The sequence below is a fragment of the Actibacterium sp. MT2.3-13A genome, assembly GCF_018139985.1.
Lineage (GTDB): Bacteria > Pseudomonadota > Alphaproteobacteria > Rhodobacterales > Rhodobacteraceae > JAGSOU01.
On record NZ_JAGSOU010000004.1, the window covers coordinates 162,737 to 207,715 of the forward strand.

Annotated in this window: 42 protein-coding genes and 1 tRNA gene (1 of these 43 running past the window's edge); 24 read left to right on the forward strand and 19 right to left on the reverse strand. The window is 67.9% G+C overall.

What is annotated here, in order from left to right:
• From KCI33_RS05795 to KCI33_RS05805, 3 genes are all read right to left on the reverse strand, one after another.
• Positions 1–384, reverse strand: partial view of a DUF4139 domain-containing protein gene (locus tag KCI33_RS05795; RefSeq protein ID WP_212523816.1) — the 5' portion only. Its footprint begins 1,257 nt before the window's first position; only the first 384 of its 1,641 coding nucleotides appear in the window; its start codon is at positions 382–384; the stop codon falls past the left edge of the window.
• Positions 385–481: 97 nt separating this feature from the next.
• Complete coding sequence (locus KCI33_RS05800) at positions 482–1,504, reverse strand: aspartate-semialdehyde dehydrogenase (protein ID WP_212523817.1); 1,023 nt, start codon at positions 1,502–1,504, stop codon at positions 482–484.
• A 77-nt stretch (positions 1,505–1,581) separates the two neighbouring features.
• Complete coding sequence (locus KCI33_RS05805; protein WP_212523818.1) at positions 1,582–2,718, reverse strand: capsular biosynthesis protein; 1,137 nt, start codon at positions 2,716–2,718, stop codon at positions 1,582–1,584.
• A gap of 173 nt (positions 2,719–2,891) precedes the next feature.
• Here KCI33_RS05805 and KCI33_RS05810 point away from each other — a divergent pair, with 173 nt between their 5' ends.
• Entirely contained in the window at positions 2,892–3,725 is an 834-nt protein-coding gene (locus KCI33_RS05810) for a bifunctional allantoicase/(S)-ureidoglycine aminohydrolase (protein WP_212523819.1), read from the forward strand.
• Here the strand turns inward: KCI33_RS05810 and bhcR are convergent.
• Entirely contained in the window at positions 3,722–4,540 is an 819-nt protein-coding gene (gene bhcR / locus KCI33_RS05815; RefSeq protein ID WP_212523820.1) for an HTH-type transcriptional regulator BhcR, read from the reverse strand. The genes KCI33_RS05810 and bhcR overlap by 4 nt on opposite strands.
• Positions 4,541–4,736: 196 nt before the next feature.
• On the opposite strand from bhcR, the gene bhcA reads away from it, so the two are divergent.
• The 4 genes from bhcA (at position 4,737) to bhcD (ending at position 9,114) form a co-directional block, all read left to right on the forward strand.
• Positions 4,737–5,924 carry an L-aspartate--glyoxylate aminotransferase BhcA gene (gene bhcA / locus KCI33_RS05820; RefSeq protein ID WP_212523821.1) on the forward strand — a complete coding sequence of 396 codons (1,188 nt, stop codon included), beginning with the start codon at positions 4,737–4,739 and terminating at the stop codon, positions 5,922–5,924.
• On the forward strand, positions 5,924–6,895 hold the full coding sequence (bhcB, locus tag KCI33_RS05825; RefSeq protein ID WP_212523864.1) for a beta-hydroxyaspartate dehydratase BhcB: 972 nt from the start codon (positions 5,924–5,926) through the stop codon (positions 6,893–6,895). Before bhcA ends, bhcB begins: the two co-directional genes overlap by 1 nt.
• 14 nt (positions 6,896–6,909) lie before the next feature.
• Positions 6,910–8,073: a 3-hydroxy-D-aspartate aldolase BhcC gene (gene bhcC / locus KCI33_RS05830; RefSeq protein ID WP_212523822.1), complete on the forward strand. Its 1,164-nt coding sequence runs from the start codon at positions 6,910–6,912 to the stop codon at positions 8,071–8,073.
• 75 nt (positions 8,074–8,148) lie between these two features.
• Positions 8,149–9,114 carry an iminosuccinate reductase BhcD gene (gene bhcD / locus KCI33_RS05835; RefSeq protein WP_212523823.1) on the forward strand — a complete coding sequence of 322 codons (966 nt, stop codon included), beginning with the start codon at positions 8,149–8,151 and terminating at the stop codon, positions 9,112–9,114.
• A 148-nt stretch (positions 9,115–9,262) separates the two neighbouring features.
• On the opposite strand, the gene KCI33_RS05840 is transcribed toward bhcD, so the two are convergent.
• The 3 genes from KCI33_RS05840 to puuE are packed head-to-tail and all read right to left on the reverse strand — an operon-like array spanning position 9,263 to position 12,652.
• A complete protein-coding gene (locus KCI33_RS05840) occupies positions 9,263–10,699 on the reverse strand; it encodes a nucleobase:cation symporter-2 family protein (RefSeq protein ID WP_212523824.1) in 1,437 nt (478 codons plus the stop codon).
• Between the two features lie 52 nt (positions 10,700–10,751).
• Complete coding sequence (locus KCI33_RS05845; RefSeq protein ID WP_212523825.1) at positions 10,752–11,240, reverse strand: ureidoglycolate lyase; 489 nt, start codon at positions 11,238–11,240, stop codon at positions 10,752–10,754.
• Positions 11,237–12,652: an allantoinase PuuE gene (puuE, locus tag KCI33_RS05850; protein ID WP_349252183.1), complete on the reverse strand. Its 1,416-nt coding sequence runs from the start codon at positions 12,650–12,652 to the stop codon at positions 11,237–11,239. The genes KCI33_RS05845 and puuE overlap by 4 nt, the downstream gene beginning before the upstream one ends.
• Positions 12,653–12,800: 148 nt before the next feature.
• Here puuE and uraH point away from each other — a divergent pair, with 148 nt between their 5' ends.
• The gene (gene uraH / locus KCI33_RS05855; RefSeq protein WP_212523826.1) at positions 12,801–13,154 is read left to right on the forward strand and encodes a hydroxyisourate hydrolase; all 354 of its coding nucleotides are present in this window, start codon (positions 12,801–12,803) and stop codon (positions 13,152–13,154) included.
• Positions 13,155–13,250: 96 nt separating this feature from the next.
• On the opposite strand, the gene KCI33_RS05860 is transcribed toward uraH, so the two are convergent.
• Positions 13,251–14,159, reverse strand: a complete 909-nt coding sequence (locus tag KCI33_RS05860; RefSeq protein WP_212523827.1) for a LysR family transcriptional regulator — start codon at positions 14,157–14,159, stop codon at positions 13,251–13,253.
• Between the two features lie 104 nt (positions 14,160–14,263).
• Here KCI33_RS05860 and KCI33_RS05865 point away from each other — a divergent pair, with 104 nt between their 5' ends.
• Positions 14,264–15,523 carry a urate hydroxylase PuuD gene (locus tag KCI33_RS05865; protein ID WP_212523828.1) on the forward strand — a complete coding sequence of 420 codons (1,260 nt, stop codon included), beginning with the start codon at positions 14,264–14,266 and terminating at the stop codon, positions 15,521–15,523.
• Between the two features lie 6 nt (positions 15,524–15,529).
• Here KCI33_RS05865 and KCI33_RS05870 read toward each other — a convergent pair whose 3' ends face one another.
• On the reverse strand, positions 15,530–16,450 hold the full coding sequence (locus KCI33_RS05870; RefSeq protein ID WP_212523829.1) for a LysR substrate-binding domain-containing protein: 921 nt from the start codon (positions 16,448–16,450) through the stop codon (positions 15,530–15,532).
• A gap of 120 nt (positions 16,451–16,570) precedes the next feature.
• Here KCI33_RS05870 and mbhE point away from each other — a divergent pair, with 120 nt between their 5' ends.
• The 7 genes from mbhE to mnhG are packed head-to-tail and all read left to right on the forward strand — an operon-like array spanning position 16,571 to position 22,269.
• Positions 16,571–18,832 carry a hydrogen gas-evolving membrane-bound hydrogenase subunit E gene (gene mbhE / locus KCI33_RS05875; RefSeq protein WP_212523830.1) on the forward strand — a complete coding sequence of 754 codons (2,262 nt, stop codon included), beginning with the start codon at positions 16,571–16,573 and terminating at the stop codon, positions 18,830–18,832.
• Entirely contained in the window at positions 18,829–19,248 is a 420-nt protein-coding gene (locus KCI33_RS05880; protein ID WP_212523831.1) for a Na+/H+ antiporter subunit B, read from the forward strand. The genes mbhE and KCI33_RS05880 overlap by 4 nt, the downstream gene beginning before the upstream one ends.
• 1 nt (position 19,249) lies before the next feature.
• Positions 19,250–19,615 (forward strand): Na+/H+ antiporter subunit C, encoded by a 366-nt coding sequence (locus tag KCI33_RS05885; protein ID WP_212523832.1) that lies wholly within the window; start codon positions 19,250–19,252, stop codon positions 19,613–19,615.
• The gene (locus tag KCI33_RS05890; protein ID WP_212523833.1) at positions 19,612–21,111 is read left to right on the forward strand and encodes a Na+/H+ antiporter subunit D; all 1,500 of its coding nucleotides are present in this window, start codon (positions 19,612–19,614) and stop codon (positions 21,109–21,111) included. The genes KCI33_RS05885 and KCI33_RS05890 overlap by 4 nt, the downstream gene beginning before the upstream one ends.
• Entirely contained in the window at positions 21,108–21,584 is a 477-nt protein-coding gene (locus KCI33_RS05895) for a Na+/H+ antiporter subunit E (protein ID WP_212523834.1), read from the forward strand. Before KCI33_RS05890 ends, KCI33_RS05895 begins: the two co-directional genes overlap by 4 nt.
• Positions 21,581–21,889, forward strand: a complete 309-nt coding sequence (locus KCI33_RS05900) for a cation:proton antiporter (RefSeq protein WP_249138926.1) — start codon at positions 21,581–21,583, stop codon at positions 21,887–21,889. The genes KCI33_RS05895 and KCI33_RS05900 overlap by 4 nt, the downstream gene beginning before the upstream one ends.
• Positions 21,886–22,269, forward strand: coding sequence for a monovalent cation/H(+) antiporter subunit G (gene mnhG / locus KCI33_RS05905; RefSeq protein WP_212523835.1), 384 nt, complete (start codon positions 21,886–21,888; stop codon positions 22,267–22,269). Before KCI33_RS05900 ends, mnhG begins: the two co-directional genes overlap by 4 nt.
• On the opposite strand, the gene KCI33_RS05910 is transcribed toward mnhG, so the two are convergent.
• The gene (locus tag KCI33_RS05910; RefSeq protein WP_212523836.1) at positions 22,266–24,383 is read right to left on the reverse strand and encodes a DEAD/DEAH box helicase; all 2,118 of its coding nucleotides are present in this window, start codon (positions 24,381–24,383) and stop codon (positions 22,266–22,268) included. The genes mnhG and KCI33_RS05910 overlap by 4 nt on opposite strands.
• Before the next feature lie 235 nt (positions 24,384–24,618).
• Entirely contained in the window at positions 24,619–26,568 is a 1,950-nt protein-coding gene (locus KCI33_RS05915; RefSeq protein WP_212523837.1) for an FAD-binding monooxygenase, read from the reverse strand.
• 157 nt (positions 26,569–26,725) lie between these two features.
• Between KCI33_RS05915 and KCI33_RS05920 the strand changes: the two genes are divergently transcribed.
• Both KCI33_RS05920 and KCI33_RS05925 read left to right on the forward strand, forming a co-directional pair.
• The gene (locus KCI33_RS05920) at positions 26,726–27,187 is read left to right on the forward strand and encodes a MarR family transcriptional regulator (protein WP_212523838.1); all 462 of its coding nucleotides are present in this window, start codon (positions 26,726–26,728) and stop codon (positions 27,185–27,187) included.
• 188 nt (positions 27,188–27,375) lie between these two features.
• On the forward strand, positions 27,376–28,530 hold the full coding sequence (locus tag KCI33_RS05925; RefSeq protein WP_212523839.1) for an NADH:flavin oxidoreductase/NADH oxidase: 1,155 nt from the start codon (positions 27,376–27,378) through the stop codon (positions 28,528–28,530).
• Between the two features lie 106 nt (positions 28,531–28,636).
• Here KCI33_RS05925 and KCI33_RS05930 read toward each other — a convergent pair whose 3' ends face one another.
• Positions 28,637–29,575 carry a LysR substrate-binding domain-containing protein gene (locus tag KCI33_RS05930; protein WP_212523840.1) on the reverse strand — a complete coding sequence of 313 codons (939 nt, stop codon included), beginning with the start codon at positions 29,573–29,575 and terminating at the stop codon, positions 28,637–28,639.
• A 346-nt stretch (positions 29,576–29,921) separates the two neighbouring features.
• Between KCI33_RS05930 and katG the strand changes: the two genes are divergently transcribed.
• Positions 29,922–32,123 carry a catalase/peroxidase HPI gene (katG, locus tag KCI33_RS05935; protein ID WP_212523841.1) on the forward strand — a complete coding sequence of 734 codons (2,202 nt, stop codon included), beginning with the start codon at positions 29,922–29,924 and terminating at the stop codon, positions 32,121–32,123.
• A 209-nt stretch (positions 32,124–32,332) separates the two neighbouring features.
• Here katG and KCI33_RS05940 read toward each other — a convergent pair whose 3' ends face one another.
• A complete protein-coding gene (locus tag KCI33_RS05940; RefSeq protein WP_212523842.1) occupies positions 32,333–33,322 on the reverse strand; it encodes a quinone oxidoreductase in 990 nt (329 codons plus the stop codon).
• 97 nt (positions 33,323–33,419) lie between these two features.
• Between KCI33_RS05940 and KCI33_RS05945 the strand changes: the two genes are divergently transcribed.
• The 3 genes from KCI33_RS05945 (at position 33,420) to KCI33_RS05955 (ending at position 36,044) form a co-directional block, all read left to right on the forward strand.
• Positions 33,420–34,310: a LysR family transcriptional regulator gene (locus KCI33_RS05945; protein WP_212523843.1), complete on the forward strand. Its 891-nt coding sequence runs from the start codon at positions 33,420–33,422 to the stop codon at positions 34,308–34,310.
• A 208-nt stretch (positions 34,311–34,518) separates the two neighbouring features.
• Positions 34,519–35,256: an ABC transporter ATP-binding protein gene (locus KCI33_RS05950; protein WP_212523844.1), complete on the forward strand. Its 738-nt coding sequence runs from the start codon at positions 34,519–34,521 to the stop codon at positions 35,254–35,256.
• Entirely contained in the window at positions 35,253–36,044 is a 792-nt protein-coding gene (locus tag KCI33_RS05955; protein WP_212523845.1) for an ABC transporter permease, read from the forward strand. The genes KCI33_RS05950 and KCI33_RS05955 overlap by 4 nt, the downstream gene beginning before the upstream one ends.
• Here KCI33_RS05955 and KCI33_RS05960 read toward each other — a convergent pair.
• The 3 genes from KCI33_RS05960 to KCI33_RS05970 are packed head-to-tail and all read right to left on the reverse strand — an operon-like array spanning position 36,025 to position 38,349.
• On the reverse strand, positions 36,025–36,636 hold the full coding sequence (locus tag KCI33_RS05960; protein WP_212523846.1) for an ATP-binding cassette domain-containing protein: 612 nt from the start codon (positions 36,634–36,636) through the stop codon (positions 36,025–36,027). The genes KCI33_RS05955 and KCI33_RS05960 overlap by 20 nt on opposite strands.
• Complete coding sequence (locus KCI33_RS05965; RefSeq protein WP_212523847.1) at positions 36,633–37,391, reverse strand: ABC transporter permease; 759 nt, start codon at positions 37,389–37,391, stop codon at positions 36,633–36,635. The genes KCI33_RS05960 and KCI33_RS05965 overlap by 4 nt, the downstream gene beginning before the upstream one ends.
• On the reverse strand, positions 37,381–38,349 hold the full coding sequence (locus tag KCI33_RS05970; protein ID WP_212523848.1) for an ABC transporter substrate-binding protein: 969 nt from the start codon (positions 38,347–38,349) through the stop codon (positions 37,381–37,383). Before KCI33_RS05970 ends, KCI33_RS05965 begins: the two co-directional genes overlap by 11 nt.
• A gap of 265 nt (positions 38,350–38,614) precedes the next feature.
• Between KCI33_RS05970 and KCI33_RS05975 the strand changes: the two genes are divergently transcribed.
• Together KCI33_RS05975 and KCI33_RS05980 are read left to right on the forward strand one after the other, a co-directional pair.
• Positions 38,615–39,037: a hypothetical protein gene (locus KCI33_RS05975; RefSeq protein WP_212523849.1), complete on the forward strand. Its 423-nt coding sequence runs from the start codon at positions 38,615–38,617 to the stop codon at positions 39,035–39,037.
• A complete protein-coding gene (locus KCI33_RS05980; RefSeq protein ID WP_212523850.1) occupies positions 39,034–39,948 on the forward strand; it encodes an ankyrin repeat domain-containing protein in 915 nt (304 codons plus the stop codon). Before KCI33_RS05975 ends, KCI33_RS05980 begins: the two co-directional genes overlap by 4 nt.
• A gap of 46 nt (positions 39,949–39,994) precedes the next feature.
• On the opposite strand, the gene KCI33_RS05985 is transcribed toward KCI33_RS05980, so the two are convergent.
• Together KCI33_RS05985 and KCI33_RS05990 are read right to left on the reverse strand one after the other, a co-directional pair.
• Complete coding sequence (locus tag KCI33_RS05985; RefSeq protein ID WP_212523851.1) at positions 39,995–40,558, reverse strand: c-type cytochrome; 564 nt, start codon at positions 40,556–40,558, stop codon at positions 39,995–39,997.
• Between the two features lie 76 nt (positions 40,559–40,634).
• Positions 40,635–42,335, reverse strand: coding sequence for a PQQ-binding-like beta-propeller repeat protein (locus KCI33_RS05990; protein WP_212523852.1), 1,701 nt, complete (start codon positions 42,333–42,335; stop codon positions 40,635–40,637).
• 119 nt (positions 42,336–42,454) lie between these two features.
• On the opposite strand from KCI33_RS05990, the gene KCI33_RS05995 reads away from it, so the two are divergent.
• Together KCI33_RS05995 and KCI33_RS06000 are read left to right on the forward strand one after the other, a co-directional pair.
• Entirely contained in the window at positions 42,455–43,426 is a 972-nt protein-coding gene (locus KCI33_RS05995; protein WP_212523853.1) for a PQQ-dependent catabolism-associated beta-propeller protein, read from the forward strand.
• Entirely contained in the window at positions 43,401–44,582 is a 1,182-nt protein-coding gene (locus KCI33_RS06000; protein WP_212523854.1) for a branched-chain amino acid ABC transporter substrate-binding protein, read from the forward strand. The genes KCI33_RS05995 and KCI33_RS06000 overlap by 26 nt, the downstream gene beginning before the upstream one ends.
• Before the next feature lie 300 nt (positions 44,583–44,882).
• Here the strand turns inward: KCI33_RS06000 and KCI33_RS06005 are convergent.
• Positions 44,883–44,959: transfer RNA gene (locus KCI33_RS06005), tRNA-Met, on the reverse strand.
• Between the last annotated feature and the right edge of the window lie 20 nt (positions 44,960–44,979).

The following is a 44,979-nucleotide window of genomic DNA, read 5'->3' on the forward strand; positions in this document are numbered from 1 at the left end:
CTCGGCCTGTTTCGCAGCCTGCCGGTCGCGCGCGTCATCGAGCGCGTCCTCGGCGGCCTCCAGCGCGGCCAGCGCCGCGGCCTGCTGCGGCAGATAGACGGTCTCGGCGTCCGCGACATGCCCGCCCAGAAGGGTCAGCGCCCCGATCGCCGTGCCCTCCCCCGCGCGCACCCGCGGCGGGCTGTGCCACAGGTCGGCGCCGGGCGCGGGCAGCAGCACGCGATGGGTTCCGGCGGGCAGTTCCAGCGTGATCTCGCGCGTCAGCTGCGCCCCCTGCGGATAAACCGTCACCGCGCGGATCGGCGCGGTGGTCTGGAAATCCCCGGCCAGGGCGTGGCCGGCGGCCAGCAGGGCGGCGAGGGAAAGAGACAGGCGAGCGAACATGGAAAGCCCCCGAATGAGCAAATCAATCGGGGGCAGTCTTGGCCAGCTTGGCCGGCAATGCAACGGCGGATCGCGGGCCCGGCCGGGCCGGCGGAAATCAGCCCTTCTTCAGGACGCGCTGACCCAGCAGCTCGGCGATCTGCACCGCGTTCAGGGCCGCGCCCTTGCGCAGGTTGTCGGACACGCACCACAGGTTGATGCCGTTCTCGATCGTGCTGTCCTGGCGGATGCGGCTGATATAGGTGGCGAAATCGCCGACGCATTCGACCGGCGTGATGTAGCCGCCCGGCTCGCGCTTATCGACGACCATGATGCCCGGCGCCTCGCGCAGGATGTCACGCGCCTCGTCCTCGTCGAGGAACTCCTCGAACTCGATGTTGATGGCCTCGGAATGGCCGACGAAGACCGGCACGCGCACGCAGGTCGCGGTGACCTTGATCGACGGATCGACGATCTTTTTCGTCTCCGCGACCATCTTCCACTCTTCCTTGGTCGAGCCGTCCTCGAGGAAGACGTCGATATGCGGGATCACGTTGAAGGCGATCTGCTTGGGATAGACGTTCGGCGCCACTTCCTGGCCCGGCACATACATGCCCTTGGTCTGGTTCCACAGCTCGTCGATGGCTTCCTTGCCCGAGCCCGAGACCGACTGGTAGGTCGAGACCACCACGCGCTTGATCCGCGCGCGGTCGTGCAGCGGCTTGAGCGCCACCACCATCTGCGCGGTCGAGCAGTTGGGGTTGGCGATGATGTTCTTCTTGGAATGCCCCGTGATCGCGTCGGGGTTCACCTCGGGCACGATCAGCGGCACGTCCGGGTCGTAGCGGTAGAGCGACGAGTTGTCGATCACCACGCAGCCGGCCTTGGCGGCCTTGGGGGCGTATTCCTTGGTCGCGTCCGAGCCGATGGCGAACAGCGCGATATCCCAGCCGGAGAAGTCGAACTGCTCCAGGTCCCGGGTCTTGAGGGTTGCATCGCCGAAGCTCACCTCGGTTCCCAGAGAGCGACGGGAGGCAAGCGCTGCGATCTCGTCAACGGGGAACTGGCGCTCGGCCAGGATGTTCAGCATTTCGCGGCCCACGTTGCCCGTGGCGCCAACGACGGCGATCTTGTAGCCCATATCGGCTCTCCTATTCGTCATTGCGACTGGCGCGCAGCCATACAAGAAAGGCCGGGGCAGTAAAAGGGGCAGCGGCCTTATTTTCCTGCGGTTGCGGCGGCCAGCCTGGCGCGGGCGTCCTCGGGCGCGATGGCGAGGTTGCCGGCGGCGTCCTCGGTCACGCGCGGATAGTAGACCTGATCGAGGTAGCTCATGAACCCCGCCCGGAGCGCCGGATCGAAGCCCAGGCCGCCCGGCGCGCGCAGCAGCGCGGCCAGCCGCCCGGGGCTGTCGGCCACATGCACCAGCCCCTCGATGGCGAAGAACGCCTCGCCCAGCGCGATCACCGGCTTGTCGTGGAAGAACGCCTGCAACCCCACCGAGGAATTGATGGTGATTACCCCGCTGCTGGCCTTGACCTGTTCGAAGGTGTCGGTCCGGTTGTCCACCACCAGCCGCCCCCCGGCGCGGGCCACCGCCGCAGCCAGAGGGTCCGCCAGCGAGGCGCGGGCCGAGGGGTGCTCCTTGATGCGGACATGCCAGCCCTCGGGCAGGTTCTCCGACGCCTCGGCCAGCGCCGCCAGCATCCCCTCGACCGAGCGCACCCAGCCCGCGAACAGCGTGATCTGGCTGTCGTTGGGCACCTGCAACGGCACGAAAAGGAACGGTCCGACGTCGGCCAGCGCCTCCGCCCCGCCCTGCGTGACATCCGCCCGGCGCGAGGCGCGCGCGGTCAGGTTCGCGCCCAAACGCCGCCAGCCCTCGCCCTGCCTCCCGGGCGCGCCCGCCGCCCAGTCGCGGAAGAACTGCGGATCGCGCGGCACCGAATTGGCAGCGTTCACCCCCTCGGGGTCCAGCGTCACCCGGCCGGGAAACGGGGCAAGCTCGGCATAGAGGCGGGGGGCGCCGGCATCGCGCGCGCCCTCCATGAAGGCCCGGCGCGAGCCCGTCAGCCCGTTCCAGCACATCGCCACCCGCCCCGGGTGACCCGCGAAATAGCGCCGCGCCCAGTTGTATTGCATCCAGATCAGCGCGAATTTCAGCGCACGCCCCAGCGCGCCCTTCGGCTGACGCTTGGCCACCGCCAGCGCCGCGCGCGCCCGCGCCCCGCTTTCGGGAAATCCGCGCAGCGACAGCCCGATCAGGGGCAGGCGCACGCCGCCCCCCGCCGCCTCGGCCACCGAGGCGAACAGGCTGTCCTTCTTCCGCGCCCAACCGGCGAGATATGCGATCATGTCCGGCGCTCCCTGCCATTCGCGGGCACATTACGCGCGGCGGGGCGCGGCATCAAACACCACGGCATTTTCAGGATTTTCCGATCAATCCTTCAGGCTTTCCCGGCCCGGAAAGCACTGGCACGCCCGTCGCACGCGGGGTTCAATGCGCCGAGACCAAAAAGGAAGGCCCCATGCCCGAACGCAGCTATCACGTCCCGCAGGGCGGCTTGCCGCCGCAGACTCAGATCCTGACCGACCGGGCGATGTTCACCACCGCCTACGCGGTGATCCCCAAAGGCACCTTCACCGATATCGTGGCCAGCCTGCTGCCGTTCTGGCAGGGCGCGCGGTTCTGGGTGATCGCGCGGCCGATGTCGGGCTTCGCCGAGACCTTCTCGCAATATATCGCCGAGGTCGCCCCGGGCGGCGGCAGCGACCGGCCCGAGACCGACCCCGCTGCCGAGGCCGCGCTGTTCGTGGTCGGCGGCCGCGTGACGCTGACTCTCGGCGGCGCGACACACGAGATGGCGGCGGGCGGCTATGCCTATATCCCCGCCGGGGCGGAATGGACCCTGCACAACCGCGGCGACGGCCCGGCCCAGTTCCACTGGATCCGCAAGGCCTATGAGAAGCTGCCCGGGCTGGACGCGCCCGAGCCCTTCGTGACCAACGAAAACGACATTGCCCCCACCCCCATGCCCGACACCGAGGGCAAATGGGTCACCACCCGCTTCGTCGATCCCGCCGACCTGCGCCACGACATGCATGTGACCATCGTCACCTTCCAGCCCGGCGGAGTCATCCCCTTTGCCGAGACCCATGTGATGGAGCACGGGCTCTATGTGCTGGAGGGCAAGGGCGTCTACCGCCTCAACCAGGACTGGGTCGAGGTCGAGGCGGGCGATTTCATGTGGCTGCGCGCCTTCTGCCCGCAGGCCTGCTATTCCGGCGGGCCGGGGCCGTTCCGCTACCTGCTCTACAAGGACGTGAACCGGCACATGAAACTGCACCCTCCGGGGCGTTAATCCGCCTCGGGGGCGCCCAGCCCGCGCGAGACCTCGGCCGCGGCCTCCTTCACCAGCGCGCCGAAGCGGGCCACCACCTCGGGTGGCATGCGGATCGACGGGCCGGAGACCGAGATCCCCGCCACCGGCTCGCCGTGCAGGTTGACGATGGGGGCGGCCACGCAACGCATGCCGGTAGTCTTTTCCTCGTCGTCCACGGAATAGCCTCGCTGCCGAATGGCGGCGAGCTCCGCCATCAACGCCTGCGGCTCGGCGATGGTCTTGTCGGTAAACCGCTCCATCGGGCGCAGGCGCAGGAGCCGCGCGACGCGCTCGTCGTCGTAGAGGCTGAGCAGCGCCTTGCCGATGCCCGAGGCATGCATCGGCGACAGCGTGCCGGGCGGAAAGAAGGCGCGGATCGATTCATGCGTCTCCACCTGGCTGAGGAACATCACGTCGCCGTTGCGCTCCACCCCGAGGTTCGAAGTCTCGCCCGTGGCCTCCATCAGCGCGCGCATCACGGGGCGTGAGCGCTCGACCACGCTGGTGCGGCGCAGGAAGGCCGAGCCGAGGCGGAACGCCGCGGGCCCGATATGCCAGGCCTGGGTCTGCGGGTCGGTCTCGACGATCTCGTGCGCCTCCAGCGTGGAGAGCACGCGATACATCGTGGCCGGCGACTGGTCGAGTTCCTCGGACAGTTCGCTCAGCGTCAGCCCGCCGCTGCGGGCCAGCGCATCGAGCACGTTCAGGGCGCGTTCCAACGACTGGATCGTGCTTTGCGCGGGCTTCGAATCAAACCCCTTGGGGCGGCCCTTGCGGCGGGCGGGCGTTGGCATCGCGATGGCCTCCTGGCGGGCGTCAGTGTCGCACCCATCATATTTTGAAAATACGTTCTGACCAGTGAAAAAATCGAAGGCATTGTTTTAAAGTCATTTTTGAGGGATTTATGTTTTTTGAAAAACGTTTTCAAAAAAATTGGCACACCGCTGGCGCTCCCCTACATTGGCCCGAAAGTCAGAGGAGGAAAGCCCCATGAGCTTCCAGAACCCCGTTTTCATCCCCGGCCCGACCAACATGCCGGAAGAACTGCGCCGCGCGGTCGACATGCCGACGGTGGACCACCGCTCGTCGCTGTTCGCCGACATCCTGCACCCCGCCCGCGACGGCGTGAAAAAGGTGCTGAAAAGCGCGAAGGCCGAGGTCTTCATCTTCCCCTCGACCGGCACCGGCGGATGGGAGACCGCGATCACCAACACGCTGAGCCCGGGCGACAAGGTCGTCGCCGCGCGCAACGGCATGTTCAGCCACCGCTGGATCGACATGTGTCAGCGCCACGGCCTGGAGGTCGAGGTGATCGAGGCCCCCTGGGGCGACGGCCTGCCGGCCGACCGCTACGGCGAGATCCTGGCCGCCGACACCGGCCACCGCATCAAGGCGGTGCTCGCCACCCATAACGAGACCGCGACCGGCGTGTTGTCGAACATCGCCGCGCTGCGCCGCGCGATGGATGCCGCCGGCCACCCCGCGCTGCTGCTGGTCGATGGCGTCAGCTCCATCGCCTCGGTCGATTTCCGGATGGACGAATGGGGCGTGGACATCGCCGTGACCGGCTCGCAGAAGGGCTTCATGCTGCCGGCGGGGCTGGGCATCGCCGCCTTCTCGCCCAAGGCGATGGCTGCGGTCGATGCCGCGCGCCTGCCGCGCACCTTCTTCGACATCCGCGACATGGCCAAGGGCTACGCCGCGAACGCCTATCCCTACACCCCCGCCGTGGGCCTGCTGAACGGGCTGAAGCTGTCGACCGAGATGCTGCTGGCCGAGGGGCTGGAAAACGTCTTCGCCCGCCATCACCGCATCGCCGAGGGCGTGCGCGCCGCCGTCGCCGCCTGGGGGCTTGAGCTGTGCGCCCAGTCGCCGGATCTCTATTCCGACACGGTCAGCGCGATCCGCACGCCGGCGGGCTTCGACGCGGGCCGAATTGTTTCGCTGGCCGCCGAGAAATACGGTGTGGCCTTTGGCGCGGGCCTGGGCGAAGTTGCGGGCAAGGTGTTCCGCATCGGGCATCTGGGCAGCCTGACCGACGTGATGACGCTGTCGGGGCTGGCCACCGCCGAGATGGCCATGGTCGATCTCGGCCTGCCGGTGCGCCTGGGCTCGGGCGTGGCCGCCGCGCAGGAGATCTACCGGGCCGAGCCGAACGCCGCCGCAAAGGCCGCATGATGAAGGATACGAGCACCATGTATATCCCCACCCTCGCCGACATGCTGATCGCGCATGAGCGCATCAAGCCCTACATCCACCGCACGCCGGTCCTGACCTCGACCTATCTGAACGAGCTGACCGGGGCCGAACTGTTCTTCAAATGCGAGAACTTCCAGAAGGCCGGAGCCTTCAAGGTCCGCGGCGCCTCGAACGCGGTATTCGGGCTGGACGAGGAGACCGCCAGCAAGGGCGTGGCGACGCACAGCTCGGGCAACCACGCGCTGTCGCTGGCCTATGCCGCCGGCCGCCGCGGCATCCCCTGCCATGTGGTCATGCCGCGCACCGCGCCGCAGGCCAAGAAGGACGCCGTGCGCGGCTATGGCGGGATCATCACCGAATGCGAGCCCTCGACCTCGTCGCGCGAGGCGGTGTTCGCCGAGGTGCAGGCCGAAACCGGGGCCGAGTTCGTGCACCCCTACAACGACCCGCGGGTGATCGCGGGCCAGGGCACCTGCTCCAAGGAGCTGATGGAACAGGTCGAGGGGCTGGACGCGGTCGTGGCCCCGATCGGCGGCGGCGGCATGGTGTCCGGCACCTGCCTGACGCTGTCGAACCTCGCGCCCCACGTGGAGATCTACGCCGCCGAGCCCGAGCAGGCCGACGACGCCTACCGCAGTTTCAAGGCCGGCCACATCATCGCCGACGACGCGCCGCAGACCGTCGCCGACGGTCTGAAGGTTCCGCTCAAGGAACTGACCTGGCATTTCGTGTCGAACCACGTCACCGACATCCTGACCGCCTCGGACCCCGAGATCGTCGACGCGATGAAGCTGACCTGGCAGCGCATGAAGACGGTGATGGAGCCCAGCAGCGCCGTGCCGCTGGCCACCATCCTGAAGAACAAGGACAAGTTCGCCGGCAAGCGCGTCGGCGTCATCGTCACGGGCGGCAATGTCGATCTCGACAAGCTGCCCTGGATCAAAGCCTGACAACGGAGAGTATCATGAACGCAGATACGAATTTCGACGGCCTCGAAGTGGGCTTTGACGTCCCCGCCCTGCCCGGCATGGACGCGGCCGACATCCAGACCCCCTGCCTGGTGCTGGACCTCGACGCGCTGGAGCGCAACATCGCGAAGATGGGCAAGCTGGTGAAAGAGATGGGCGTGCGCCACCGCGTGCATGGCAAGATGCACAAGTCGGTGGACGTGGCCAAGCTGCAGGAGCGCCTCGGCGACAGCTGCGGCGTGTGCTGCCAGAAGGTCAGCGAGGCCGAGGTCTTCGCCCGCGGCGGCATCAAGGACATCCTGGTGTCGAACCAGGTGCGCGATGCGGCCAAGATCGACCGCCTGGCCCGCCTGCCCAAGCTGGGCGCGCGCACCATCGTCTGTGTCGATGACATCGACAACGTGGCTGACCTGTCGGCGGCGGCGCAAAAGCACGGCACCCAGATCGAATGCCTGGTCGAGATCGACTGCGGCGCGGGCCGCTGCGGCGTGACCACCACCGAGGCCGTGGTGGCCATCGCCAAGGCGATCGACGCCGCCGAGGGGCTGAAGTTCTCGGGCATCCAGGCCTACCAGGGCGCGATGCAGCACCTCGACAAATACGAGGACCGCAAGGCCAAGATCGAGATCGCCGTGGCCCAGGTGGCCGATGCCGTCGAGGGCCTGAAGGCCGATGGGCTGGACTGCGACATCGTCGGCGGCGGCGGCACCGGCTCCTATTATTTCGAGGGCACCTCGGGCGTCTACAACGAGCTCCAGTGCGGCTCCTACGCCTTCATGGACGCCGATTACGGCCGCATCCATGACAAGGACGGCAAGCGCATCGACCAGGGCGAATGGGAAAACGCGCTGTTCATCCTGACCTCGGTGATGAGCCACGCCAAGCCCGACAAGGCGATCTGCGACGCCGGCCTCAAGGCGCAGTCGGTCGACAGCGGCCTGCCCTTCATCTACGGCCGCGACGACGTGGAATACATCAAGTGCTCGGACGAGCACGGCGTCATCTCCGATCCCAACGGCGTGCTGAAGATCAACGAGAAGCTGAAGCTGGTGCCGGGGCATTGCGATCCGACCTGTAACGTGCATGACTGGTATGTCGGCGTGCGGGGTGGCAAGGTCGAATGCCTGTGGCCGGTCTCGGCCCGCGGCAAGGCCTACTAAGCTTCGCCCCGGCGGGCGCATTGATCGGGGGCCTGACGGCCCTCGATTTTTCTGTGAATAATCGGAGTGTCTTGCATGATCATCGTCCCTGAAAAGGAAATCGCCGGACTGATTTCGCCCGAAGCCGCCTTTGACGCCGTCGAAGCCGTCTTTGGCGCGATGGCGCGCGGCGATGCCTACAACTTCCCCGTCATCCGCGAGGCGATCGGCCACGAGGACGCGCTCTACGGCTTCAAGTCGGGCTTCGACCGCGCGGGGCTGGTGCTGGGGCTGAAGGCCGGCGGCTATTGGCCCAACAACCTCGAAAAGGGGCTGATCAACCACCAGTCCACCGTCTTCCTGTTCGACCCCGACACGGGTCGGTTCAAGGCCGCCGTGGGCGGCAACCTGCTGACCGCGCTGCGCACCGCCGCAGCCTCGGCGGTCTCGATCAAGCACTTGGCGCGCAAGGACTCCAAGGTGCTGGGCATGATCGGCGCCGGCCACCAATCGGCCTTCCAGATGCGCGCCGCCGTCAAGCAGCGCGATTTCGACCGCGTGATCGGCTGGAACATGCATCCCGAGATGCTGGGCCGCCTGGAAGAGACCGCGACCGAGTTGGGCCTGCCCTTCGAGGCGGTGGATCTCGACCGCTTGGGCGCCGAGGCCGACGTGATCATCACCATCACCTCCAGCTTCGACCCCATCCTGATGGACGCGCAGGTCAAGGGCGGCACCCATATCGCCTGCATGGGCACCGACACCAAGGGCAAGCAGGAGGTCGAGGCGGCCCTGGTCGCCCGCGCGACGCTGTTCACCGACGAGGTGGCGCAAGCCACCAGCATCGGCGAATGCCAGCACGCGGTGGCGCAGGGCCTGATCGGCGAGGACGCCATCACCGAGATCGGCGCGGTCATCAACGGCACCCATCCGGGCCGCACCAGCGCGGACGAGGTGACGCTGTTCGACGGCACCGGCGTCGGCCTGCAGGACCTCGCCGTGGCCTCGGCCGCGGTCGATCTGGCGCTGGAAAAGGGCGTGGCGATCGAGGTGGATTTCTAAACCGCCCACCACTCACGGACAGGCGGGGCCCGGCGATATCGCCGGGCCTTTTTTTCGGGCCTGACGAGGGCGGCTTGCCGCAGGGGAGGGCAGCGCCCGCCCCGAGCGATGGGCACCGTCCGGCGTTGCCGCCGGGCGGCACCTCCAATCAGCGTGACGCGCCGGGCTTGCTGCTGAAATGGCCGGCACCGGACAGGCCGCCGGCCACCTGCTCCGTCGCCTCCTCGGTCAGTTCCTCGGGCAGCACCAGGTTCAGCACGATGGCGATCAGGGCGGCGGGCAGAAGCCCGCTGGTCATCAGGATGCGTGCGGTGTCGGGCAGGTGCTGTACCGCGCCGGGCTCCAGTTGCAGGCCCAGCCCCACCGACAGCGCGATGGCGAAGATCACCATGTTGCGGCGGTTCCAGTCCACGTCCGACAGCATCGAGATGCCCGCGGCCACCACCATGCCGAACATCACGATCACGCCGCCGCCCAGCACCTCGATCGGCACGGTGCGGATCACGCCGCCCACCTTGGGCACCAACCCGCAGATGATCAGGAAGATCGCGCCCACGGTCACCACATGGCGGCTCATAACGCCGGTCATGGCGATCAGACCCACGTTCTGGCTGAAGGAGGTGTTGGGCAGCCCGCCAAAGACCCCCGCGATCGCGGTGCCGAGCCCGTCGGCATAGGTGGCGCCGGAGATTTCCCTGTCGGTCGCCTCGCGGTCGGCGCCGCCCTTGGTGATGCCCGAGACGTCGCCCACCGTCTCGATCGCCGAGATGAAGGCCATCAGGCAGAAGCCGATCACCGCGGCGGCTGAGAATTCGAACCCGTATCTGAAGGGCTGCGGCAGCGAAAAGGCCGCGGCGCGGGTCCAGGATCCGGTAATCGCCTCCACCGACAGGATGCCCACCGCGATCGCATAGACATAGCCCACCAGAAGCCCCACCAGCACCGCCGAGATCGACAGCATCCCTCGGGCGAAGAACTTCAGTCCCAGCGTGACGAAGATCACCACCAGCGCCGCCGACCAGTTCAGCAGGCTGCCGTATTCCGGCGTGCCGATCGCGGGCACCCCGCCCGCGGCATACTGGATGCCGACCTTGACCAGCGCGAGCCCGATCATCGTGACCACCAGGCCGGTGACCAGCGGCGGCAGGGCGAAGCGGATCCGGCCGATGACCGAGCCCAGCGCGGCGTGGAATATCCCGCCGATGACCACCCCGCCGAACAGTGCCGCCAGCGCGTCCACCCCCTTGCCCGCCACCAGCGGGATCATCACCGGCAGAAAGGCGAAGCTGGTGCCCTGCACGATCGGAAGCGCGGCGCCGACCGGGCCGACGGTCACGGTCTGCAACAGCGTGGCCACGCCCGCGAACAGCATCGACATCTGGATCATGTAGAGCAGTTCGGGAAAGTCGGGCGAGTTCGAGCCGAAGCCGAACCCGGCCGCCCCGGCCACGATGATCGCAGGCGTGACGTTCGACACGAACATCGCCATCACATGCTGGATACCCAGCGGAATGGCCTTGGCCAGTGGCGGGGTGTAGTTGGGATCGCGCAGCTGTTCCGGCGTCCCGATGGAAGTGTCTGCCATCTCGGGTCTCCCTGTTGTCGTTGTGCAGACGGCCGCCTTTTGGCGGCTCATTTCATTTTTCGATGATGTAGGGGGCGTCGAACCAGTGCTCCTGCAGGTTGGGCCCCGGTCCGATGCGGTCGACAACGACGAAGCGGCCATCCGTGTCCAGCGGCGTCAGCACGCCGTGCCAGGTGCCGCGATGCAGGTTCACCGCCTGCCCCGGCTGCACCATGAAGGCGTGCAGCGCGCCCGGCGCCCCGCCCGCGTCATCGGCCACCACCACCACGAACCGCGCCCCGTCGAGCGGGATGAAGGCCTGGCTGCCCGCGGGATGGCGCTCGACCATCTCGACGGTCAGGGGCAGCTGCCGCGCTGTCGCGTCGAACAGGCTGATGCCCGCGCGCCCGCCTGAGAAATCGAGTTTGGCCAGATCGTTATGCCGTCCGCAAAGCCCCTGGTTGATGATCCTGTCCGGCGCGCCGCGCGCCTCGATCACATCGCCATAGGGGGCGAAGCCCTCGGCCGTCAGGGGCCGGGTTCGCAGGCGGCGCGCGGTCACGGCAGCAGGTCCTTCAGCCGCAGCTCCGCGATGCGCTCGACCTGGCGGCAGGCCTCGGCGAACTCGGTCGCGCGGTCGCTGCCGATGCGGCGCTCAAACGCTGCGCGGATCGAAGGCTTGTCGTGGTCGCGCACCGCGATGATGAAGGGGAAGCCGTGTTTTTCGGCATAGGAGGCATTGAGGCGCTGGAAGGTTTCGCGCTCCGCGTCGGTCAGGGCGTCGAGCCCCGCGCCCGACTGCTCGGCGGTCGACTCCGCCGTCAGCCGGCCGGCGGCGGCCAGTTTCCCGGCAAGGTCGGGATGGGCGGTCAGCACGCCCAGACGCTCCGCCTCGCTGGCAGAGCGGAAAACGCGGGAAAGCGCATTGTGCAGCCCGATGGCGCTGTCATGCGCGGGACCGAGTTCGAGGTCATAGGCGCGTTCGGCGATCCAGGAGGAATGCTCGAACACGCCGCCGAAGCGCGCCACGAAGGTTTCGCGCCCCATCTGCGAGGGGCGCTCGAAATGCACCGGCGGGTGGGTCTTCTGCCAGTGCCGGGCGATGTCGATGCGGCGCGCGACCCAGACATCGGGCTTGGAGGCGACGTCATCGAGGAACCGGCGCAACGCCATCACCCGCCCCGGTCGGCCCGCCAGCCGGCAATGCAGCCCGATCGACAGCATCCTGGGCGCGCCGTTCAGCCCCTCGGCATAAAGCGCGTCGAAACTGTCGCGCAGATAGGCGAAGAACTGGTCGCCCGAGTTGAAGCCCTGCGGGGTGGCAAAGCGCATGTCGTTGCAGTCGAGCGTGTAGGGCAGGATGAGCTGGTCGCGGTCCCCCACCCGCACCCAATAGGGCAGGTCGTCGGCGTAGGAATCGGCCACATAGTCGAAGCCCCCCTCCTCGGCCGCCAGCGCCACCGTGTGCTCCGAGCAGCGCCCGGTGTACCAGCCGCGCGGGCGCGCCCCGGTGACCTCGGCGTGCAGGCGGATGGCCTCGGCCATGTCGGCGCGCTCGGCCTCACGGGTGTGATCCTTGTAGTCGATCCATTTCAGCCCGTGGCTGGCGATCTCCCAGCCTGCGTCCTGCATGGCGCGGACCTGCTCGGGGCTGCGGGCGAGCGCGCTCGCCACGCCGTAGACGGTGACGGGCATGGCGTATTCGCGGAACAGCCGATGCAGCCGCCAGAACCCCGCGCGTGCGCCGTATTCGTAGATCGATTCCATGTTCCAGTGGCGCTGCCCCGGCCAGGGCGCGGCGCCCACGATCTCGGACAGGAACGCTTCGGAGGCCGCGTCGCCGTGCAGGACGCAGTTCTCGCCGCCTTCCTCGTAATTGATCACGAATTGCACGGCGATCCTGGCCCCGTCGGGCCATTTCGGATCGGGGGGATTGGCCCCGTATCCGCGCATGTCACGGGGATAGCGCGTCACGTTCCGGTCTCCTTCTGCTCATTTCGTTGTAGGGCAGGATAATGGCTTTTTCTTTCTGTAAATTTTTGAAGGAGCTATAGGGAAGAACACGGTGTCAGCGGGCGCCGCGCCCGGCAATATGCCCGCGAACGCGTCACGGAGAGAGCCTATGGCCGGATATTTGACCACCCATGTTCTGGACACCGCCCGCGGATGCCCCGCGCAGGGGCTGCGGATCGAGCTGTATCGCATCGAGGGCGCGCAGCGCACCCATCTGCGCACGCTGACGACCAATACCGACGGGCGCACGGACGCGCAGATCCTGCCCGAGGCCGAATTCGCGCCCGGCACCTATGAACTGGTCTTTCACGCCGGCGCCTATCTGGACGCCAGCGGCGCCGCGCCGGAAAGCCCGCGCTTTCTGGACGTGATCCCGATCCGCTTCGGCATGTCGGAGGCGGCGCATTACCATGTGCCGCTGCTGCTGTCGCCCTTCGGCTATTCGACCTATCGGGGGAGTTGAGGCCGTTGATCCGTTCAGCCGGCCACACATTCTACAGAGGGCCGGATTGCGCCCCGGGCGGAACCAAGTCACGGCCGGTCACAAAGGCCGCCCCATCTACACCCCCGCCATCGCCGCCGCGATGTGCTCGGCCATGAAGTCGATGAACAGCCGCGTCTTGGGGTCCTGCCGGCGGCGGTGGATGAACAGGCAGCCCATCTGCACCGGCACCGGCGGCGTATCCTCCAGCACCGGCACCAGCCGGCCGGCCTTCAGGTGATGGGCCACCTCGAACACCGGCTTCAGGATGATCCCGTGCCCCTCCAGTGCCCAGCCGGTCAGCACATCTCCGTCGTCGGATTCGAACGGCCCGGTCACGGCGAAGCGCTTGACGCCCTCCGGCGTCTCCAACGGCCACTGGAACTCGGACGCGCCGGGATAGCGCAGGTTCAGACAGTCGTGGCGGCCATCGGTCAGCGCCCCCGGCGTCTCCGGCCAGCCCTTGCGCGCCAGATACTCGGGCGCGGCGCAAAGCACCCGCGGGCAATCGGCGATCTTGCGCATCCGCAGTGCCGAATCCTCGGGCACGCCGAGGAAGAACGCCACGTCCAGCCCCTCCGCCGCGAGGTCGAGCTTGCGGTCGGACAGGCGCAGGCGGATGTCGATCAGCGGATAGGCCGCCTTGAAGGCCGGCACCCTCGGCGCGATCAGCCGCCGCCCCAGCCCCAGCGGCGCCGCGACATAGAGCGAGCCGCGCGGCATCAGGGTGACGTTGTTGATCTCGGCCTCGGCCTCGTCCACGGCCTCCAGGATCTTGCAGGCGCCGCGATAGAACAGGTTGCCCTGCTCGGTCGGGTTCAGCATGCGGGTGGTGCGCTGGAACAGGCGGACGTTGAGATGCTCCTCCAGCTGCGAGATCCGCGCCGAGGCCACCGCCGCCGAGATCCGCAGATCGCGCGCCGCCGCCGACATGCTGCCCAGTTCATAGACCCGGACGAAGGTCTTGACGTTATCGAGATAGGCCATCGCGCATTCTTAGGTTTTTCTTGAAGCAGTTAGGCATTTTTCCCCAATGCCGTGCAATCCTGGATTTTGCTAGCCTGCCCGCAACGATTTCAGTGGAGAGACCCATGTTCGACCTGGCACTCATCTGGGACTGGCTGGCCTTCGTGGTGCGCTGGCTGCATGTGATCACCGCCATCGCCTGGATCGGCTCATCCTTCTATTTCATCGCGCTCGACCTCGGGCTGCGCAAGGCGCCCGACCTGCCGCCCGGCGCGCATGGCGAGGAATGGCAGGTGCATGGCGGGGGCTTCTACCACATCCGCAAGTTCCTGGTCGCGCCCGAGCGCATGCCGGAGCATCTGACCTGGTTCAAATGGGAAAGCTATTCGACCTGGCTGTCGGGCGCGGCGCTGTTGATGATCGTCTACTGGGCGGGGGCGGAGCTGTATCTCATCGACCTGAACAAGGTCGAGCTGAGCCTGTGGCAGGGCATCGCCATTTCCGCCGCGTCGCTGACCGTGGGCTGGATCGTCTACGATTTCCTGTGCAAGTCGGGGCTGGGCGAGAGGCCCACCGTGCTGATGCTGCTGCTGTTCGCGCTGCTGGTCGCGATGGGCTGGGGCTACAACCAGATCTTCACCGGGCGGGCGATGATGCTGCATCTGGGCGCCTTCACCGCCACGGTGATGTCGGCCAACGTGTTCTTCGTCATCATCCCCAACCAGAAGATCGTGGTCGCGGACCTGAAGGCCGGGCGCGCGCCCGACCCGAAATACGGGCGCATCGCCAAGCTGCGCTCGACCCACAACAACTACCTGACGCTGCCGGTGCTGTTCCTGATGCTCAGCAACCATTACCCGCTGGCCTTCGCGACCCAGTACAACTGGGTGATCGCGGCGCTGGTGTTCCTGATGGGGGTGACGATCCGGCACTATTTCAACACGTTGCACGCCCGCAAGGGCAACCCGCGCTGGACCTGGGCCGCGACCGCCGCGCTGTTCCTGGCGATCGTCTGGCTCTCGTCCGCGCCGATGCAGCAGGACAGCTACGAGACCTCCGAGGCCCGCGCCCTGACCCCGACGGAACAGGTCTTCGCCAGCGCCGAAGGGTTCGAGGAGGTGAGCAACATCATCCCCGGCCGCTGCTCCATGTGCCACGGGCGCGAGCCGGGCTATGACGGCATCCGGCTCGCGCCCCGGAGCGTGCTGCTGGAGACCCCGGCCGACATCGCCCGCCACGCGCGCCAGATCTATCTTCAGGCCGGCGCCAGCCACGCGATGCCGCCGGCCAACGTCAGCTGGATGGAACCCGAAGAGCGCGCGGCCGTCGTCAACTGGTATCGCGCGGCGACGCGTGGGGCGACGCGCCGACTGGCCCGGAACTGACCCCGCCTAGGCCACCACGGCGACCTCGGGCGCGGTGTTCTTCAGGATGCCGCAGATCAGCGCCGCCAGCGCCCGGAACTCCGCCTCGCGCGCGGTCTGTCGCCGCCAGACCATGCCGATAGTGCGCGACGGCGCGGCGCCCTTGAGGGGGCGGGCCACCACGATATCCTGATGCGCGACCTCGGATTTCACATAGAGCGCGGGCATCAGGGAAATCCCCATCCCCATCGCCACCATCTGCCGCAGCGTGTCGAGGCTGGTGCCCTCGTAGTCATGCGACAGCTCGGCCCCGTATTCGTCGCACAGCCCGCGCACCTGTTCATACAGCTTGTGACCGGGTTCGAGCGACAGGATCGTCTCGCCGCGCAATTGGCCCGGATCGACGCTCGCCCCCGCCGCGAGACGGTGATCGCGGGGCGCCACGACGTGGATGGGCTCGCGGAAAAGCGGCAGGCTGGCCAGCTCCCCCCGGTTCAGCGGCAAGGGAAAGAACAGCAGGTCCAGCGTTCCGTCCTCGATCCCGCGCAGCAGCATCTGCGGCAGGCCCTCGCGCATGTAGAGGCCCAGCCGGGGGTGGGTCTCATGCAGGTCGGGCACGATCAGCGGCAGGAAATAGGAGCCCAGCGACTGCACCACGCCGATGCGGATCGTGCCCTCCAGCATCGCCTGCCCCGATTTGGCCAAGGCGCGGATCTCGTCGATCTCGCGCAGCACCAGACGACCGCGTTCGGCGATCCGGGCGCCGATGGGTGTCAGCAGCACCCGCGTCCGGCTGCGCTCGACCAGCTGCACGCCGAGTTTCTGCTCCAACTCCTTGAGCTGGGCGCTGAGCGTGGGCTGGGTGACATGGCAAGCCTCGGCCGCGCGGCGGAAATGCAGGAAATCGGCCACGGCCACGAGATAGCGCAGTTGCTGGAAACTCGGCATCGGGCGCCTTTCTGATAGTTTATTTCTACCAAAGATAGCATTTGTTTCGATTGGAACAATGTCTTGGCCGCGCATACCTCCCTCCTGCGCCACGAGCGCGCGGCAGGACGGGGGACGGGCATGGGGCAGGCAGGCAGGACGACGCGCGCCGGCAACGGGATCGCGGGAAGGCTGCCCGTGGCGCTGGCCGGCGCGCTGTTCGCGGTCTTTGCCGCGCTCATCCCCCAGATCGCGGAGGGGCACATACTGATGCTGGCGCTGGACTGGGTGCCAGCGCTGGGGATCTCGCTGTCGCTGCGGATCGACGGGCTGAGCCTGACCTTCGCGCTGCTGATCAGCGGGATCGGGACATTGGTGCTGCTTTATTCGAACAGCTATCTCGCCGGCCACCCGCATTACCCGCGCTTCGCGCTGTTCCTGACGGCCTTTCTGCTGTCGATGCTGGGGCTGGTGCTGGCCGACGACCTGATCGTGCTGTTCGTGTTCTGGGAGCTGACTACCGTCACCTCCTACCTGCTGATCGGCTTTTCCCATGAAAACGCGACCAGCCGCCGTGCGGCCCTGCAGGCGCTGTTCGTCACCGGCGCGGGCGGGCTGGCCTTTCTCGCCGGGCTGATCCTGCTGGGCGCCGCGGCGGGCACGTTCGAGATCTCCGCGATCCTGGCGCGCGGCGAGGCGATCCGCGGCCATGCGCTCTACCTGCCGATCCTGGGTCTGATCCTCGCCGGGGCCTTCACCAAATCGGCGCAGGTGCCGTTCCATTTCTGGCTGCCCAACGCCATGGCGGCGCCGACGCCGGTCAGCGCCTTCCTGCATTCGGCCACGATGGTCAAGGCGGGCATCTACCTGCTGGCGCGGCTGCACCCGGCGCTGTCGGGCACGGGAACGTGGCTGTGGGCGCTGACGATCGCGGGCGCGGCGACCGCGGTCTTTGCCAGCGTCATGGCGCTGCGCCAGACCGACCTGAAACTGGCGCTGGCCTATACCACGCTGATGGCGCTGGGCACGCTGACGCTGTTCCTCGGGCAAAGCTCTGCCTATGCTCTGACCGCCTTCGTCACCTTCCTGATCGTGCATTCGCTCTACAAGGCGGCGCTGTTTCTGGTCGTGGGCTGCGTCGATCACGCCACCGGCACGCGCGAGGCGGAGGTGCTGGGCGGCCTCGGCCGTGCGATGCCGGTGACCGCGCTGGCCGCAGCGGTGGCCGCGATGTCGATGGCGGGCTTTCCGCCCTTCCTCGGCTTCATCGGGAAGGAGCTGAAATATGCCGGCGCGCTGGCCGTGGCCTCCGAGCCCGCGCTGGTCGCAGGCGCCGTGCTGCTGGCCAACGCCCTGATGCTGGCCGTGGCCGGGGTGGTCGCCTTCCGCCCGTTCTGGCGGCCCGCCGCTGGCGCGCTGCCCCGCACCCCGCATGAGGCACCCTGGCCGATGCTGGCCGGCCCGGTGGTGCTGGCGGCCCTTGGCGCGGTGTTCGGACTGGCTCCGGGCCTGTTGCAGGGTGCGCTGGTGGATCCGGTGGTGGAGGGATTTCTCGGCACGGAGGCCGAGGCCAAGCAACTGGCGCTCTGGGCCGGGGTGAACCTGCCGCTGATCCTGAGCCTTGCGACCTTCGTGCTCGGCCTGGCCCTTTATGCCGCGCACCGCCCGCTGCGCGCGGCGCTGATCCGGCTGGATGCGGCGACCCCCGGCATGGATGCGGGCTGGGACGGTTTCATCGACGCTCTGAGGGCGCTGGCGGCGTGGCAGACGGGGCTGCTGCAATCCGGCGTGCTGCGCCGCTACCTGTTCATCACCTTCGCCACCGTCCTGCTGGGTCTGGGCGGCACCATCGTCGCGCGCGGCGTCTGGGCCGCGCCCGAGGGGCTGGCCGGGGTCAGCTGGAAGCAGGCGGCGCTGGTCGCGCTGATCCTGGCGGGCGCGGCGCTGGCCGTGATCACCCGCTCGCGCATTGCGGCGGTGGCCGGTCTGGGGGTGACAGGCATCGGCGTGGCGCTGGTCTTCATCGTGTTCGGCGCACCGGACGTGGCGATCACGCAGCTTCTGGTGGAGACGCTGGTGGTGGTGCTGGTCGCGGTGGCGATGCTGCGGCTGCCGCGCCTCGGTCCGCGGCGGCGCCGGCCCGCCGACGCGGCGCTGGCGATCGGCGTCGGCGCGGCGGTCAGCGCGACCCTTCTGGCGGTGCTGTTGGCGCCGCTGGACCGCCGCGTGACGGCGTTCTTCGAGGCCACCAGCTGGCCCGAGGCGCATGGCCGCAACATCGTCAACGTCATCCTCGTGGATTTCCGCGCGCTCGACACTTTCGGCGAGATCGCCGTGGTCCTGATCGCCGCACTGTCGGCCTACGCGCTGCTGCGCGGCACGGCGGGGAGAGGTGAGAAATGAACTCGGTCATCCTGAAGGCGGGCACGAAATACCTGGTCGGGCTGCTGCTGCTGGTTTCGGTCTTCATGCTGCTGCGCGGCCATAACGCGCCGGGCGGCGGCTTCATCGGCGGGTTGCTCGGGGCCACGGGCTTCGTGCTCTATGCCATCGCCTGCGGCACCGCGCAGGCCCGCGCCGCGCTGCGGCTGGCGCCCCGCACCATCGCGGCGGCGGGGCTGGGCGTGGCGCTGGCCAGCGGCGCCATCGCCGCGCTGGCGGGCGAAGCGTTCTTCACCGGCCAGTGGCTGTTCCTGGGCGCGGGCGAGACCGGAAAGGGCCTGCCGATCTCCAGCGTTCTGCTGTTCGACATCGGCGTCTACCTGGTGGTGTTCGGCGCGATCCTGACCCTCGTTTTCGCACTGGAGGAAGAGACCTGAGATGGAGGCCCTGCTTGCCCTCACCGTCGGCGCGCTGGTCGCCGCCGCGATCTACCTGATGCTGGCGCGCAGCCTGCTGCGCTTCCTCTTCGGGCTGGTGCTGATCTCGAACGCGGCGAACCTGCTGATCTTCACCGCCGGGCGCCTCACCGGCGGCGCGCCGCCGCTGATCGCCGAAGGCGCCGAGGTCCCGGCGGGCGCGGTGGCCAACGCCCTGCCGCAGGCGCTGATCCTGACGGCGATCGTGATCGGCTTCGGCCTGTTCGCCTTCGCGCTGGTGCTGGTCCTGCGCGCCCATGCGGCGCTGGGCACGCTGGACAGCGACGAGATGCGCGTGGCCGAACCCCGGAAAAGGGCAGCCCCATGAGCTGGATCCTGTCGCTGCCCCTCATCATCCCCTTTGCCACGGCGATCGCGGCCTTCGCGCTGCGCGACCGCGCGGCGGGCCGGTGGATCAGCGTCGCAGGCTCGGCCATGCTGCTTGGCACGGCCGCGCTCTTGATGGCGCGGGCGATGCGCCACGGCGTGATCGCCGCGCAGATGGGCGGCTGGCCCGCGCCCTTCGGCATCACGCTGGTCGCCGACCTGCTGAGCGCGGCGATGGTCGGGATCACCGCCATCATCGCGCTGGCCGTCTCCATCTACGCGCTGGCCGATATCGGCGGCCGGCTGGAGCGGCTCGGCTATCACGCGCTTTTCAATCTGCTGATCGGCGGGGTGAACGGCGCGTTCCTGACCGGCGACCTGTTCAACCTCTATGTCTGGTTCGAGGTGATGCTGATCGCCTCCTTCGGGCTGCTGATCCTCGGCGGACGGAAGGAGCAGATCGACGGCGGCGTCAAATATGTGACGCTGAACCTGATCTCGACGGTGCTGTTCCTCAGCGGGATCGGGCTGCTTTACGGGATGACCGGGACGCTCAACATGGCCGACCTGTCGCGCGCGGTGGAGACGGTCGAGAACCACGGCCTGCTCAGCGTCGTCGCCATGATGTTCATGGTCGCCTTCGGGGTGAAGGCGGCGCTTTTTCCGCTTTTCTTCTGGCTGCCGGCCGCCTACCACACGCCGGCCTTTTCGGTCTCGGCGGTGTTCGCGGGGCTGCTGACCAAGGTGGGGGTCTATGCGCTGATCCGCATGTTCACGCTGGTCTTCGACCATGACACCGGCCTTACCCACACGATCCTGCTGTGGGTGGCGGGGCTGACCATGATCACCGGCGTCCTCGGGGCCGCCGCGCAGAGCGACATCCGCAAGATCCTGTCGTTCCACATCGTCAGCCAGATCGGCTACATGGTGCTGGGACTCGCCCTGCTGAGCCCGCTGGCGCTGGCGGGGGCGGTGTTTTACCTCATCCACCATATCGCGGTGAAGGCCAATCTGTTCCTGATCGCGGGCGTGGCGCAGCGGCTGACCGGCCACACGGAGCTGGCGCGCATCGGCGGGCTCTACAAATCCGCGCCGCTGCTGGCCGTCCTGTTCCTGATCCCCGCCTTTTCGTTGGCCGGGTTCCCGCCGCTGTCGGGCTTCTGGGCGAAATATATCCTCGTGAAGGCCGCGTTGGACATCGAGGGCTGGCTGATCGCGGGCCTCGCGCTGCTGGTCGGGCTGCTGACCATCTATTCGATGACCAAGATCTGGGCGCAGGCCTTCTGGGCGCCGCACCCCGAGGGCATCGCCCCCGCGCTGTCGCGGATCGCGCCCGGCGCCCGCGCCGCGCTGCTGCTGCCGGTGGCCGGGCTGGCTGGACTGACCGTTCTGATCGGCCTCATGCCCCAGCCCTTGCTCGCGCTGGCCGAGGCCGCCGCGGCGCAACTGCTCGATCCCACACCCTATGTCGCGGCCGTCCTGGGAGGGGCGCCATGAACAGCTTCGCCGCCAATATCCTGCTTGCCGCCTGCTGGGCCGCGCTGACCGGAAGCGCCGCGCCGGGCGCGCTGGCGACCGGCTTCGCGCTGGGCTTCGCGGTGCTCTGGCTGCTGCGTCCGTTGACCGGCGGCGACGGGCGGTATTTCCGCCGCGTCTATTGCTGGCTGCGGCTGATCGTGATGTTCCACTACGAATTGCTGGTCTCCAGCCTGACGGTGGCCTGGGACGTGCTGACCCCGCGCCATCGCGCCCGGCCGGCGATCATCGACCTGCCGCTGGACGTGACGACCGATGCCGGCATTCTGCTGGTCACGAACCTGATCTCGCTGACGCCCGGCACGCTGAGCCTGGATGTGTCCGAGGACCGCAAGACGCTGCGCGTGCACGCAATGTTCGCCGATGATCCGGTGCGGATCCGGCGCCAGCTCAAGACCGGAATGGAAAGATGGGTGAAGGAGGCCGTCGAATGATGAACGCAACGGAATTCCTGGCGCTGTGCCTGCAAATCGGCTTCGGCCTGATCCTGGCAGCCGTCGCTCTGGCCTTCCTGCGGCTCTTGCGCGGGCCCAGCCTGCCCGACCGGGTGGTCGCGCTGGACCTGATGACCGTGTCGATCGTGTCGTTCTGCGGCCTCTATGCGATGGCCACGCGAGAGCGGGCCTTCCTCGACGTGGCGATGTCGCTGGCGCTGGTGGGCTTTCTGGCCACCGTGGCGCTGGCCCGATTCGCCGAACGCCGCCAAGCCGGAAAACCGTCCGGAAAGGAGGGAACATGACCGAGGTTGTCGCCGGTGTGCTGGTCCTGCTCGGGGGGGTCTCGGCGCTGATCGCAGCGCTGGGGCTGCTGCGCCTGCCGGATGTGCTGATCCGCATGCATGCCTCGACCAAGATCGGGACGCTGAGCCCGGGCCTGATCATGGCCGCGACCGCGCTGCATTTCGCCGAAGGCCCGGTGACGCTGCGGGGCGTGGCGATCATGGCGTTTCTGCTGCTGACCGCCCCGATCGCGAGCCACCTGATCGGCCGCGCGGCCATGCGAAGCGGCGTTCCGCTGTGGCACGGCAAAGAAGATCCGCACGCGCCCGGACCGCCGGACGGACCGTCCGGCCCCGGCCCGGCGCTGCCGGGCGGAGGCCGGCCGTCACCGTCGGCCTAGCGCTTTTGCCTCCGGGGCGGCGTGTTGCCGCCGTCGGGCCCGGACCTGCGCTTGCCGCCCTTCGGCGCGCCGGGTTTCGCCTTCTCCGGCTTGCCCGGCCGCGCGACCCGCTTGGAGCTGTCCGCCGCGCCGGGGCGCGTTGTCGCGGGTTTGCCGGCGGGCTTGCCCGCGCCGAATTTCCCCGCCCCGCCCTTGCGGGGCTTCGCCGCGTCGGGCTTCCCGGCGGAGCGCTCCGCGCGCGTGCGCTCCGGCTTGGCCGTTTCCGCCGCGCCGGGTTTGCCGCGCTTGGGCGCTGCGGGGGCCTCGGACCATTGCCTTTTCTCAGGCCGGTCCGGTTTCTGGTGGCGCGGCTTGCCCGCGGACGGGCCGGTGCCGGTCCGAGGCCGCTCGGCGGTGGCGTCGGGTGTCACCGGCGGGCGCGGCTTCGTGGCCGCGACCGGCGGGCACGGCTCCGGCTCCGGCGCGCGCCGGTCCCGATCGGCGTGGACGGGGCGCGCGCCCGGTTTCCGGGGCGCGGATGTGCGCGGGGGTGGGGCCATGTCCGGCGCCCCGTCGAGTTGCCGCACGGTGACGCCCTCTTCGAGCGCGCCGCCCTCACCCAGAGATGCGAGGAACCCCGAAACACTGTCTTGCGAAAGCTCGACATAGGTTTCCGAGGACTGCACCCGGATCGCGCCAATCGCGTCCTTGTGCAGATTGCCCGCCCGGCACAGCAGCGGCAGCAGCCAGCGCGCCTCCGCCCGGTCGTTGCGGCCGACCGACAGGGCAAACCAGACGCTGGGGCCGAAGGGCTTGCGCTCCTTCGGTGCGGGCTGCGCATCAGGCGGGCTGAGATCCTCGGGCGCGGATTGGCGGGCGCGGTAGAGGCGCAGATAGGCCGCGGCGATTTTTTCCGGCGAATGCAGGTCGAGAAGCTTCGCGGCGAAGGCCTGCTGTTCCTCGGTCGTCTCCTCGTCCCAGACCGGATCGGCGAGCAGCCGCTCCTCGTCGCGGCGCAGGATTTCTTCGGCCGTGGGCGCGGTCATCCACTCGGCCTCGATCTTGGCGAATTTCAGCAGGCGCTCGGCCTTCTTGGCGATCTTGGGCGTGATGATCAGGGCGGAGATGCCCTTGCGCCCCGCGCGGCCGGTCCGGCCCGAGCGGTGCAGAAGCCCCTCCGCGTTCGTGGGCAGATCGGCGTGGATCACCAGCTCCAGGTTGGGCAGGTCGATGCCGCGGGCGGCGACATCGGTCGCCACGCAAACCCGGGCGCGGCCGTCGCGCATGGCCTGCAGGGCATGGGTGCGTTCGCTCTGGCTCAACTCGCCCGACAGGCTGACCACGGCGAAGCCGCGGTTCGCGAAACGCGCCGTCAGCCGGTTTACCGCCGCGCGGGTGTTGGCAAAGACGATGGCGTTCTGCGCCTCGTGGTAGCGCAGCACGTTGATGATGGCATTTTCGGCGTCGTTCTGCGCGACGCGCAACGCCTGATAGGCGATGTCGGCATGCTGGCTGGCGCCGCTCAGCGTCGTCACGCGCACCGCGTCGCGCTGATACTGCTTGGCCAGCGTCGCGATCATCGGCGGCACCGTGGCCGAGAACAGCAGCGTGCGCCGTTCGGCGGGCGCCTCGCCCAGCATGAACTCCAGATCCTCGCGGAACCCGAGATCGAGCATCTCGTCCGCCTCGTCCAGAACGATGGCGCGCAGGCTGCTCAGGTCGAGCGAGCCGCGCTGGATATGGTCGCGCAGACGGCCCGGCGTGCCCACGACGATATGCGCCCCGCGCTCCAGCGCGCGGCGTTCTTCGCGCATGTCCATGCCGCCGACACAGGAGGTCACCCGCGCCCCGGCCCTGGCGTAAAGCCAGCCCAGTTCGCGCATCACCTGGAACGCCAGTTCGCGCGTCGGCGCGACGACCAGGGCCAGCGGCGCCGCCGCCGGGCCCAGATGCTCGTCGTCGCCCAGCAGGGTGTGCGCGATGGCCAGGCCGAAACCGACGGTCTTGCCCGAGCCGGTCTGCGCCGAGACCAGAAGGTCGGCGTCCTGAAGCTCGGGGGCGGTGACCGCCTCCTGAACGGCGGTCAGCGTGTCATACCCGCGCTCCGCGAGGGCATCGGAAAGTGTCTTGATCATGGGAAGGTCTATCCGTGGGGTCCCGGCGCGGCGCGCGTGCGCCTCGTGTCTGCGGGGGGAGGCTGCAGAAAGACGATCCCATAACGCCAGTTGGCCCGAATGTATATGGCCAAAGCGTCGCGGAGGCGTCGGCGCAGCGCAGGGCCGGCACGCGCCAGGCGATCGGGGGCCGCCCGGTCCGGGCCGTGCCGCCCCGGCTGCGCGGACGTTACCCCCCGCCCGCCTTCGAAGGCCCTCAGGCCGCAGGCAGCATGAAGCCCTCGAAGAACGCGGCCAACTCGTCGTAGCCGTCCAGCGGCAGGACATGCGCGACATGCTGATCCGGCCGGACGAGGACCATGCAGCCCCGCTCCCGGTCGATGCCGCGCATCGTGAAGATGTCGCCGCCCTTCGGGTCCGGGGAGAAGACCTTCTCGTAGTCCCGCAGGCCATAGCGGCCCTTGTGCGGCAACAGCAGCGCGGGCATGGTCTCGACCGCCAGCGCGCGGTGCTCCTGCTGCAGCACGGCGCGCAGGTCGATGACCGAATCGATATCCGCGCCCGCAGGGGTGTAGCGGCGGATGGGCGACTCCGGCGCCGCGGCCAGGAAGTCGCACAGAGCCCGGAGACCGGAGGACGGCGCCGCGGGATCCCCCGCCCCGGCGAAGGCAAAGAGGCGCCAGCGCCCGTCCGCCTTGACGGTATGGCCCAGATGCATGGGCCTGGCGTCCGCCAACCGGATCACCGGCGCCGAATGGAAGCGCATCCCGATGCCGAACCCCTCGGCCAGGTGCTGTTGCGTCGGCGCGCCGGTCAGGATCGACGGCTTGTACTGGATCGCCGTTCCCGCAGTGAACCGCCCGTGCTGCACGAAATATTTCTGGAACTCTGCCGGGTCCACGCCGTCGCCGTCGTCATCGGCCGAGGTCTTGGGTCGCGCGCTGAACATCTTGGCGAACTCGCGGTCGAAATCGATCAGCTGTCTTGCGACCCCCTGCCGCTCGGCCGAGTAGCTGTGCAGGATCTCGGGCGCGCAGCGATTGAGCAGGACCGAGGCCAGCTTCCAGCCTAGGTTGAAGCCATCGCGCATGGAGACATTCATGCCCTGCCCGGCCTTTGGGCTGTGGGTGTGGCAGGCGTCGCCGGCGATGAAGACACGCGGGGTGCGCGTGCCGACCTCCTGCTCCGGGACATCGTCGAACTTGTCGCACAGACGCTGGCCGATCTCGTAGACCGACCACCAGGCGACCTCCTTCACCTCCAGCGTGTAGGGGTGCAGGATCCGCTGCGCCGCCGATATCAGATGGTCGATGGTGATGTTCCGGCTCGACACCCGCTCGTTCTCGCTCAGCTTGTCGAGTTCGATATAGAGGCGGACCATGTAGCCGCCTTCGCGCGGGATGATCAGCAGGTTGCCCTCGTTGGCCGAGTGAACCGCCGCCTTGAGCCGGATATCCGGGAAATCGGTGACCGCCAGCACATCCATCACGCCCCAGGCCTGGTTCGCGGCATCCCCGCGCAGGGCGCGACCGATGGATTGGCGCACCGCGCTACGCGCGCCATCGCATCCGACGACGTAGCGCGCGCGGACGGTTTCCAGCTGGCCGTCATGGCCGGGATCGGTGCGCTCGACGGTCGCGGTGACGGGGTGGGACGGCGCGCCCTGACCCGAAGACAGCGAGGGATCAATCCTCAGATCGCGCAGGCGGCGGGAATAGTCCGGCTCCAGCCGCGCGGGCGCGTTGCGCATGATATCCAGGTAGAAGTCATGCACCCGCGCCTGGTTCAGGATCGCATGCGGGAATTCCGACAGCCCGTCCTCGGTATCCTGTATCCGTCCGCTGCGGGCGATGGCCTCGGGGCGGTCCGTGTCGGGCTTCCAGAACGATGTCTCATTGACCCAGTAGGCCTCTTTCAAGACCCGCTCGCTGAAGCCGAAGGCCTCGAACATCTCCATCGTGCGGCAGGCGATGCCATCGGCCTGCCCAACCAGAAGGCGGCCCGGCTTCTGGTCGAGGATGCGGGTCGTGATCTGCGGGAAGGCCGCCAGTTGCGCGGCCAGCGTCAGGCCGGTCGGGCCTGCGCCCACGATCAGCACATCGACCTCTTCGGGCAGACCATCGGCCGGGCGCGACATCCCGTGCTGAGTGTCCGCTTCCGCAACGGCCGGATCGCCGGTCCTGAACCCGTTCAGGTGAAATTGCATGGCTCCCCTCCCCTTGCGCGACGTGGCAATATAGTAACTATACTTATCATATCCGCGCCACCCGAGAGCCTGTCAAGAAAAGAAATATGTATACCAATCAATTCCCGCAACCTATTGTGGTCACGTTGTTTTGCGAAGCGGAAACGGAGGCGCGGGGATGGAAATTCACGACATGGCCGGTCATCTGATCCGGCGCCTGCATCAACATTCGACCCAGGTCTTTCAGGCCCATGCGCGGGACGCCGGGTTCGATCTGACCCCCGTTCAGTTCGCGGCGATGGATGCGATCCGCTCCGATCCCGGCATCGACCAGGCCGGGGTGGCCGCCCTGATCGCCTATGATCGCGCGACCATCGGCGGGGTGATCGAGAGGCTGGTGCAGAAAGGATATGTGAAACGCGTCGTCAGCCGCCGCGACCGGCGCGCCCGCGAGCTTACCTTGACCGAGGACGGGCGGCGCGTCTTTCACGCGTTCCTGCCCGTGGTCAGGACATTGCAGGACGACATCCTTCCGGGACTGACCGATGCGGAACGCGCCGCGTTCCTAGCGCTGGCGCGCAAGGCCGCCCGATTTCTCGATCAGGGCAAGCCCGCCGCGGCGGCCAACGGGGACGGCTGATAGGAACGCCCGCACGCCGCGATGCGCGCCGGCCGCGCGCCCTCCCGGCCGGGAAAGCCCGGGTTCGGCCCCTGCCGCTTTCGGGGGCCGGAGCAAACCTTCGGGCGTCGCGCCCTGGACCGCGCCGAAGGATTGAGTCCGCGCCCGTCCGCGGCTAGCGTGCAGCGCAACCTACCGGAGGAGCCCCCGTGACCGACACCCCGACCCTTTTCCGCCCGCTGAGCCTGCGCGGGCTGAGCCTGCGCAACCGCATCGTGATCTCGCCGATGTGCCAGTACACGGCCCACGACGGGCATCTCGAGGACTGGCACCTGGTCCACCTCGGTCGCTTTGCGACCGGCGGCGCGGGCGTGGTGTTCACCGAGGCGACGGCGGTGCAGAAATCCGGGCGCATCACCCACGGCTGCCCGGGCCTCTGGACCGACAGCCAGATCCCGGGCCACGCCCATGTCGCCCAGTTCGCCCTGCGCCACGGCGCGGTGCCGGCGGTTCAGCTCGGCCATGCCGGGCGCAAGGCAGGCATGCAGCGCCCGTGGTTCGGCAATGGCCCGCTGACGGAGGAGGACTTCGCGCGGGGCGACATGCCGTGGCAACCGGTCGGCCCCTCGCCCATTCCCGTCGCCGAGGGCTGGCCGGAGCCGCACGCGCTGTCGCTTCAGGAAATCCAGACTCTGGTCGAGGATTACGCCGCCGCCGCGCGCCGCGCGCTTGCCGCGGGCTACCGGATCGCCGAAGTGCATGGCGCGCATGGCTACCTGATCCACAGCTTCCTGTCGCCGCTTTCGAACCGGCGCAGCGACGCCTATGGCGGCGACCTGGCGGGCCGGATGCGGCTGGCGCTGGAAGTGACCGAGGCGATCCGCGCGGTCTGGCCCGACGAGCTGCCGCTGTTCTTCCGCACCTCGGCGGTGGACGGTGTCCCGGACGGCTGGTCGCTGGAAGATACGGTTGTCCTGGCGCGCGAGCTGAAGGCGCGCGGCGTTGACGTGATGGATTGCTCCTCGGGGGGCATCGCCGGGGCGGCGACCGCGGCGGGCGGGGCGAAGCGGCAGCCGGGTTTTCAGGTCCCCTACGCGACGCGGGTGCGCGAGGATGCCGGGTTGGCGACCATGGCGGTCGGCCTGATCACCCACCCCGAGCAGGCCGAGGCGATCGTTTCCGAGGGCCGCGCCGATCTGGTCGCGATCGGGCGGGAAGCCCTCGTCGACCCGTCCTGGCCGCTGCATGCGGCGGTGGCCCTCGGGCATGACCGGCGCTTTGAAAGCTGGCCCGAGCAATATGGCTGGTGGCTGGTTCGCCGGCAGGACAGCTCGGAATTCTACAGGCCCGGCGGCGAGGGCTGAGCGGCAACGACCGCGGGCCGCGTCGGGGGCAATCCTGCGCGCTGCGCCGTTCGCCGCATGTGGCGGACGGATCGGGACGCGCAGGGTGTCGGCCGAAGTCGCCCCTTCAGGCCCGGGCGTGCGGCAGCGGCGTTCCGCGATCCCGCGCCGCGCGCAGGGTCTCGGCCGAGTGACGGACAACCTCGGAGATCTGCCGCAGTTCCCTGGCCAGGGGACTCGTCTTGCGCCAGATCATGCCCACGGTCCGCGAGGGCCGCGGGCTGTTGAAACGCGCGACGGACACCGGCGCCGAGCGAGTCTCGACCGGCACCGCCATTTCCGGGATCAGGGTGACGCCGATGCCGGCACCGACCATCTGAACCAGCGTTGACAGCGAGGTTCCGTCCAACCCTTCGCGCGGCAGCGCCGACTGCATGTTGCAGAACGACAGGGCCTGATCGCGGAAACAGTGCCCCTCTTCCAGCAGCAGCAGCCTCATTTCTCGAAGCGTTTCGCTGTTGGGCACCGGCTTCCCCGCGTCCTCTCCCGGCCGGACCAGGACGAAGTCCTCGTCGAACAGCGCCGTCTCGGTGAAGGACGGCTCGGAGACCGGCAGGGCGACAATGGCGGTGTCCAACCCTCCGTCCGACAGCTCCTGGAGAAGTTTCGGGGTCACCGTCTCCCGCACGCGGATATCGAGGCCGGGATACTGGCGCGTCAGGTTGGCGATGATCGTGGGCAGCAGGTAGGGGGCGATGGTCGGGATCACGCCGATCCGCAGCCGTCCCGCCATCCCCTCGCGCGAGGCGCGGGCCAGGTCGCCCAGCTCATCCACGGCCCGCAGGATCTCGCGCACGCGCAGGGCGAACTCCTCTCCCAGGCCGGTCAGCCGGACCTGTCGCGCGCCCCGCTCGAACAGCGCGGCGCCCAGGGTTTCCTCCAATTCCTTGATCTGCATGGACAAGGCGGGCTGAGAGATCGCGCAGGCATCCGCCGCGCGTCCGAAATGGCCGTGCCGTGCCAGCGCCTCGAAATAGCGGAGCTGCCTGAGTGTCAGATTTGTCATAAGCTTTACTTATCATGGCAATCAGTAAATTCAACTTAATCTAATGATCTCTGTTTGTTAGACATTGGGACAGGGGAGACGAGGAACCGCCGATGCCGAAACGGACTCGCGTCACGACCGCCGACCACGCGCCGGCCGCCGATGTGCAGCACATCAGCTGTGCCGGTGTTGGCGGCACGCTCCCGTCTCCGCGCGGCCATGTCCGACGGGCGCCCTGGGCGGCAGGGAAATCCCGCCGCCCCGGCCCGCGTCACCGCGCCGGGCCTTAGACGGGACCGCCCCCACAGCATGCATGGCCCTTGCCCACGAAGCAGTTCAACCAACGCAGCCACGATCGGAGAGACACATGGACGGAAATGATATCGGGAACGCCGGCAAGTGCCCGGTGATGCACGGGGCCACGAGATTCGGGGTCCGGTCGAACCGCGACTGGTGGCCGAACCAGCTGAACCTCAGGATCCTGCACCAGAACTCGGCGCTGTCCGATCCCATGGGCGGGGCGTTCAATTACGCCGAGGAGTTCAAGAAACTCGACCTCGCGGCGCTGAAAAAGGACCTCTACGCGCTGATGACCGACAGCCAGGACTGGTGGCCGGCCGATTACGGCCATTACGGCGGCCTGTTCATCCGGATGGCCTGGCACAGCGCCGGCACCTACCGCACCGCGGACGGCCGCGGCGGCGCCTCCACGGGCACGCAGCGCTTCGCGCCGCTGAACAGCTGGCCGGACAACGGCAACCTCGACAAGGCGCGCCGGCTGCTGTGGCCGATCAAGCAGAAATACGGCAACCAGATCTCCTGGGCCGATCTGATGATCCTGGCCGGCAACTGCGCGCTGGAATCGATGGGCTTCAAGACCTTCGGCTTCGCCGGCGGGCGCGCCGATGTCTGGGAGCCCGAGGAGGACATCTACTGGGGCTCCGAGACCGAGTGGCTGGGCGACAAGCGCTACAGCGGCGACCGGGAACTGGAAAACCCGCTGGCCGCCGTGCAGATGGGCCTGATCTATGTGAACCCCGAAGGACCGAACGGCGAGCCGGACCCGGTCAAGTCGGGCCGTGACATCCGCGAGACCTTCGCGCGCATGGCGATGGACGATTACGAGACCGTCGCGCTGACCGCCGGCGGCCACACCTTCGGCAAGACCCACGGCGCGGGCGACCCCGCCCATGTCGGCCCCGAGCCCGAGGGCGCCCCGATCGAGGCGCAGGGCTTCGGCTGGCTCAGCAGCTACGGCAGCGGCAAGGGCCGCGACACGATCACCAGCGGCCTCGAAGGCGCCTGGACGCCGAACCCGACCAAGTGGGACATGGGTTATTTCGACGTTCTCTTCGGCTATGAGTGGGAACTGACCAAGAGCCCGGCGGGCGCCTGGCAGTGGACCCCGAAGGATCTGAAGGAAGAGGACATGGCGCCCGATCCGGAGGACCCCTCGAAGAAGGTTCCGATCATCATGTCCACCGCCGACATGGCGATGCGCATGGACCCGGCCTACGAGAAGATCTCGCGCCACTTCCACGCCAACCCCGACGAGTTCGCCGATGCCTTCGCCCGCGCCTGGTTCAAGCTGACCCACCGCGACATGGGGCCGAAATCGCGCTATCTGGGCGCCGAGGTTCCGGCCGAGGACCTGATCTGGCAGGATCCGATCCCGGCCGTCAATCATCCGCTGATCGACGCCGCCGACATCGCGGACCTCAAGGGCAGGATCCTGGCCTCGGGCCTGTCGGTCCCGGAACTGGTGCAGACCGCATGGGCCTCGGCCTCGACCTTCCGCGGCTCGGACAAGCGCGGCGGGGCGAACGGGGCGCGCATCCGGCTGGAGCCTCAGAAGAACTGGGAGGTCAACCAGCCCGAGCAACTGGCCCGGGTGCTGGACACGCTCCAAGGCATCCAGAGCGCGTTCAACGACGGCGCCAGCGGCGGCAAGAAGGTCTCGCTCGCCGACCTGATCGTGCTGGGCGGCTGCGCCGCGGTCGAGAAGGCCGCGAAGGACGCCGGTCACGAGGTGGAGGTTCCCTTCACGCCGGGCCGCACGGATGCCTCGCAGGAACAGACGGACGTGGCCTCCTTCGCCGTGCTCGAACCGATCGCCGACGGGTTCCGCAACTACACCAAGGGCGCCTACACCGTCTCGGCCGAGGACCTGCTCATCGACAAGGCGCAACTGCTGACGCTGACTGCGCCCGAGATGACGGTTCTTGTCGGCGGGATGCGGGCGCTGAACGCGAATGTCGGGCAGGCCCGGCACGGTGTGTTCACCGATCGGCCCGGGACGCTGACCACCGACTTCTTCGTGAACCTTCTCGACATGGGCACGGAGTGGAAGACGGCCTCGGACGCGCAGGACCTGTTTGAGGGGCGCGACCGCGCCACCGGCGAGGTGAAGTGGACGGGCACCCGCGTGGACCTCGTTTTCGGTTCGAACTCGCAGCTGCGGGCGCTGGCAGAGGTCTACGCCCAGGACGACTCGCAGCAGAAGTTCGTGCGCGACTTCGTTGCGGCCTGGGCCAAGGTGATGAACGCGGATCGCTTCGATCTGGCCTGATCCCCCCGGCCGAAAGGTGCCCGCGCGCGGCTGACACCAGGCCGCGCGCGGGCGCAACCTCGGTGACCGACCGCAGGATGACGACCAGTCCTGCGGTCGGCCGATATGCCGATGAACACCCCGCTTGCGTCAGGCGGCCCCATGCGACCGGCAGCCTGTCGTCCCGCGCAGCGCCGGGAGGACGGGCGTCCCCGGAAGTTGCGCCGCCATCACGGCAGCAGAACCACCGAACCCGTCGTGCGCCGGGCCTCAAGATCCTCATGCGCCTTGCGCGCGTCCGACAGGGCATAGGTCGTGACCGCCGAGGCGCGCACCACCCCCGCCTGCATCGCCGCGAAGAGGCGCTGTGCCGCGGCCTCGTATTCCGCCCGGACGGCGGTGTAATGCGCGATCGACGGCCGGGTGACGTAGAGCGATCCCTTCGCCCCCAGCGATGCCACGTTCAGCGGCGGCACCGGGCCCGACGCTTCGCCGAAACTGACCAGGGTGCCTCGCGCCCGCAGACAATCGAGCGATTTGGCGAAAGTATCGGCACCGACCGAATCATAGACAACATCGACGCCCTTGCCGCCGGTGATCTCGGCCACCCGCGCCTGAAAATCCTCATCGGTGTAGAGGATCGCGTGATCGCATCCATTCGCACGCGCAACCTCCGCCTTCTCGGCGGAACTGACCGTGCCGATGACGGTCGCACCGATCGCGTGCAGCCACTGACAGGCGATCGTGCCCACCCCGCCCGCCGCGGCGTGCAGCAGCACGGTGTCGCCCCTGGTCACGGGAACGCAGCGGTGGATCAGGTATTCAACCGTCAGCCCCTTGAAGATCAGCGCCGCGACCTGCGTGCTGTCCAGCCCCTCAGGCAGCGCGATGGCGCGGGCGGCGGGCAGGTTGCGGTAGGTGGCATAGGCGCCGGGAGGGCCGCCGACATAGGCCACGCGCTGGCCGAGGGCGAATCCCGAGACGCCCTCGCCCAGGGCCGTGATCTCGCCCACGCCCTCGACCCCGAGACCGCTGGGCAACGCCAGCGGCGCGGCGTAGACGCCGCGGCGGTGATAGATGTCGATGTAGTTCACGCCGATCGCCAGATGGCGGATCTGGACCTCGCCGGGCGCGGGGGACGGCAAAACCTGCTTTTGCCAGCTCAGCACCTCGGGGGCGCCAAATTCGGAAAGTCGGAGGATTTCGGATTCAACTGTCATGGTCTTGTCTCATAAGGGTTTGCCAAACAATGGCTTGCTTTCCGATGCGGGTCGAGAAACTCTTCCGCAATCCGATTTTGCGAAAATAGAACGACCTATGGACTGGAATGACCTGAAGTTCTTCCTCGCCGTGGCGAATGCCAAGACGCTCAGCGCGGCATCCGGCCAGCTCGGGGTCAGCCCATCCACCGTGTCCCGCCGCATCGGGGCGCTGGAATCGGCGCTTCAGGTGCGCCTGTTCCGCCCCCACCGGGACGGCTACGATCTGACACCGGCGGGGCAGGACCTGGTGGCGCCTGCGGAACGCGCCGCGGCCGAAATGCGCGTTTTCGAGCGCAGCGCCCGCGAAAAGGACACTGACCTTGCCGGCCCCGTCCGCATTTCCGCGCCCGAGCTACTGGGGCAGGAGATCCTGCTCCCCGGCCTTGCGGGTTTCCTGCAAAGCCACCCTGACATCCGGATCGAGATGCATTCAAGCGTGCGCCCGATGCGCCTGACCGGAAGGGAGGCCGACATCGTCCTGCGCCTGATCCGGCCGGAACGCGGCAGCTACCGCCAGCGCAGGCTGGGCCGGATTGCCTTCGGCATCTATGCCTCGGCCGATCACATCGCCCGCCACGGCGCCCCCGACAGCGCCGCCGACCTGCACCGCCACCGGGTGATCGGCTGGACCGAGGACCTGCGCTATCTCACCATGGCCACCTGGCTGGAGGCGCTCTGCCCCGGCCTGCAACCCGCCTTGCGCCTGTCGTCGCTGAACGCGCAGCTGGCGGCGGTGAAACAGGGCCTCGGCCTGGCCGTCCTGCCCAGCTTCGCCGCCGAGGCCGCCGGTCTGGCGCCCCTTTTGCAGGATGCGCCCGGGCTGGCGCCGGATCTCTGGATGCTGGTCCACGAACAGGCCCTCGGCCTGCCGCGCGTGCAACTGGCCAAGAACGCGCTGCTCGACCTGCTGACGCAGTTTGCCGAACACCCCGCCAGGAACGCATAGCGTGGCAGCGCATGGCGCGCGGCAGGCACCCCAAGCCGTCCCATGCTAGAGATTGACGCGGCCGCCCCGACTGGGTTGACTGATCCCAGCGGCCCCGGGCGCGGTCATTTCAGCGGGAGGTCCACGTGAGGACAATCGAACGTGACGTCGTGAAAGCCGACTGTCCCGGCGCCGCCGGCGTCAACCGATCCCGCGGGGTGCCAGAAAAGTGACCGGCGACGCGCATCCGGGTCTGGCGGTCGAAGGCGTCAGCTATGCCTATGGGGATCGCAGGGCCCTCGACGGCGTGGACTTCGCGGTGGCAGCCGGGACATTCTGCGCCCTTCTGGGACCGAATGGCGCCGGCAAATCGACGCTGTTTTCGCTGTTGACCCGCCTGTTCGTCACCCGGACGGGGAAGATCCGGATCAGCGGCATCGATCTGTCGCGGAACCCGCGCGCGGCGCTGGCGCTGATGGGCGTCGTGTTCCAGCAGCAAACGCTCGACCTCGATCTCACGGTCAGGCAGAACCTTGCCTATTTCGCCGCCCTGCACGGCATTTCCGGCCGCGATGCGGAGCAGCGGATCGACAGGGCGCTGGGCTGGCTTGGCATGGCCGACCGGGCGCGGGAACGGGCGCGCGACCTGAATGGCGGGCACCGCAGACGCGCCGAAATCGCGCGCGCCCTGCTCCACGGCCCCCGGGTGCTGTTGCTCGACGAACCCACGGTCGGCCTCGATGCGGCAAGCCGGCGCGCGATCACCGCGCGCGTGCATGAGCTGTGCCGGGAGGAGGGCCTGACCGTGCTCTGGGCCACCCACCTCGTCGACGAGGTGCGCGACGAGGATGACCTTGTCGTGCTGCATCGCGGAAAGGTGCTGGCGCGCGGCATCGCCTCGGACATCGCGGGGGGAGAGCGGCTTGCCGACGCCTTTCTGGCCATGACGCGCGAGGAGGCGTCATGAGTGCCTGGCTGATCTGCCTGCGCGCCATCGTCGCGCGCGAGGCGTTGCGCTTCGTCCATCAGCGCGGGCGTTTCATGTCGGCGCTCGTCCGGCCGCTCGTCTGGCTGCTGATCTTCGCCGCCGGCTTCCGCAACGCACTGGGCGTGTCGATCATCCCGCCCTACGAGGTCTACATCACCTACGAGGTCTACATTATCCCCGGGCTGTGCGGGATGATCCAGCTTTTCAACGGGATGCAGAGCTCTCTCAGCCTGGTCTACGACCGCGAGATGGGGTCGATGCGTCTGCTGCTGACCAGCCCCATGCCGCGCTGGTGGCTGCTGGTGAGCAAGCTTCTGGCCGGCGCGACGATCTCGATCCTTCAGGTCTACACCTTCCTCGCCATCGCGGCGGGTTTTGGCATCCGCATGCCCTGGGAGGGCTATCTGCTCGTCCTGCCGGCGCTGTTCGTCACCGGGCTGATGCTGGGCGCGCTCGGGCTGGCGCTGTCGTCCTTCATCCGGCAGCTGGAGAACTTTGCCGGGGTGATGAATTTCGTCATCTTCCCGATGTTCTTCCTGTCCTCGGCGCTCTACCCGCTGTGGAAGATGGCCGAAAGCTCGCAACTCCTCTACCGGCTGAGCGCGGCAAATCCGTTCACCCACGCGGTCGAACTGATCCGCTTCGCGCTCTATGGCCAGTTCAACGGCTGGGCGCTGCTGTGGGCGTTCGCGGCGCTGCTGGTCTTTCTGCTGCTCGCGCTGCTGGGCTACGACCCGGCCCGCGGGCTCATGAGGCAGAAGGGCTAGGCCCGCCGCCCGAGGCCGCGTCCGGGCGGTCGAGCCGCAGGGTCCTGGTGGCCAGGCGCGCCGCCTCCATCGGCGAATGGGTCACGAAGATCGTGGCAACGCGATGGGCCGCCAAGAGGCGCTCGGTCAGTTGCAGCATGTCCTCGACGATCGGGGCGTCGAGCGAAACGAAGGGTTCGTCCATCAACAGCAGCTCGGGCCGCGCCGCGAAGGCCCGGGCGAGCGCCAGGCGCCGCTGCTGGCCGAGCGACAGCTGCGACGGGTAATGGCCCTCCTTACCCTCGAGCCCCACCTCGGCAAGCGCCCTGTCGGCGGCCTCCGCATCCACATGCGCGGCCAGCCGGAGATTGTCCCGCGCCGAACGCCAGGGCAACAGGGTGGGTTCCTGGAACACCATCGCCAGTCGCTCGGGGCGCGCGACCCGGCCCTCGAACGCGGGGTCCAGGCCGGCGACGATCCGCAGCAGCGTGGTCTTGCCCACACCGGATGGTCCGGTGATAGCCAGCGTCTCGCCCGCGTCCAGCGCGAAGGACAGGTCGCGCAGAATGCACGCGTCACCGAACCGCTTTTCACGCACGTCCACAGTTATCATGCGCGCCGCCACCGTGACGCCCTCGCCTCCCAGGGCTGCAAGACCAAGGCTTCGATCAACAACATGACGGCGATGAAGCTGATCGCATAGGCGAAAACCATCCCGACATCGAAAAGCTGGAAATAAAGGTGGATCTTGAAGCCGATCCCGTCGGAGCGCCCCAGGAACTCCACCACCAGGACGATCTTCCATATCAGCGCGATGCCCGAGCGTCCGGCGCTGGCGATGAAAGGCGCCAGTTGCGGCAAGGCCACATGCCGGAGCTTTTCCAGCCGCGAGAGGCGGAAGACGCGCGCCATGTCGTTCAGCCGGGGGTCGAGCGCCCTTGCGCCCTCGCGGATGGTCACGATGACGGTCGGGATCTTGTTGAGCGCGACCGCCATGACGGCCGCGACCTCGTTCAGCCCGATCCAGAGATAGGCGAGCACAATGGTCACCAGCGCCGGCAGGTTGAGGAACACGATGAGCCAGGGATCGAGCCACTGGTTCGCCCGGCGGCTCAGCCCCATCACCATCCCGATCGCCATGCCGAGGGACATCGCGATGACATAGGCCATCGCGACCCGGCGCAGCGTTGCCACCAGATGCCGGGCCAGTTCGCCCGAGGCGGCCTCGGCGTAGATCAGCGGCGCCACGCGCCAGGGCGGCGGCAGCACCTCGGGGTCGCCGCCTGCGATTGCCAGCAGCGACCAGAACGCCAGCAGGCCCGCCAGCGACAGGGCCGTTATTCCGGGTCTGCGGGGATCAGCTGCCAATGTTGACGAAAAGCCCCTTCGGCAACTCGGTTGCCTCGCCCACCAGATCGCTGCCGCCGATCCGCGCCATCAGCGACAACAGCCTGGACGCGGCCTCTTCGTCCACCGATCCGGGGCCGGGGATGCCGGCCCGGAAGCCCGCCTTGAGGGCCTCGAATTCGGAAGCGTTTTTCGCGTTCATGCGCTCGCGCAGCCTCTCCCATTCCGCGTCATCGGCGGCCAGCATCTCCTTGGCGCCGCGCGAGGCCCGTGCCAGCCCCTCGACCAGCTCCGGGTGGTCGCGCAGCATTTCGCCCTTGAGGACATAGCCCAGCAGCGGCGTTTCGGGATCGAGCCCAAGTTCCTGCGCCGCCTCGGAGACCGAGATCAGCGGCCGCATGCCGGCGGCCTCCATCTTGGCCTGGAAGTGCCAGAAATTGATCGCACCGCCCAGCTCGCCGCCCAGCGCGGCCTTGTAGATCAGGGGCGCCCCGCCAAAGACCTGCTCGGTCTCGGCCGCAAGGTCCATGCCGTGGGCCTGTTCGGCATAGGCCTGCAGGATGATCCAGCTCTTGTCCAGCGGGCCGCCGGCGATGCCGATCTTCTGGCCCTTCAGATCGGCCAGGGACCGCGCCGGGCTGGACGCCGGAACCATGACCCCGCCCACCGCCTTAGAATAGGGAACGAAGACATAGTCCTTTCCGGCCGCGCGCTGGCGGGCGACCCAGATCCAGTCGGAGACGATCGCATCGGCTTCCCCGCCCTGGAACGCCACCTGCGCGGCCGAACTGCCGGCCACGCCCTGCACCCGCATGTCGAAGCCGTTTTCGGCATCGAGGCCGTGGTGCTTGATCGTGTCCAGCTCCCAATTGACGGTGCCGAACTCCAGAACGGCGACACGAAGCACCGGAGCCTCGGCCGTTGCTGCCGCGACGCTCAGCACCAGTGGCGCCAGCGCAGCAATGAATTGCCGGAACATTCCCATTTCGTCCTCCCTGACCGATTGGCCAATCGCCGTCGTCAGATGCAAGCGGTCCCCGCAACACGGGGGATGCAACCGCAACTGGCGGACAAACTTTTCGCCAATAACAGCGGCATCATATTTGATATGCTCCCGCGTGTCATTGCAGACATCGTTTCCGGGGCCGGGGCATGCGATGGACCGGCCGCCGTCGATGAATTACAGTCCGGTTTCCAGGCATCGCGACGCGTGCGGGGCGGATTTGCCTGAAGGGGAGGCGAGGATGAACCTGACAAGGCGGCTGTTGACGGCTCTGGCGGTCCTGGCCGCGGCTGCAACGCCAGCCGCAGCGGACGGCGATCCCACCCGGCGGGCGACGCGGCTCGACCCGCTCGCGCTGAACGCCGCCGAGGGGTTTTCGACGACCAGCTACACGATCAAGGCCGGCACCTATTACCGCTGGCGGATCGAAAGCGACGGCCTGGAGGAATACAAGCTGCTGGCGCCTGAGCTGTTCCGGGAAAGCTGGATCGACCAGATCGTCATCGAGGATCTGGAGGTCAAGCCCTACGGGCTGCATGCCGTCGAATTCGACGACGAGGGCGTGATCGACATCTGGTTCGTGCCGATCCGGCCGGGAACCTACAGGTTCTATGTCGAGGGCCTCGAAACACAGGGATTCAACGGGGAGTTCATCGTGCAATGAAGCTCAAGGCCGTGATCCCGCTTGCCGCCTTCGCGGCCTTGGCGGCCGGTGCGGTGGCGGCGCAGCCCGCCTCGCTGATCTGCAGCGCGCTGGCCCAGGAACTGGCCCAGAAACCGGCGCATGGCGAAATTCGCCTGCTCAGCGAGGCGCTGTTCGAGGCGGCCGCGCTCGACTGCGCCGACATCGCCGCCGGTTTGCTGGACGAGGGCGCATCCGTGCACGCCAGGAATGCCGGCGGCGCGTCGGCGCTGTCGATTGCGGCGAGCAAGGGCTCGCGAAACGTGACCGGGGTGCTTCTGGAGGCGGGGGCGGATATCCATCACCGCGACCTGACCGGGGCGACCCCGCTGCTGCGCGCGGCGCGGGACGGGCGCCGCCGGGTCGCCGCGATACTGCTTGAGGCCGGTGCCGACCCGAATGCCGCGGACGACAAGGGCATCACGCCGCTGATCGCCGCAGCCTTCGGCGGGCACCGCCGGCTGGTGGAGACGCTGATCGCGGCGGGATCGGAGATCGACGCCGTGGACGGCACCGGCAAGGTCGCGCTGAGTTATGCGGCGGGCCGCGGCTTCGTCGATATCGCCGAACTCCTGATCTCGGCCGGCGCGGATCCCGACGGCATTTGGGGGCATCAGCTGACGCCGCTGATGTGGGCCGCCGGCCACGCCAACGACGCGCCGCCTTCGGACGGGATCGCAACCGCGAAATTGCTGCTGGAGGCCGGCGCCGACCTGTCGCGGCAGGACGATCGCGGCCGTGACGCCCTGATGATCGCCGCCGCGCGCGGCCACGCGGAGATGGTCGCGTTTCTGCTGGAGCAGGGCGCCGATCCCGCCCGGCGCGACGGCCAGGGCAAGACGGCAGCCGATCTCGCCGCCACCGAGGCGATCCGGTCGCGCCTCGGCGGCTAGGGGTAGGGGCCAGGGGCGCGAGGTCACGCCCGGCAGCGGCATCCGGTCAGAATGCCGCGAGATAGCGCGCCAGCGCGTCGATGGTTTCCTCCGAAAGCTGCTTCATCGTGCTGGATTTGTCCGGCGCGTTCTTGCGCACGTCATTCTTGAAATCCAGCATCGCCTTGCGCAGATAGCCCGGCTGCTGCCCGGCGAGGCGCGGAATGCGGCTGTCGCCCTGCCATTTGCCGTGGCAGGCGCTGCACTGGCCGCCGGTGATGCCGCGTTCGGCGATCTGGCTGTCGCCCTCTTCGGCATGCGCATCGATCGCGGGCCACGGCTTGTCGGCGAAATATTGCGCCACCGCCTTCATCTGGTCGCGCGAAAACTCGGACGCGATCGGCGACATGATCTCGTTTTCGCGACGGCCGGCGGCATAGTCCTTCAGTTGGGTGTAGATGTAGAAGAACTGCTGCCCCCAGAGGATCGGGTATTCCTCGTCCACGGGAAGGCCGTCCTCTCCGTGGCATCCGCTGCAGACGGCAACGGCGTCCTCGAGATTGAAATCGTCCTGCGCGCTGGCCGGCCCGGCCGCAATCAGCGCCGCCAGTGCTAAGGCGTATCGTTTCATGAATCGTGCTCCGCTCGTTGGAACGATGCGGGGCCTGGCGGCCCCGCATCTTGGTATCAGGATTGCGCCCGGAGGCTCAGTCGGCAAGCGCGAACGCGATGATATTGTTCCCGCGCTTGTAGTTGAGCTGGGCGTTGCCCCCTGCGGCGACCACAATGTACTGGGTTCCGTCCACCGTATAGCTCGACGGCGGCGCGTTTACGCCGGCACCGGCCTGGAAGCGCCACAGCTCGGCGCCGCTGGTCGAATCGTAAGCCTTGAACAGGCCGTTGCCCTCGCCGGTGAAGACGAGCCCGCCCGCTGTGGCGAGGACACCGCCGATCATCGGCTCCGCGGTGCGCACCTTCCAGCGGATCTTGCCGGTGTCGTAGTCGACGGCGGTGACGTTGCCCCACTGTTCCTCGTCCGGGATCACGTCAAAGGAACCGCCGAGCCACAGCTTGCCTTCCGGATAGGGCGTGGACGACACCGTGTAGGTCATCGGCTGGTGCAGGTTGATGGCGTAGCTCAGGCGCTGCGTCGGGTCGATCGCCATGGGCGACCATTCGACACCGCCATTGGCCCCGGGCAGCATACGCGCCCCATCAGCGGTCGGAAGCGTCCACATGTTCTCCTGCGGAACCATCGCCTCGGAGAATCGGATCAGAGAGCAGTCGTCGGCCTTGTGGACGTAGACATGCCCGGTCTTGCCGCCATGCAGCACGCCCTTGACGTCGTTGCCATCCGCGTCCTTGACCGTGGTGATGATCGGCGGCGAAACCGCATCCAGGTCCCACACGTCATGCGCGATGTACTGGAAGTGGCAGACATATTCGCCCGTGTTCAGGTCAACCGCGACAAGGCTGTCGGTATAGAGGTTGTCACCGGGGCGCAGCGCCCCGTCGAGATCGGGTGACGGGTTGCCCACGACGAAGTAGACCCGGTTGGTCTCCAGGTCGACCGCCGGGTTCTGCCAGACGCCGCCACCGAGGGTCTCGTAGGGGTCGCCCTGCTCCGCCAGCGCGGCCTTCTCGGCCTCGATGTCGCGCAGCATGTCGCGGCCGGTGGCGTCATGGGTGGCCCAGACCCCGGTCGAATCCTCCGCGGTCGTGTGGAAGGTCCACTTCAGTTCACCCGTTTCGGTGTCGAACGCCTTCACGAAGCCGCGGATGCCGTATTCGCCGCCATTGGTGCCGATCAGCACCATGTCGTTCACGACGGTCGGGGCCATCGTCTCGGAATAGCCAAGCTCGGGATCGGCGATCTCGGTTTCCCAGACCTGCTTGCCGGTCTTGGCGTCAAGCGCCACCAGCTTGGCGTCGAGCGTGCCCATGAAGACCTTGTCGCCAGTGACCGCCACGCCACGGTTGTTCGGGCCGCAGCAATAGGTGGTGATCGGGCCCATGTCGTGCTTGTGATGCCAGATCTGCGCGCCCGTGCGGGCGTCCAGGGCATAGACATGGTTGAACGCGGTCGTGACATACATGACCCCGTTCACCACGATTGGCGTCGTCTCCATCGTGTCGACGATCTCGGTCTGGAAGATCCAGGCCGGCCGTAGTTTCCCCACGTTGTCCGTGTTGATCTGGCGCGAGGGGTAGTAGCGCGTCTGCTGATAGTTGCCGTTTGTGTGCAGGAAATTGTTGCCGTCGCCGGCCGCCCGGCTGAGCATGTCCTGCGTCACATAGGAAAGGTCACCGTAGAGGGTGCCGCCGCCGACCTCCTCCTGCGCCCATGCCGAGCCGGCCACAAGGACCAGAGGCAAAGCGAGCAAAGCTTTCAGGAATTTAAGTTTCATAATTTCTTCCTCCCATGGCTATGGCCAGGTCTCCGCCTGGCCAAGCAGACCCATAGTATTGGAAAATTGCTAGACTCGCCAGTTTTTGGAAATTACCTGTCAAGTTGGGAGAATGTCGCATGAGGAATTGCTGTCTTGCGGGTGGCTTTTGGCTGCTCCTTGGGTCGGTTGCGCTGGCGCAGGGGTCTGGCCTGGCGTTCGTTGCGAACGAACGTGACGACACGCTGACGATTCTGGCGCCCGACCATTCCGTCGTGGCGCAGCTGGAGGCCTGCGCCCGCCCACGCGGCATGCATTTCAGCGCCGACCGCAAGGAATTCTACGTCGCCTGCGCCGACGACGACCAGATCGCCATCTACGATACGGCGACGCGCGCGCTGCTGCGCCGGATTAGGGGCGTGCCGGCACCCGAAACCTTCGATCTGCATCCGGACGGAAGGCGTCTGATCGTGTCCAACGAGGAGGATGCCACCGCAACCGTCTACGACGTGCAAACTGGCGAACTCCTCAGCGAATACGAAACCGGCGAAGAGCCGGAGGGCGTGCAGGCAACCTCGGACGGGCGGCTGGTGTTCGTCGCGTCCGAGGCCGCGAATCTCGTCCATGTCATAGACCTCGAGGCTGACGCGGTTATCGCGGACATCCTGGTCGATACCCGGCCGCGCCGCTTCGCGCTGACGCCCGACGAAAAGGAGCTCTGGGTCTCGGCAGAACTCGCCGGGATCGTGGACATCATTGATGTGGAGACGCTGCGACTTGTCGGCGACATTGCCTTTCTGCCGACCGGCTTCCGCCCCGAACAGGTGACCCCGGTGGATCTCATCATCACGGCCGACGGCAGCCGCGCCTATGTGGCGCTGGGCCGTGCCAACCATGTCGCTGTCGTTGACGTGCGAAAGCGCGAGGTCATCGACTATATCCTCGTCGGCAAGCGCGCCTGGGGACTGGCGCTTTCCGCCGACGAACGGACGCTTTACGTCGCCAACGGCCTGTCCGATGACGTCTCGGTCATCGACACCGAAAGCCTGAGGCCGATCACCACCATCCCGGTTGGGCGGGTTCCCTATGACGTTCTTATCGACGATCGCTAGGTTCTGCGCCGCGCTGGCGCTGCTGCTGGCGCCGCTGCCGGCGCCGGCTGCCGAGAGGGCCTGGTTCGTCTATCTCGGCCTTGACGGCGACCCCTATTACGAGCCGCAGCCGGTCTATACCGGGCTCTCGCTGAAGGATCGCCACCGCCCGGTCGACGGCGCGCGCCTCGCGCTGAAGGGAACCGGGGTGCTGGAGCGCGCGCTGGGCATCGATTTCGAAATGCAGGAAACGCTGCTCGGTGCGGACGCATCCGCCGTCGAGGCCGTCCGCGCCGCACGGGAAGGCGGGGCGCTTGCGGTCCTTCTGGACCTGCCGGAGGACCGGATGGAACAGGTGCTGGCCCGCGAAGGCGACAAGATGTTGCTCTTCAATATCCGGCACGCCGCCGACCGGTGGCGCGGGCCAGATTGCGCGCCGATGCTGTTGCACACCATTCCCTCGCGCGCGATGCTCTCCGACGCGCTGGCCCAGCATCTGCGGTCGCGGGGATGGACGCGCATCCTTCTGCTGGCCGGCAAGGCGCCGGAGGACCGTGACGAGGCCGAGGCGATCGGCCGGTCGGCTGCCAAGTTCGGCCTGCGCATCGTGGCCGAGCGGGATTTCGTTCTGACCAACGATCCGCGTCAGCGCGGCAGCAGCAACATAGCGCTGCTGACAGGCCCGCCGGCCCATGACGTGATCTGGCTTGCCGACACCGAGGGCGAATTCGGCCGATATGTGCCCTACGCCACCTATTCCCCGCGCCCGGTGGTGGGCAGCGAGGGGCTGTCGGCCTTCGCCTGGCACTGGACCTGGGAACGCCACGGCGCGCCGCAACTCAATCAGCGGTTTCGGCGACTGGCGGAGCGCGATATGGAACCGGAGGACTGGGCTGCCTGGATCGCCGCCAGCGCGGTCATCCAGACAGTCGCGCAGAGCGGCACTGCCGACCGCCTTCGGATCGCGGATCTCATCCGTTCCGGTGATTTCGCGCTCGATCTCTACAAGGGGGTGCGCGGCAGTTTCCGCGAATGGAACGGCCAGTTGCGCCAGCCGATCCTGCTGGCAACGCATAACGCGGTCATCGAACGTGCCCCGGTCGATGGTTTCGAACATCGAACCGACACCCTGGACACGCTCGGCATCGACGCGCCCGAGAGTCGCTGCCCGCGCTGACCGCCGCATCGGTGGGACATTCCAACCATCACCGCCCCCACTCGAGCCTCGACGGGCTCACCCCGTGGGAGTATCACCAACGGTCGAAAGAGGACCAAATCCTGAACAGAGCTAACTCATAAGCGCGGACTCGAAGGGGAGCAGGTCACGAAGAGACGCTCCCGGCCGCCTGCGCAGTTGCCCTTCCGCCACGCCGCTTAACGGGCCTCGGTTGCTTCCACAGTGCTTCCAGGGGCATTAATGCAACGCAAGAAGCCGCCCATGGGCGGCTCGTAACCTGTTGATAATGTGTATGGAATTTGGTTGCGGGGGTAGGATTTGAACCTACGACCTTCAGGTTATGAGCCTGACGAGCTACCGGGCTGCTCCACCCCGCGACAGTTATGGGATCATCGTT

Coding starts and splice junctions, on each gene's coding strand:
- KCI33_RS05800 (WP_212523817.1), bottom strand. CDS start 1,504: ATGGGCTACAAGATCGCCGTCGTTGGCGCCACGGGCAACGTGGGCCGC.
- KCI33_RS05805 (WP_212523818.1), bottom strand. CDS start 2,718: ATGATCGCATATCTCGCCGGTTGGGCGCGGAAGAAGGACAGCCTGTTC.
- KCI33_RS05810 (WP_212523819.1), top strand. CDS start 2,892: ATGCCCGAACGCAGCTATCACGTCCCGCAGGGCGGCTTGCCGCCGCAG.
- bhcR (WP_212523820.1), bottom strand. CDS start 4,540: ATGCCAACGCCCGCCCGCCGCAAGGGCCGCCCCAAGGGGTTTGATTCG.
- bhcA (WP_212523821.1), top strand. CDS start 4,737: ATGAGCTTCCAGAACCCCGTTTTCATCCCCGGCCCGACCAACATGCCG.
- bhcB (WP_212523864.1), top strand. CDS start 5,924: ATGAAGGATACGAGCACCATGTATATCCCCACCCTCGCCGACATGCTG.
- bhcC (WP_212523822.1), top strand. CDS start 6,910: ATGAACGCAGATACGAATTTCGACGGCCTCGAAGTGGGCTTTGACGTC.
- bhcD (WP_212523823.1), top strand. CDS start 8,149: ATGATCATCGTCCCTGAAAAGGAAATCGCCGGACTGATTTCGCCCGAA.
- KCI33_RS05840 (WP_212523824.1), bottom strand. CDS start 10,699: ATGGCAGACACTTCCATCGGGACGCCGGAACAGCTGCGCGATCCCAAC.
- uraH (WP_212523826.1), top strand. CDS start 12,801: ATGGCCGGATATTTGACCACCCATGTTCTGGACACCGCCCGCGGATGC.
- KCI33_RS05860 (WP_212523827.1), bottom strand. CDS start 14,159: ATGGCCTATCTCGATAACGTCAAGACCTTCGTCCGGGTCTATGAACTG.
- KCI33_RS05865 (WP_212523828.1), top strand. CDS start 14,264: ATGTTCGACCTGGCACTCATCTGGGACTGGCTGGCCTTCGTGGTGCGC.
- KCI33_RS05870 (WP_212523829.1), bottom strand. CDS start 16,450: ATGCCGAGTTTCCAGCAACTGCGCTATCTCGTGGCCGTGGCCGATTTC.
- mbhE (WP_212523830.1), top strand. CDS start 16,571: ATGGGGCAGGCAGGCAGGACGACGCGCGCCGGCAACGGGATCGCGGGA.
- KCI33_RS05880 (WP_212523831.1), top strand. CDS start 18,829: ATGAACTCGGTCATCCTGAAGGCGGGCACGAAATACCTGGTCGGGCTG.
- KCI33_RS05885 (WP_212523832.1), top strand. CDS start 19,250: ATGGAGGCCCTGCTTGCCCTCACCGTCGGCGCGCTGGTCGCCGCCGCG.
- KCI33_RS05890 (WP_212523833.1), top strand. CDS start 19,612: ATGAGCTGGATCCTGTCGCTGCCCCTCATCATCCCCTTTGCCACGGCG.
- KCI33_RS05895 (WP_212523834.1), top strand. CDS start 21,108: ATGAACAGCTTCGCCGCCAATATCCTGCTTGCCGCCTGCTGGGCCGCG.
- KCI33_RS05900 (WP_249138926.1), top strand. CDS start 21,581: ATGATGAACGCAACGGAATTCCTGGCGCTGTGCCTGCAAATCGGCTTC.
- mnhG (WP_212523835.1), top strand. CDS start 21,886: ATGACCGAGGTTGTCGCCGGTGTGCTGGTCCTGCTCGGGGGGGTCTCG.
- KCI33_RS05910 (WP_212523836.1), bottom strand. CDS start 24,383: ATGATCAAGACACTTTCCGATGCCCTCGCGGAGCGCGGGTATGACACG.
- KCI33_RS05915 (WP_212523837.1), bottom strand. CDS start 26,568: ATGCAATTTCACCTGAACGGGTTCAGGACCGGCGATCCGGCCGTTGCG.
- KCI33_RS05920 (WP_212523838.1), top strand. CDS start 26,726: ATGGAAATTCACGACATGGCCGGTCATCTGATCCGGCGCCTGCATCAA.
- KCI33_RS05930 (WP_212523840.1), bottom strand. CDS start 29,575: ATGACAAATCTGACACTCAGGCAGCTCCGCTATTTCGAGGCGCTGGCA.
- katG (WP_212523841.1), top strand. CDS start 29,922: ATGGACGGAAATGATATCGGGAACGCCGGCAAGTGCCCGGTGATGCAC.
- KCI33_RS05940 (WP_212523842.1), bottom strand. CDS start 33,322: ATGACAGTTGAATCCGAAATCCTCCGACTTTCCGAATTTGGCGCCCCC.
- KCI33_RS05945 (WP_212523843.1), top strand. CDS start 33,420: ATGGACTGGAATGACCTGAAGTTCTTCCTCGCCGTGGCGAATGCCAAG.
- KCI33_RS05955 (WP_212523845.1), top strand. CDS start 35,253: ATGAGTGCCTGGCTGATCTGCCTGCGCGCCATCGTCGCGCGCGAGGCG.
- KCI33_RS05960 (WP_212523846.1), bottom strand. CDS start 36,636: ATGATAACTGTGGACGTGCGTGAAAAGCGGTTCGGTGACGCGTGCATT.
- KCI33_RS05970 (WP_212523848.1), bottom strand. CDS start 38,349: ATGTTCCGGCAATTCATTGCTGCGCTGGCGCCACTGGTGCTGAGCGTC.
- KCI33_RS05975 (WP_212523849.1), top strand. CDS start 38,615: ATGAACCTGACAAGGCGGCTGTTGACGGCTCTGGCGGTCCTGGCCGCG.
- KCI33_RS05980 (WP_212523850.1), top strand. CDS start 39,034: ATGAAGCTCAAGGCCGTGATCCCGCTTGCCGCCTTCGCGGCCTTGGCG.
- KCI33_RS05985 (WP_212523851.1), bottom strand. CDS start 40,558: ATGAAACGATACGCCTTAGCACTGGCGGCGCTGATTGCGGCCGGGCCG.
- KCI33_RS05990 (WP_212523852.1), bottom strand. CDS start 42,335: ATGAAACTTAAATTCCTGAAAGCTTTGCTCGCTTTGCCTCTGGTCCTT.
- KCI33_RS05995 (WP_212523853.1), top strand. CDS start 42,455: ATGAGGAATTGCTGTCTTGCGGGTGGCTTTTGGCTGCTCCTTGGGTCG.
- KCI33_RS06000 (WP_212523854.1), top strand. CDS start 43,401: ATGACGTTCTTATCGACGATCGCTAGGTTCTGCGCCGCGCTGGCGCTG.